This is a genomic window from Xanthomonas sp. LMG 12459 (assembly GCF_009192905.1).
Classification (GTDB): domain Bacteria; phylum Pseudomonadota; class Gammaproteobacteria; order Xanthomonadales; family Xanthomonadaceae; genus Xanthomonas_A; species Xanthomonas_A sontii.
Genome location: NZ_NSGT01000044.1, coordinates 1 through 48,899, shown reverse-complemented (window position 1 = coordinate 48,899; position 48,899 = coordinate 1). Strand labels below are relative to the sequence as shown.

The following is a 48,899-nucleotide window of genomic DNA, read 5'->3' as shown; positions in this document are numbered from 1 at the left end:
CATGGTCCCGATGGGAGAAGGGATTCAAAGCCCCTCTCCCTTCGGGAGAGGGGTTGGGGTGAGGGTACGGCCGGCACGTGAGCGTGGTGGGGTTCGGCGGCAGACGTACCCTCATCCGCCCCTTCGGGGCACCTTCTCCCAATGGGAGAAGGGAGTGGCTCGTCAGGTGATGCCCACCGCTGGTGAACCCGCAGGCGGCTCCGTACCATCCGCCGATGGAATCCGAACGTCTTACCGTCGTCGTCACTGCGTTCAACGAGGCGCAGACCCTGCCGCTGTTGCACCCGCGCATCGTCGCTGCGCTCGACGCCGTGCCGGGATTGGAGGGGCGTGTGCTGTACGTGGACGACGGCAGCCGCGATGCGACCTGGGAGACGATCCAGACGCTGGCCGCGTCCGATCCGCGGGTCGGCGCGCTGCGTCTGTCGCGCAATTTCGGCAAGGAACTGGCGCTGACCGCCGGTCTGGACTGCGTCGATCGCGGCGCGGCGATGCTGCTGGACGCCGATGGGCAGGATCCGCCGGAACTGATCGGACAGTTCGTCGCGCATTGGCGCGCCGGCTACGACGATATCTACGGTACGCGCCTGGTGCGCGAAGGCGAGGGCTGGCTCAAGCGCGGCACCGCGGCGCTGTTCTACCGGGTGATCGGGCGCCTGTCGAAGACGCCGATCCCCGCCGATACCGGCGATTTCCGCCTGCTGTCGCCACGCGCGCTGGCCGCGCTGCGGCAATTGCGCGAGCGCCACCGCTTCATGAAGGGATTGTTCGGCTGGATCGGTTTCCGCCGCCTGGCGGTGCCGTACCGGCGTGCGCCGCGGCTGGCCGGGCGCAGCAAGTTCAGCCTGTGGCGGTTGTGGAACTTCGCCCTGGACGGCATCACCGGCTTCTCCACCGCGCCGTTGCGGGTGGCCACCTACCTGGGCCTGGCGACAGCGGTGGGCGCCTTCTTGTTCGCGATCTGGGTGGTGGTCAAGGCGGCGCTGTGGGGCGACCCGGTGGCCGGCTGGCCGACGATGATGGCGGTCATCCTGTTCCTGGGCGGCGTGCAACTGATCGCGCTGGGCCTGATCGGCGAATACCTGGGCCGGCTGTACGAGGAATCCAAGCAACGTCCGCTGTACCTGGTGGAGACCTGGCGTGCACCGGGCGAAGGAGTATGCTCGGCCGTGCGATCCAGCGAACCGGGAGGCAGCGATGCGGACGGTACGGCAGGTCTTGAGCGAAAAGGGCAATGAGATCCACGCGGTCGCGCCGGACACGGCGGTGATCGAGGCGCTGCGGCTGATGGCCGCCAAGGGCATCGGAGCGGTGCTGGTGCTGCAGGACGGACAGCTGTCCGGGATCCTGTCCGAGCGCGATTACGCACGCAAGGTGGTCCTGCAGGACCGCTCCTCGGCGACCACGCCGGTGCGCGACATCATGAGCAGCAGGGTGCACACCGTGGACCCGTCGCAGAGCGTGCAGCAGTGCATGGAACTGATGACCGGGCAACGCATCCGCCACCTGCCCGTGGTGGACGCCGGCACCGTGATCGGCGTGATCTCGATCGGCGACCTGGTCAAGGCGGTGATCGAAGAGCAGCGCGAGGAGCTGGATCAGTTGCAGGAGTACATCAGGAGCTGAGGGGCTGGGAGTCGGGAAAAGAGAATGGGGACTGGGAAAGGCAGGAGCGCGGATCCCGCGTTATGCGTTTGGGCGTGATTCGCCTGGCGATGTCAGACCACGCAATGCGCTCTTGATCTGACGATTCCCCATTCCCGATTCCCCACTCCCGGCTTCACCGCCCGCACTGAATATCCTTGCCCGGCCCGGTCTCGATGGTGGCCAGCAGCGCCGCTGGCGGGGCGATGCTGCCCAGGGCGACGGCGATCGCGCCGCGCAGGCCCAGGGCCTTGAAGTCGGGGCGGAAGCTGGGGTCCTTGAAGGTGCCGCCGACGCGCAGCGGCGAGCGCAGGGCGAGGATGCTGTGGTCCTTGGGTTGCGCCTTCAGCAGCAGGTCCAGGCGTTCCTGGCCCAGGTCGATGGTGCCGCTGCCGACCAGCAGGGTGTCGGTGCTGTCGAAGGCCAGGCCGCGCGAGGTCATCACTCCGTGCTGCACGCCGAAGTCGCCGAACGCACAGCGTACCGGGATCTCGCGGTCCTTGGTCACCAGATACTTCAGCGATTCGGCGATATCCAGGCCGGCCAGCTCCATCACCAGATTGCTGATGCGGCCCTTGCCCATGCCGACGGCGACGCTGCCGTCGGCGCTGCCGAGCATCTGCGCGATCGAGTTGCCGCTGCCGGCCAACGCGATCTCGCCGCCGATCGCGCCCGCCGCTTCCTTGGCCAGTTTGCCGTCGGGGAACAGCTTGCCCAGTTGCACGCCGCGGATCGACACCTGCGCGCGGGTGAACAGCGTGGGCTTGCGTGCATCCATGCGGATGTCCGAGCGCAGATCGCCGCCGGCCACGCCGAAGTTCAGCGGTTGCAGCAGCAGCACGCCGTCATCGAGCTTCAGATGCGCATCCATGTCGTCCAGCGGCAGCGACGGCGCATTGATGCGCTGCGCCTTCCAGCGCACGTCGGCATCCATCGCGCGCAGCTTGCCGAGGTCGTATGGGGTGGACGGCAGCACCTTGTCGGTGGCGGCGAGCTTGGCTGCCTGCGCCTTCTGCTCGGCATTGGCGGTCTCGCCGGCGCCGGTGCGCGGCGGTGCGCCGACGAAGCCGGCCAGGTCGTCGAAATCCAGCCGCTGCGAACGCAGGTCGGCGCGCAGGAACGGGCGTTGCCCAGCGGTATCGATCTGCACGGTGCCGGCCAGGTCGCTGTCGCCGGCGCGGCCACGGAAGTCCTGGTAGCGCCAGCGATCGCCGTCGCGCTGCAGGCGTCCGTCCAACTGGTAGGGCGGGGTGGAGGGAATGGCGATGCCGAGCAGCGGATACAGGTGGGCCATGTCGGTGCCGGCCAGTTGCAGTTGCAGGTCGAACACGCGCAACTGGAACGGATTGGTGAGGGTGCCGCGCATGTGCGCGCGGGTGCTGCCGGCGCTGCCGCGCAGGTCGACGCGGAACGGATGGTCGCTCTCGCTCAGTTCCAGCGGCGAGGCGGTACTGCCTCTCAGGGTGAAGGGATTGCCGCGCCAGCGGCCGTCGCCGCTGACCGCGATCGGCGGGGCGGCATCGCCACGGCGGCGCTGCCCGACCTGGCTGTCGACGGCGATGTCGATCTCGGTGCGCCCGGCCGGATCCTGGAAGCGCAGATGTCCCTGCTGTACCCGCAGGGCGCCGAGCACGACCGGACGGCCGCCGTCGGACTGGCCGAACACCCAGTTGCCGGGCTGTGCGTTCGGTCCGGTTTCCAGCAGCAGGTCTGGCTTGGTCAGGCGGATCTCGGGGATACGCACGCGTCCGCGCAGCAGCGGCCACAGCGCGATGTCCAGTTCGGCGCGGTCGGCGCTGGCCATCTGCGGCTGCTTCGACCAGTCGGCGTTGGCGAAGCGCAGGCGATCGCCGCGCACGGTGATGATGCGGCCCAGGTCCACGTCGAGGTTGCCGTCGATATGGAAGGCGCGGCCGGTGCGCGCCTGCACCGCGCGTTCCACTGGCGCCTTGAACCAGTTCCAGTCGAAGATCAGGATGATGACGAGCAGGAGCAGCACCAGCGCGCCGAGCACGAACGGCCAGCGCCGCAGGCGGCCGTCGTTGCGCCGCCAGGGCCAGGAGCGGGATGCGGAAGCGGGGTCGCGAGCCATGCGGCCATCCTAGGCAGCCGCCGTGCACGGGGTGCGAAAGCGATCGTCGCCTCAGAGCACCTGACTGGTCACCGCCACGAAGTGGCAGACGCTGCCGGCGAGCACGAACAGATGCCAGATGGCGTGGAAGTAGCGCACGGTGTCGCGCTGGTAGAAGTAGGTGCCCAGGGTGTAGAACAGACCGCCGGCTAGCAGCCAGCCCAGGGTCCAGGCGTCGACGGAGCGCAGCAGCGGTTCGATCGCCACCACGATCAGCCAGCCCATCGCGATGTACAGGATGGTCGACAGCAGGCGGAAGCGACCAGTGAAGAACAGCTTGAAGATCACCCCGGCCACGGCGATGGTCCAGATCGCCGCGAACAGGCCCCAGCCCCACGGGCCGCGCAGGCCGATCAGGGTGAACGGGGTGTAGGTGCCGGCGATCAGCAGGTAGATCGCGCAGTGGTCGAAGATCTGCAGGCGCGCCTTTGCGCCGGGATGCGGGATGGCGTGGTACAGCGTCGAGGCCACGTACAGCAGCAGCAAGGTGACGCTGAACACGATCGCGGTGGCGAGCTGCCAGCCGTCGCCGTAGATGGCGGCGAGGGTGATCAGCACCGAGCCGCCGGCCAGCGCGGCGATGGCGCCGAGGCCGTGGGTCAGCGCACTGGCCAGTTCGTCGCGCCAGTCCGTGGAAGGCTGCGCGTCGGCGTTCGAGTAGGCGGGCGACCGGTCTGCATCCATGGGCCCGCACGGTACCGCAATTGCGAGCGGTTCGCATCCGCTGCGGCGCAACACGGCGCCGCCGGTTGAGCGTGCGCTCAGCCGGCGCACGCCCGCGGTCACATGGCGGTCATTCCACCGCCACGCTGTGCGCGTGTTCGCGCGTGGCGGCGAAGCGCACGTCCGGCGCACGTTCCTGCGCCAGTTGCAGGTTGACCCGGGTCGGCGCCAAGTAGACCAGTTCGCCGGCGGCGTCGATGCCGAGGTTCATCGCGTTCTTCTCGCGGAACTCTTCCAGCTTCTTGGGGTTGTCGCAGTGCACCCAGCGCGCGGTGACCACGCCCACCGGTTCGAAGCTGGCGTCCACGCCGTACTCGTCCTTGAGCCGGTAGGCGACCACGTCGAACTGCAGCGTGCCGACCGCACCGAGGATCAGGTCGTTGCTCATCAGCGGGCGGAAGAACTGGGTGGCGCCTTCCTCGGACAGCTGCGCCAGGCCCTTCTGCAATTGCTTGAGCTTGAGCGGGTCGCGCAGGCGCGCGCGGCGGAACAGTTCCGGGGCGAAGTTGGGAATGCCGGTGAACGACAGCGACTCGCCTTCGGTGAAGGTGTCGCCGATGGAGATGGTGCCGTGGTTGTGGATGCCGATGACGTCGCCGGGGTAGGCCTCGGCGGCGATCTCGCGGTCGCTGGCCATGAAGGTCAGCGCATTGGCCAGCTTGACCTCCTTGCCGGTGCGCACGTGCAGGGTCTTCATGCCGGCGGCGAAGCGGCCGGAGCAGATGCGCATGAAGGCGACGCGGTCGCGATGCTGCGGATCCATGTTGGCCTGGATCTTGAACACGAAGCCGGTCAGCTTGTCCTCGCCGGCCTGCACCTGGCGGCCGGTGGTGGCGCGCGGCTGCGGCGGCGGTGCGTGCTCGGCGAAGAAGTCCAGCAGCGGCTGCACGCCGAAGTTGTTGACGCCGGAGCCGAAGAACACCGGGGTCTGCTTGCCGGCGCGGTAAGCGTCCAGGTCGAAGGCGTGGCTGGCGCCCTGCACCAGTTCCAGTTCCTCGCGCAGGTCGGCCAGCATCTGTTCGCCGATCTTCTCGGCCAGGCCGGGCGCGTCCAGCGACGGGAAGATGGTCGAATCCTGGCGGGTGAAGTTGCGGCCGGGTTCGTACAGGTGCACTTCGCCGGTCACCAGGTGCACCACGCCCTTGAGGCGCTGGCCCATGCCGATCGGCCAGGTCACCGGCGCGCACTCGATGCCGAGCACGGTCTCGACCTCGTCGAGCAGGTCGATCGGATCCTTGCCCTCGCGGTCGAGCTTGTTGATGAAGGTCATGATCGGCGTGTCGCGCAGCCGGCACACCTCCATCAGCTTGATGGTGCGCTCTTCCACGCCCTTGGCCACGTCGATCACCATCAGCGCCGAGTCCACCGCGGTGAGCACGCGGTAGGTGTCCTCGCCGAAGTCGGCGTGGCCGGGGGTGTCGAGCAGGTTGATGATCTTGCCTTCGTACGGGAACTGCATCACCGACGAGGTCACCGAGATGCCGCGTTCCTTTTCCAGCGCCATCCAGTCCGAGGTGGCATGGCGCGCGGCCTTGCGGCCCTTCACCGAGCCGGCCATCTGGATCGCCCCGCCGAACAGCAGCAGCTTTTCGGTCAGCGTGGTCTTGCCGGCGTCGGGATGGGAAATGATGGCGAAGGTGCGGCGGCGCGCAGCTTCGGTGGCGACTTCGGACATGGGCGGCACGCCCGGAAGGGCGTCATCGGCAACGGAGGAAGCCCGCGATTATAGCGGGCTTCCCGCTACGGCCGTTCAGTTGAGCAGCCAGGGGTGCGGGCGCTTGCTGGATTGGCGTGCCACCAGGTTGTAGACGATGACCATGCCGAGCAGCAGCAGGCTCCAGGCTGGTGCCAGCCAGTGCGGTGCCACCGCGCGGGGCAGGCCGACCTGGCCGATGCTGATGGCGCCCAGCAGCGTCAGTGCGCAGTGCGCCACGACCAGCGCCAACACGCTGCGCGGCCAGCGCAGGCAGGCCAGCAAGATGGTGCTGGCAAGCAGGGTCCCGGTCAGGGTGATCGACACCGTCAGTGGGTAGTAGGCGGTCGGGGCGTGTCTGAGCAGCCCGAGCAGCCAGGACAGGCCCAGCCACGGAAGCATCGCCGCGATCGCGCATTTCAGCACCACCTGGTTGAACAGCGTGCCGATCTGCCCGGGTGCGCCCATGCCGGGCAGCAGGGCACTTTCCATCAGGCCGAGGTTGCCGTGCTTGCGCCACAGCCACAGTCGTTGCAGGAACTTCGCGCTGGACAGGTTGGCCATGACGTTGGCCAGGATCAGCGGCAGCGTCGGCGATTGCGTGCCCACCAGCAGCAGCGTCCACAGCAACACCAGCGACGGCATGACGAGGACGGCCAGCGCGGTGCCGGCCGCGCTGCCGGGAGCGAAACCTGGACCGAGTGCGAAGCGCATGGCGCGTTCCGGTGCGCCGTGCAGGCCCGAGGGAACGCTGGGGCGCGCGATGCCCTGCATCCACCCACGGCGCCCGGTTTGCGATGCGACCACCTGCCTGATCGCGCCATCGCCGGGCAGGCGCGGCTGCAGGTTCATCCACAGCGGACGCAGCCACGGCGCGAGCGCGACGGGCCGAGGCGTGCTGGCGCGGCGGTACGCCCACGTCGCGCCCGCGACGCACGCTGCAGCGATGACCAGCATGGTGCTGCGCGGGTGCGCGTCCAATGGCACGCCGACCCAGTAGTGCAGCATGAAGCCGAGGGGCGGCAGACACAGCAGTGCGGTACTGGACCACGCTGGCGCTGTCGCCAGCAGCAGCCCGCCGGACGCGCACAGCAGCAGCGTCGGTGCCGTCAGGCTGGGATCGCTGCCGCGGGGCACGTACAGCAGGACCGGCACCAGCACGGTGCCGGCCACCGCCAATGCGAACAGGCGCACGAAGCGCTTGCGCAGCCCCGGAAGGCGCAGACGATGCGCCTGCTCGAGCAGGCTCAGCAAGCGTGCGCCGAGTCGTGCCCAGAGCAGCAGCACGATGGGGCAGGTCAGCACCAGCGGCGATGGTGGATTGTCGACCCACGTCAGGGCCAATGCCGCGGCGATCACCCAGGGGTAGACCCATCGGGTCCTGCCCGATGCCGCGTACAGCAGGCGCAGATCGGCGAGCAGGCGCTTCATCCCGCCACCTCGATGAACAGGTCCTCCAGGCCGAGCCGGTCGATGCGCAGACCGGGCACGCCGAGCAGGGCGGAAGGCGGTTCGCTGGCGTGCAGCAGTACGGCGGTGCCGCCGTCGGCGCTGCGGCGCCGTGCGAGTTCGCCGCGCAGCACGGCGTCGCCGAGCAGCGCGGCGGCGGCCGACGGCAGCGTGAGTCGCAACACGCTGTCCTTGAGTTCGTCCAGCGGCTGGTCGAGCAGCAGCCGGCCCTGGTGCAGGAAAGCCACGCGCGATGCCACCCGTTCCAGGTCGCTGACGATGTGGCTGGAGAACAGCACGGTGGTGCCGGCATCGCAGGTTTCGGTGACGATCTCGCGCATCAGGTCGCGGCGCGCCACCGGATCCAGCGCCGAGGCCGGTTCGTCCAGCACCAGCAGCGCCGGCCGCGCCGCCAGCGCCCGCACCAGGGCCAGGCGCTGGGCCTGGCCGGGCGAAAGCGTGTCGATGCGCTGGCGGCGGTCCAGTTCCCAGCGCTGCAGCAGCGTGTCGGCGCGCTGCGGGTCCCAGTGCGGATAGAGCTGCGCGGCGAAGGCGAGCAGTTCCGCCACGCGCATCCAGCCGAAGGCCTGGGGCTGCTGGGGCACGAAGCCGATGCGCGCCTTGCGCGCGTCGTCCAGGCGCAGCGCCGGACCGCCGAATACCTGCGCCTGGCCGCGCTGCGGCTGCAGCAGGCCGAGCAGGCAGGCCAACAGGGTGCTCTTGCCGGCGCCGTTGCGGCCGATCAGTCCGACCACCTCGCCGCGCCCGATCTGCAGGCCCACGCCTCGCAGCACGTCGCTGGCACCGAACGCCAGGTGCAGGTCGTGCGCCGCCAGCGGCAGGTCCATGTCCAGATCGGTCTGGATTGCGCTCTGCATCGCCACGCTACTCATCGCCAGGTTCTCCAAACAACTGTTCAAGACGTTCGATCACGGGAGGCGCCGGCAGGCCCAGTTCGCGGCAATGCCGGACCAGTTCCTGCAGCCGGGGTTCGATCAACTCCAGGCGCTGCCGTTGCGGTGCGGCGGCGGTCGCGGCCACCGCCATGCCGCGACCGCGCAGGCGTTCCAGCACGCCCTCGGCTTCGAGCTGGCTGTAGGCGCGCGAGACCGTCATCGGGTTCACCGCGTGGACCGCGGCGACCTCGCGTACCGAAGGCAGACCGTCGCCTGGGCGCAATTGCCCGGCGGCGACCAGGCGGCGGATCTGTTCGGCGATCTGCCGGTAGATCGGCTCGGGGGCGCTGGGTTGGACGTGGAGATGGGTTGCATCCATGTGTATTAATACATCAATACACTTGGTGAATGTCAATGCGTTTGCCGACGAACGGTAGGCGGCGCGCTCAGGGTGGAGTGGGATGGGCGAAGCGCAATTCGCCCAGCGGGCCGACCATCCGGAACGGCACCGATTCCAGGCGCAGGCCGCGGTTGAGCTGGACGGCGAAATGCAGGTGCGGGCCGCTGCTCAGGCCGGTGTTGCCGGACAGGCCGAGGCGGTCGCCGCGCTGCACCGCCTGGCCCACCCGCACCTGCACGCCGCCTGGGGCCAGGTGTGCGTAGATCGCCATGCTGCCGTCGGCGTGCACCACCCGCACCAGATTGGCGGCCTGACCCAGGCGCGGGTCGGTGCCGGATTCGCGGAAGTCGTCGCGCACCTCCATCACCACGCCCGCGCGCGCGGCCAGCACCGGCGTGCCGTCGGGCAGGGCGAAATCCAGGGCATAGGCGTTGGCCGGGTCGCGATGGCTGAAGGCGCCGCCGAAGCCCTGGTCGATGCGCACCGGGCGATCGGCGAACGGCAGGGCATACAGCACCGCGTCGGCATGGGCGCGCGGCGAACCGGGGACGGCCTCGATGCGCAGTCGGGCGCCGTCGCCGCCGGCCTCAGCGAGGTCGCCGGGGGGATACAGGCGCGCGACCACGCGGCGCTCGCCGGCGGCCAGCTCCGCGGTCAACGGCAGCGCGGGGACGGCGGTGAAGCCGGCGCTGTCGCCGAGCAGGCGGATCTGCACCGGGCCGCCGAGCGGATTGCCCAGTGCAACCTCGCGCAGGCCGCTGTCGCGGGCGCTCACCTGCAGCCACGCTGGCGACGGTGCCGCCACCGGCCGCGGCGCGTTCCAGCGCAGCAACGGCTGCGCGAACGCGGCGGTCGCTGCCGCCAGCGACAGGACCACGGCAAGCCAGCGGCGGGGGCGGCGTCGGCGCACGGGCAGGGGCAGCGATGGGGAAAGCGGAGTATGGCCGAGGCCAGGGATCGAAAAATCATATCGCTTCATCCGAATAAAGAGATTGACATGGCCGAAAATCGCTGGCATCGTGGCTCCACCATCGAGACCGGCGGAGGGACAGGCCCTTTGATGCCGGGGCAGCCAGCGGACGCGCAAGCGCCCGTGTAGGTGCCAAATCCTGCGGGGACCACCGCGTCCGCCGAAAGATGGTTCGATCCATGCCTTCTGCATGGCGAACGCGAGCTCCGCGAAGCTCGATGGCCGTTCCTCTCCGGATACCGCCATGCGCCTCGTGAACTCGCCTGATCGCCCCACCTCCGCCACTCCGTCCCACGACCGCGTTGCCGCGCCGGCCGACGGCGTGCACGCGATGCGTGGCGAGATCGCGGTCGCGTTGCCGCTGCGCCACGCCGGTGTGCAACTGCTGCGCCTGCGCTACGAACTGAGCGGCCCGGCTGCCGCGCCGGTGGTGTTCGTTGCCGGCGGCATCTCCGCGCACCGCCACCTCGCCGCCAACGCCAGTTTTCCCGAGAAGGGCTGGGCCGAAGGCCTGGTCGGGCCGGGGCGGGCGCTGGATCCCACCCAGCGGCGGCTGCTGGCGTTCGATTTCGTCGGTGCCGACGGCAGCCTGGACGCGCCGATCGACAGTGCCGACCAGGCCGATGCCATCGCCGCGCTGCTGGACGCGCTGGACATCGCGCAACTGCACGGGTTCGTCGGCTACTCCTACGGTGCGCTGGTCGGCCTGCAACTGGCGGTGCGGCATCCGCAGCGCCTGCAGAAGCTGATTGCGGTCAGCGGCGCGCACCGCGCGCATCCGTATGCCGCGGCCTGGCGCGCGCTGCAGCGCCGCGCCGTGGCACTGGGCCAGTTGCAATGCGCCGAGAGCCACGGGCTGTCGCTGGCCCGGCAGTTCGCGATGCTCAGCTACCGCACTCCGGAGGAATTCGGCGAACGCTTCGACGCGGCGCCGGAAGTGATCAACGGCCGCGTCCGCGTCGCCGCCGAAGATTACCTGGACGCCGCCGGCGCGCAGTACGTGGCGCGCACCCAGGTCAACGCCTACCTGCGCCTGTCCGAATCCATCGACCTGCACCGCATCGAGCCGGCCGCCGTCGCCGTGCCCACCGTGGTGGTGGCGGTCGAAGGCGACCGCCTGGTGCCGCTGTCGGACCTGGTCACCCTGGTCGAAGGCCTGGGCCCGCGCGGCAGCCTGCGCGTGCTGCGTTCGCCCTACGGCCACGACGCCTTCCTGAAAGAAACCGATCGCATCGACGCGATTCTCGCCACCGCCCTTCGCCCCACCGGAGTTGCCGCATGAGCACTGCCCACGACACCGATCTGCCCTGTAGTGCCGCCACCGCCGCGGTCCGCGCCGGCATCGACCGCGATACCGCCTACGGTGCGGTGACCCCGCCGATCGTGCTGTCGTCGAACTTCAGCTTCGACGGCTTCGGCAACAAGCGCCAGTACGACTACACCCGCAGCGGCAACCCCACCCGCGACTTGCTCGGCGAAGCGCTGGCGGAACTGGAAGGCGGCGCCGGTGGGGTGATCACCGCCACCGGCATGGGCGCGATCAACCTGGTGCTCAATGCGCTGCTGCAGCCCGGCGACAAGCTGGTGGTCCCGCACGACGCGTACGGCGGCAGCTGGCGCCTGTTCAACGCGCTGGCCAAGAAGGGTCACTTCGAACTGATCACCGCCGACCTGACCGATCCGCGCTCGCTGGCCGATGCGCTGGCGCAGGCGCCGAAACTGGTGCTGATCGAGACCCCGTCCAACCCGCTGCTGCGCATCACCGACCTGCGTTTCGTCATCGACGCCACGCACAAGGCCGGCGCGCTGGCGGTGGTCGACAACACCTTCCTGTCGCCGGCGCTGCAGACCCCGATCGCCTTCGGTGCCGACCTGGTGATCCACTCCACCACCAAGTACGTCAACGGCCACAGCGACGTGGTCGGTGGCGCGGTGATCGCGGCCGATGCCGAACTGCACCAGCAACTGGTGTGGTGGGCCAATGCGCTGGGCCTGACCGGCTCGCCGTTCGATGCGTTCCTGACCCTGCGCGGCCTGCGCACGCTGGACGCGCGCCTGCGCGCGCACCAGGAGAACGCGCAGGCGGTGGTGGAATTGCTGACCACGCACGCCGCGGTGCGCCAGGTGTACTACCCGGGCCTGGCCTCGCATCCGGGCCACGCGGTGGCGGCGCGGCAGCAGCGCGGCTTCGGCGCGATGATCAGTTTCGAACTGGCCGGCGGCGAGGCCGAGGTGCGCGCCTTCGTCGATGGCCTGCGCTACTTCACCCTGGCCGAATCGCTGGGCGGCGTGGAGAGCCTGATCGCGCATCCGGCGACCATGACCCATGCGGCGATGACCGCCGAGGCGCGCGCCAAGGCCGGGATTTCCGACGGCCTGCTGCGCCTGTCGGTGGGCATCGAATCCAGTGCGGATCTGGTCGCCGACCTGCAGGCCGGCCTGAAGCGCGCGCAACGCGCCGGCGAGGCGCTGGCCCGCAAACGGGTGGACGCGTGAGCAGCGGGTTGGCCGATGCGCCGCTGGCGCCGCTGCGCACGGTGCCCGACGTGGCCACCGCGCGGCTGGGCCTGCTCGGCACCGGCACCGTCGGCCGCGCCTTCGTCGCGCGCTACCAGGCGCTGCAGCAGCGCCGGCCCGGCTTGCCGACCTTCGCCTGGCTGGCCAATTCGCGCACCGTTGCCGATTGCACGGTGACGCCGGCGCAGGCGCTGGTCGCGGCCAATGCCGCCGCGCGCACGGTGCAGGCGGTGACGTTGCCGGAGGACCTGAGCCGTGGCGACATCGTGGTCGACGCCACCGCCAGCGAGGCGGTGGCGCAGCGCCATGCCGAGTGGCTGCGGCGCGGCGTGCACGTGGTCACCGCCAACAAGCTCGGCCAGGGCGCCGCGCTGGCGCGGGCCGAACAGATCCAGGCCGCCCGCCATGCCGCCAGCACCCACTACGGCGACAGCGCCACGGTCGGGGCCGGGCTGCCGTTGCTGAGCAGCCTCCGCGCGCTGGTCGCCGGTGGCGACCATATCCATGCGGTGGAAGGCGTGCTGTCCGGCTCTTTGGCCTGGCTGCTGCATCGCTACGACGGCCACCGCGCCTTCTCCGCGTGCGTACGCGAGGCCGCGGCCGCCGGCTACACCGAGCCCGATCCGCGCGAGGACCTGTCCGGCGAGGACGTGCGGCGCAAGCTGCTGATCCTGGCCCGCGCCGCCGGCCTGCCGTTGCGTGCCGAGCAGGTGCAGGTGGAGTCGCTGGTGCCGGCCACGCTGGCCACGGTGCCGCTGGCGCAACTGGATGCCGCACTCGAACAATTGGACGCGCCGCTGGCAGTGCGCCTGGCGCAGGCACAGGCCGCCGGTGCCTGCCTGCGCTTCGTCGGTCGCTTCGATGCGCACGGCGCCTCGGTGGGCCTGCGCGTGCTGCCGCTGACACATCCATTGGCCAGCGGTGCCGGCACCGACAACCGCGTCGCCATCCACAGCGACCGCTATCTGCAGCAGCCGCTGCTGATCCAGGGGCCGGGCGCGGGCGCCGATGTCACCGCGGCGGCCTTGCTCGACGACGTGCTGCGGATCGCGGTGCGCTGAGCGAAGCGAACGACGCCCGCCGTCATGTGCGGGCATCGCGGTTCGGACTGGGGCGATACCGACGGGCAGTCGGCGTGTAGGCAACGCTGCCTGCACGCCGATGCGTGCGGGTCACGCGGCGCGGCCGTCGCGCGTTGCACGACGGCCGCCGCCGCAGCTCATTGCAGACCCTGGCCCATGGTCTTCAGCAACTCGCCCTGGTAGTCGCCGCTGAATTCCCAGAAGAACGCGCCGCCCAGGCCCTGGGTCTTGACGTAGTTCATCTTCTCGGTGACCAGCGCCGGGTTGTCGTAGCTCCAGAAGGTGCTGCCGTCGTACTTCCAGTGCGCATGCGCCTGCGCGTCGACATAGCTGGTGCCGGCGCGGCCGCGCAGCACCTTGTAGTCCTCGATGCCCGCCTCGTAGGTACCCGGTGCGGCGCTGCCGCTCTGGTACAGGCCGTGGTTGACGTTGGGCACGTTGGTCCAGCCACGCCCGTAGAAGCCGATGCCGAGGTTGAGCTTGGCGGCGGGCACGCCACGGTCGAGGAAGGCCTGGATGGCGTCGTTGCTGTTGTAGTAGCGCTGGTCGCCGCTGGACGGATCGGCCGACGACTCGAACAAGGCGGAGTGATGGTTGGTCTGCGGATCCCAGGCGCCGTGGAAGTCGTAGGTCATCACGTTGAGGTAGTCCAGGTACGGCGCGTACAGGTTCGGGTCGGTGACCCGGATCTTGTCGATGCCGGCGCCGACCGCCACGGTCAGCAGCAGCCCCGGCTGCACCTGGTCGAGCTGGCGGCGGAACTCGGCCAGCAGCGCGGTGAAGTTCTGCCGGTCTTCCGCGCTGCCGCAAGCGATGCCGCAGGCCACCGGATATTCCCAGTCGATGTCGATGCCGTCGAACACCCCGGCCGCGGCCGCGCTGCCGCCGGCGCCGTCGGTGACCGGCAGGTTGCCGCGGATGTAGGCATCGATGCACGAGGCGACGAAGGCCTGGCGGTTCTCGGCGCGCGCGGCGCTGGAGAAGCCGCGCGACCAGGTCCAGCCGCCCAGCGAGATCAGCACCTTCAGCCCCGGATGCGCGGCCTTGAGCTTCTTCAGCTGGTTCCAGTTGCCGCGCAGCGGCTGGTCCCAGGTATCGCCCACGCCGTCCACGCTCTGCGCGGCGGAGAACGCCTTGGTGTAGTCGGCGAAGGCATCGCCGCCGGCGCCGGTGCTGCTGTCCGACGGCTGGGTGACGCCGACTTCGCAGCGGTTGTTGCGGACATTGCCGAAGGCGTAGTTGATGTGGGTCAGGTAGCCGGCGGCGCCGCTGGTCTGGATGTCGCGCACCTGGTAGTTGCGGCCGTAGATGCCCCACTGGGTGAAGTAGCCGATCACGCGCTTGCTGCCGCCGGCGCTGGCGGGCAGGGTGCGCACGCTCAGCGTGGCGCTGCTGGCCGAGACGTTGCCGGCGTTGTCGCGGGCACGGACCGCGTAGGCGTACGCAGTGTCGGCGATCAGCGCCGAGTCGGTGTAGCCGGTGGTGCTGGAGGTGCCCACGCGATTGCCGTCGCGGAGGATGTCGTAGCCGGCCAGGCCGCTGCCGCCGGCGTTGTCGGAGGCCGCGTTCCAGCTCAGAGTGATGGCGTTGCTGGCGCGCGTGGCCGCGGCCAGGCCGGTCGGCACGCTCGGCGCGGTGGTGTCGGTGGACGCCGCCGCGATAGTGATTGCGACGGCGGCCGAGGTGGTGCGCGCGCCCGCGTTGTCGGTGGCCACGGCGGTGAGGCTGTAGTCGCCGGCCGCTGCGCCGCTCCAGGACAGCGTGTACGGCGCGCCGCTGACGCTGCCGAGCGAGGTGCTGCCGCGGAAGAATTCGACCCGCGCCACGCTGCCGTCGGGATCGCTGGCCGATGCCTGCAAGGCGATGGTGGTGCCGACCGCGAAGCGGGTGCCGCTCGTGGGCGCGGTCATGGCCACGCTCGGTGGCTGGTTGCTCGAACCGCCATCGCAGGTGCCCAGGTCCTGGTACCAGCCGCAACTGGTGCAGTAGGTCGGCGCGGTGTTCCAGATCGGACTGTTGGCGCGGTACAGGTGGCCGGCGTAGGTCAGGGTGTCGCCGGCGGCGTAGATGGTGGCCGGGTTCCAGGCGGCCACGCCGGTGCACGCGGCGGCCCAGGTCTGGCCGGGCACGAGGCCGGCCAGGACGAGACAACAGAACAGCAACCACGATCCAGCGGATTTCGTGTTCATGGTGACGCCTCCGATGCGGTAGGTAGCGCGACTGAGGAGCGGCGGTGAGCCGCCATCTGGTTCCTTGAGTCCGATCACCCGGGGGCTTGGAGACGCGTGGCGCCGACGTCGTTTGACTCGCACGCGGACCGGGCACGCGCAGGGTCCGAACGAGAAGACAACGTTGTCAACCGACAAATCCGACGAATGCGAGACAGATCCAGGATTGCTGCGATGACAACGTTTTCATGATTGTTCGATGCTGCGGTGCAGTGCGGGTGTGTCGAGTGCACCGAAGCGTGCGTGGTGCAGGGCGTGAGGCACACCGCCGAGCGGATGCGTGCAGCGCGCGCTGCTTGTCGATGCTGCCGCGGTGGTGCCGCGACGACCCGAGAGATTCCGCGGCAAGACGCGTTCGCGCCGCCGTGCAGGATCAGTCACCGGACCTGTCGCGGGTGTGCGCGCTCAGGGCGCCTCGCCCAGCGCCTCGAGCAAGGCCGTATTGAACCGTTGCGGCGCTTCCACCTGCGGCGAATGGCCGAGGTCGTCGAAGGCGACCAGGCGCGCGCCGGGAATCGTCGCGGCCGCGCGCTTGCCCAAGGCCGGGTAGTCGCCCAGGGTCGCCGCCAGCGCCGGTGGCGCCAGGTCCTTGCCGATCGCGGTCCGGTCGCGCTGGCCGATGAACAGGGTGGTCGGCACGCGCAGTTGCGGGAAGCGCTGCACCACCGGCTGGTTGAACACCATGTCCGAGGTCAGCGCCTGGTTCCAGGCCACGCGGTCGCCGCCGGGACCGGCGTACAGGCCGGCCTGCATGCTCACCCAGCGGTCGTACTCGGGCTTCCACTGTCCGCCGTAGTAGACGGTTTGCTGGTATTGCTTGATCGAAGCCGCGTCGGTCTTGCGTTCCTTGGCGTACCAGTCGTCGACGCTGCGCCACGGCACGCCGGCGGCCTTCCAGTCCTCCAGCCCGATCGGGTTGACCAGCAGCAGCTGGCTCACGTCCTGCGGATACTGCAGCGCGTAGTGCGCGGCGAGCATGCCGCCCATCGAATGGCCGACGATCGCGGCGCGGGTCACGCCGGCCTGTTGCAGCAACGCATGGGTATTGGCCGCCAGTTGCGCGAAGCTGAACTGATAGGCCTGCGGCTTGCTCGACTTGCAGAAGCCGATCTGGTCCGGCGCCAGCACCCGGTAGCCCTGTGCCACCAGCGCGGCGATGGTCGATTCCCAGGTCGCCGCGCAGAAGTTCTTGCCGTGCAGCAGCACCACGGTGCGGCCGTTCGGCGTGCCGGTCGGGGCCACGTCCATGTACGCCATCTGCAGCGGCTGGCGCTGCGAGTCGAAGCGGTACCAGTGCACCGGATAGGGATAGGCGAAGCCTTCCAGTTGCGCGCCGTAGCGTGGCGGCGTATCGGTGGCGGAGGCGAGCGGCGACAGGGCGAGGGCGGCGAGCAGCAGGCAGTGGCGCATGGGAGCAGGGCGGCAGACGTGATGGACCACGACCTTAGCCCGGCCTGCGCTTGCCAGGCGTCAACGCGTCACGCGGGCGGCGGCAGGCTGCCGCCGTTGTGCACCAGGGTCAGGCAGGCGTGGTGCTGCATCCGCGCGAGCGGTTCCTGCAGCGCCGCCAGCACCTGTTCGGCCTGCGCACCGAGCACCGGCCGGTACGCCGCCCAGCCGTTGCGGCCCTTGGCCTTGGCCTGGTACAGCGCACGGTCCGCCAGTACCAGCAGTTGTTCCCAGCCGAGCAGGTTGTCGGGGTCGTGCACGAACGGGAATTCCGCCAGCCCGATCGAGCAGGTGACCCGGCCCTGGCGGCCGTGGTCGAGCACGAAGGGGTGCGCGGCGACCGAGCGGCACAGCCGTTCCGCGGCCATGGTGAGGTTCTCGCGCGGCGCCGAACGCAGCACCAGCAGGAACTCCTCGCCGCCCCAGCGCACCACGTAGTCGCTTTCGCGGGTCAGCCGCACCAGCAACTGCGCCATCTGCTGCAGCACCGCGTCGCCGGTGTGGTGGCCGCCGCTGTCGTTGATCGACTTGAAGTGGTCGATGTCGATCAGCGCGAACAGCATGCCCGAGGACAGCATGTCCTCGTCGTTGGCGGCCATGCGCCGGTACAGCGCGATGTCGCTGGGGATGTGCAGCGACAGGTAGCGGCGGTTGCGCAACTGGGTCAGTTCGTCGGTGAAGCTGGCCTCCTGCAGGCGCTGGTTGGCCGCCTGCAGCGCCTGGGTGCGCTCGCGCACCTGGCGTTCGAGGATGTCGCGCTGGCGCCGGTTGTGCAGCCGCGCCAGGGCCACCGCGCACAGCAGCAGGGCGAACGCGCCCAGCGTCAGCAGCAGCCTGTAGAACGGCGTCTCCTGGAAGCGCAGCGCGATCCGCAGCGGCAGCCGCGCCGGCGCGGCCGCCCACACGCCGGCGTTGTTGCTGCCGGTGACTTCGAAGACGTAGTCGCCGCCGGGCAGGTTGGTGTAGCTGACCGCGCGCTGGCGGATGTCGTCGAGGGTGCGCCAGCCGCGGTCGTAGCCGAGCAGGCGGTAGCGCAGCTCGACGTTCTGCGGCGCCTGGAACGAGGCGGCGGTGAACTCGAAGTCGAGGTCGCGCGCGCCTTCCGGCAGCGGTGCCGGCAGCGCCTGCGGCGTCAGCCACTGGCCCAGCGCACGCACCCGCTCCACCACCGGCTGCGGCGCCACCGGATTCTTGACGATGCCGGCGGTGTCGAGCGCGACCACGCCGTCGCGGCTGGGCAGCCACAGCGCGCCGTGCTCGATGAAGCCCTTGCCGTTGCCGGCGCCGTTGCAGCACATGCCCTGCACGCCGCCATGGCGCTGCGCGCGCTCGGTGAGCATCAGTTCGGCGTTCAGCGGCGCCTGTGGCGACGCCGCATGGCGCAGCAGGTCGGCCAAGCGCACGCGGTAGACCCCGCGCAGGCCGGCCACCCAGATCGCGCCGCGGCCGTCGTCGGCGATGAAGAACGCGGCGTTCACCGGCAGCCCATCCTGTTCCCCGAACGCGTACCAGTGCGCGCCGTCGAACAGCCACAACTGCTCGTTGAGGGTGCCGACCAGCCATTGCCCGCCGGGCAGCTCGTGGATCGCGGTGACGTCGGCGCTGGCCAGCGCCGAGCCCGGCGGCGCCAGCGCGACCAAGCGCTCGTCGCGCAGCGCGTACAGGCCCGACTGCGCGCCGATCAACAGGCGCCCGTCGCGGGTCTCGTGGATCAGCCGCACGCGCGGATCGCGCAGGCCCTCAGCCGTGCCGTAGCGGCGCAGCCGCGTGCCGTCGGCGCGGAACAGGCCGTCGGTGCTGGCGAACCACAGCCGCTGCGCGCGATCGCGGACGATCCCGCTGATCTGCAGGTCGCGCAGCGGCGCCAGCCAGTCCGGCTGGCTGAGCCGGCCGTCGCGGTATAGGGCGGCGCCATGGCGGGTGCCGATCCACAGCTGGCCGGGTTCGGCCAGCAAGGTATAGGGCGCCTCGTTGTGCAACTGCGCCAGGCTCAGGCGCGGTTGGTAGCGGCCATCGCGCAGCTGCGACAGGCCGCTGTCGGTGCCGACCCACAGCGATCCGTCCGGATCGCGCGCCAGGGTCCACACCAGCGCGTCGTCCAGCCCTTCGTGCGTGCTGTAGCGTCGGGTCCAGCCGTTCCACAGCCGGGTTGCGCCGTTCCAGCTGCTGCCCAGCCACAGGTTGCGCTCGCGGTCCTCGAAGATGGCGTTGACGCCGACGTTCGGCTTGTTCTCCGGGTTGCGTTCGACGATGGCGCCATCGCGCACGCGCAGCAGCGCGCCGGGCTGTCCCACCCACAGGTTGCGGTCGCTGTCCTCGAACAGGGCCTGCACGGCGCGCCGGCTGGTCCCGGTCGGGTCGGGCAGCCATTGCCAGCGGCTGTCGCGGCGCAGCAGCAGTCCGTCGCGGGTGCCGGCCCAGAGCGTGCCTTGCGCCTCCAGCAGATGCTGCACCGGCGTCGCGCCGGCCTCCTGCGGCAGTGCCAGCGACTCCGGCGCGTCCTGGCCGGCGACGAAGCGCAGCACCGCGCCACGCGTGCCCACCCACAGCGCGTCGGCGCGCGGCAGCAGCGTGTAGGCGCCGCCGGCGATACGGTGGCGCAGCTGCAGGCGATCGCCTTGCACCGCGTAGACGCCATCCTGCGCCGCGACCAGCACGCTGCCGTGTGCGTCGGTCGCGATCGCTTCGATATTGAGCAACGGCGCCTGCGGATCCTGCGGCAGCAGCGTGGTGAAGCGTCCGTCGCGGTACCGCGACAGGCCGCGGTAGGTGCCGATCCACAGCGTGCCGGCGGCGTCCACGTGCAGCGCCTTGATCAGGTTGCCGGGCAGATGCGCCGGCGCGCCCTCGTTGAACGAGGTCATGCGCACGCCGTCGAAGCGGGTCAGCCCGCCCATCGTGCCGATCCACAGATAGCCCTGACGGTCTTGGGCGAACGCCTGCACGCTCAGCTGCGGCAGGCCCTGGTCCAGCCCCCAGCCTTCGCGCTCGTAGTGATGGAACTGCTTGTCCGGCTGCAGTGCCCACGCCTGCGGCACGCATGCGCTCCACGCTGTCGAGAGCATGGCCAGCTGTAGCGCCAGCAGGCGCCAGGAGGCGTGTGGAAACCGCAAGCGCATGCCCATGCCGGATCGGCCGACGTCTCTGTCGTTAGCGGCAACGCCACGCGGATCTTGATGCGCGCGGCAGCGAGGACGCTGGTGATCACCCGGGCCAGCGTCCATCGGGCTGGCTCAGCACTCGATGACGTTCACCGCCAGCCCGCCGCGGCTGGTTTCCTTGTACTTGTCCTGCATGTCGCGGCCGGTGTCGCGCATGGTGCGGATCACCTTGTCCAGCGACACCTTGTGCTTGCCGTCGCCGCGCATCGCCATGCGGCTGGCGTTGATCGCCTTGACCGCGCCCATCGCGTTGCGCTCGATGCACGGGATCTGCACCAGGCCGCCGATCGGGTCGCAGGTCAGGCCGAGGTTGTGCTCCATGCCGATCTCGGCGGCGTTCTCGATCTGCCCCGGCTTGCCGCCGAGCGCGGCGACCAGGCCGCCGGCGGCCATCGAGCAGGCCACGCCGACCTCGCCCTGGCAGCCGACCTCGGCGCCGGAAATGGAGGCGTTTTCCTTGTACAGGATGCCGATCGCCGCGGCGGTGAGCAGGAAGTCGAACACGCGCTGTTCGTCGGCGCCGGGGCAGAAGCGGTCGAAGTAGTGCAGCACCGCCGGGATGATCCCCGCCGCGCCGTTGGTGGGCGCGGTGACCACGCGGCCGCCGGCGGCGTTCTCTTCGTTGACCGCCAGCGCGTACAGGTTGACCCAGTCCAGCGTGGTCAGCGGATCGCGCATCGCCGCTTCCGGCTTGGACGACAGCTCGCGGTACAGCGCCGGCGCGCGCCGCGACACGTGCAGGCCGCCGGGCAGGGTGCCTTCCTCGCGGATGCCGCGGGTCACGCAGGCCTGCATCGCGCCCCAGATCTCGCGCAGGCCGGCGCGGATCTCGTCCTCGCTGCGCCAGCACTTCTCGTTCTCGAACATCAGCGCGGCGATGCTCAGGCCGCTGCGCGCGGCCTGCGCCAGCAGCTCGTCGCCGCTCTTGAACGGGTAGGGCAGCGGCGTCTCGTCGGCGACGATGCGGTCGTCGGCGGCGTCGTCCTGGTTGACCACGAACCCGCCGCCGACCGAGTAGTAGTCGCGCGTGGCGATGACTTCGTCGTTGGCGGCGTAGGCGGTGAAGCGCATGCCGTTGGTGTGGTACGGCAGCTTCTGTCGCTTGTTCATCGCCAGGTCGCGCTTCTCGTCGAAGGCGATCTCGTGCCGGCCGAGCAGGTTGATGCGTTTGCTGCTGCGGATCCGCTCCAGCGCACCGGGGATGATGTCCGGATCGATCAGGTTCGGGCGCTGGCCTTCCAGGCCCAGCAGCACCGCCTTGTCGGTGCCGTGGCCGCGCCCGGTCAACGCCAGCGAGCCGAACACTTCGGCGCGCAGGCGCACCACGTCCTGCAGGCGGCCCTGGTCGAACAGCCAGCGGTGCACGAAGCGCTCGGCGGCGCGCATCGGCCCCACCGTGTGCGAGGAACTCGGCCCGATGCCGATCTTGAACAGGTCGAAGGTGCTGACAGCCATGCGCGTGCCGAGGGGGTGGGCGAAAGACCGTCTATTCTATGCTTCCGGCGCGCGGCCCAGGTCCGCAGCGCAGCATAGGACGCGAGCATGTCCCTGACCCTGTACCAGCGCGACGACTGCCATCTGTGCGACCAGGCTCTGCAGGTGCTGGCGCAGGCGCGCGTGGCCGAGCCGGACAGCGTGTTCATCGACGACGACGCGACGCTGGAGGCGCGCTACGGGGTGCGCGTGCCGGTGTTGCGCGCTGCGGACGGGCGCGAACTGGACTGGCCGTTCGATGTTGCCGGCGTGCGCGCCTGGCTGGCGGCGTCGGCCGAATGCGCGTGAGCCGCGCATAAAAAAAGCGGCGGACCCGACGAGGAAATCCGCCGCTCAGCGGCCGCGCGCCGCGGCCTGTGGCGAATCACTTCGCCTTGAACACCACCTTGGTGCTGATCGCGGTTTCGTTGGGAATGGTCTTGGTATCGGCCCAGTCGCCGCCGCCCACGCCGAAGTCCAGGCGCTTGACGGTGGCCTTGCCGGCCAGCACCGGCTGCGCGCCCGGGGTCCAGGTGAAGGTCAGGGTCACCGGCTTGGACACGCCGCGCAGTTCCAGGGTGCCGTCGGCGGCGAACTGGTTGTTGCCCAGCGCGCGGAACTTGTCGGCGCGGTAGTGCGCGGTGGCGAACTTGGCCACGTCGAAGAAATCCGCGCCCTGCAGGGTGGAGTCGCGGTCGTTGTTGCCGCTCTTGGCGCCGGCCAGCGGGATGGTGACGTCGAGCTTGGCGCCGGCCAGGTTGGCCGGGTCGAAGCTGAGCTTGGTGTCGAACCCGGGGAACTGGCCGGTGAACACTTCGCCGTCGTACTTGCTGGCGAACACCAGGGTGGAGCCGGGGGCCTGCACATAGTCGGCGGCCTGCACCGCGGGGGCAGCGGCGAGCAGGGCCACCAGACTGGCGGCGACGGCGGCGGGGGACGCGAAACGGGTCGACATCGAAACAGCTCCTCAGGACTTGGGGGTGAGCCAGCCGCGCGGCAACATCCGCACCAGGGTGGCATCGCGTTGGAACAGGTGGTGGTAGAAGGCCGCGCCGGCATGCGCCAGGACCACCGCGATCAGCAGCCAGAAGCCCCATTCGTGCACGGTGTGCGAGAGGTCGCGCAGGTGCTCGTTCGGGGCGCTGAGCTTGGGCACCGCGACCAGGCCGAACCAGCGGAACGGGCGCAGGCCGCTGGCGGAGTCGTACAGCCAGCCGGACAGGGGGATGGCGAAGATCATCACGTACAGCAGTGCGTGGGTGGCGTCGGCGATGCGTTCCTGCCAACCGGGGGTGCCCGGCACCGGCTTGGGCGCGCCGGCGTACAGGCGCCAGCCGAGCCGCACGATCACCAGCGCCAGCACGGTCAGGCCCAGCGACTTGTGCGCGGTGTAGACCCAGAAATACTTGGGCGTCTTCGGCAGTTCGCCCATGGTCAGGCCGACCACGCCGAGCAGCAGGATCAGGGCGGCGATCAGCCAGTGCAGTGTCTGGCTGACGCTGCCCCAGCGGTCGGGGGTATTGCGGGCGCTCATGGCATTCCGTCCTGCGCCGCCGGCGCGGTGGGGGTGTCGGTGGGAGCGGCAGGCGGAGTGCCCGGCGCCGGATCCGGTTCGGCCTTGGCGCCGCCCTCGCGGGTGGCCTCGGCCTCGATGCGCAGTTCCACCGTGCCGCCGATCACCGATGGCCAGGAACTGATGCCGAAGTCGGCGCGCTGCAGCGTGGTGGTGGCGGAGAAGCCGGCGGTGCGACGGAACGGCGGCAGCGGATGACGCTTCACTGCGTTCAGGGTCACGTCCAGGGTCACCTCGCGGGTGACGCCGTGCAGCGTCAGCTGCCCGATCACCTTGGCGTGCTGCGCGTCGATCGGCTCGACGCGGGTGGAGACGAACTGCGCTTCCGGGTAGTGCTCGCCGTCGAGCAGGTTGTGCGCCAGCGCGGCGCGGTTCCACTTCTCGTCGCCCAGGTCCAGCCGCTGCAACGGCACCCGCGCCTGCAGCCGTGCGCTGCGCCAGTCGTCCGGGTCGAACACCAGGGTGCCGGTGCTGCCGGACACGGTGCCCAGCGCCTTGGAGAATCCGGCGTGCTCGATCGCGAACAGCACCCGGGTGTGCACCGGGTCCAGCGCGTACTGCGCCGGCGCGGCCAGGGCGGCGCCCGGCAAGGCCAGCAGGAGGGCCACGAGAGAGGGTCTGAACATGGAGCGGGGCCGCGCTGGGAGGTCGCCGGATTCTAGTCACAGTCCGGGCCGGCTGCGCACCTGCGGCGCGTAACGGTTCGTTGCGCGCGGTGGCAGGTGTGATTTTTCCGCGGCCGCGGGGTATAAGAACGCTGCCGCGGCGAGCGGCATACGGAGCGGGCGCGCCGCGCGTCCGGCCCCGGCAGTGCGCCGGTGTTCATCCGCCGACGTCCTTTGCCGGAGCCGATGTCCATGCCCATCCCGCATCCCCCACGCCGGTGGCGCTGCTGGGGGCTGGCCTGCCTGTTGGCGCTGGCCGCCGTGTGCGCCGATGCCAATGCCGCGGTGCCGGAACTGCCGCGCTTCCGGGTGTTCTCCGGCGAGCAGGGGCTGCCGTCCAGCGATATCTCCGGGTTGCAGCTGGACCGCGACGGCTATCTGTGGATCGCCAGCGGCGATGGCCTGGCCCGCTACGACGGGCGCGAGTTCCGGGTCTGGCGCCACGATCCGGCCGATCCCGCCTCGTTGCGCTGCAACTACGTGCAGGACCTGCACATCGACGCGCGCGACCGCATCTGGGTGGCCTGCGAGGGCGGCGGCCTGAGCATGCTCGGCGCGGACCGGCGCGGCTTCCGCCACTTCAACATGGCCACGCAGCCGGCGATGCGCAGCGACGACGTGTTCGCCATCGCCAGCCGCGGCGACGCGGTGTACTTCGGCACCTACCGCGGCGGCCTGTACCGGCTGGGCGGCGACGGCCGCGTGCAGCGCATCCGCGCCGGCGATCCGGCGGTGGACGCGCTGCTCGACAGCGCCGTGCTGACCCTGGCCTTCGACGATGCCGGGGTGCTGTGGGTGGGCACCTTCAAGGGCCTGGTGCGCTACGACGGCCGCCACGCCAGCGCCTACCGCATCGACGACGGCTTGCCGCAGGAGGAGCAGGTGATTATGTCGATCACCCGGCTCAGCGATGGCCTGTGGTTCAGCGGCAACACCGGCCTGTTCCGGCGCGACCGTGCCGGGCGCTGGTTGCGTGCGGACTGGATCGGCGCACTGCATCGCGCGGCCAACGCGATCGCCGAGGACGGCGCCGGCGGCTACTGGCTCGGCAACGGCGAAGGCCTGTGGCACAAGCCGGCCGACGGGCCGGCGCGGCGGGTCGACACCGGCGGCGCGGCGGTGTCCGGCGCCAGCGTGGTGGAGACCGTGCTGCGCGACCGCGAGGGCGGCCTGTGGGTGCCGCTGCCGACGCGCGGCCTGGGCTACCTGCGTCCGGACTGGCGCCGCCTGGCAGTGCTGGGCACCGCGCAGGGCCTGCCCGCCGACCAGTACGTCGGCTTGGCGCCGGCGCGCGCCGGCGGCGTGTGGCTGCTCGGCTCCGGCGCCAGCGTGTTCCGCCTCGACACCACCAGCGGTGCGCTGAGCGCGCCGCATTGGGCCAACGGCGCGCCGAGCGGGCGCTTGCTGTCGGTGCTGGACGACCCGCGCGGGGCGTTGTGGATGGGGGGCAGCAGCACGCTGCTGCGCGGCCCGCTGGACGGGGGCACCCTGCAGCGCTGGACCCGCGCCGCCGGCGAGGCCGATCCGATTCCGGACGGCACGCTGGCCTGGCTGCAACTGGACGCACGCCAGCGGCTGTGGATCGCCGCACCGGGCTACGGCGTGCAGGTGCGCGATGGCGACGGCCACGTGCTGCAGAACCTCCCCGGCGGCCAGCACGGCCTGGCCGGCACCGACATCGCGGCGTTCGCGATGGCGCCGGACGGCACGCCGTGGGTGGCCGCCGAACAGTTCCAGCACTGGGACGGCGCGGCCGGGCAGTTCCGCACGCCGCCGGAACTGGCCGGCGAGAAGGTGCAGTCGTTCGCCTTCGCCGACGCGCGCACGCTGTGGGTGCATCGGCTGTCCGGGCTGGAACTGTGGCGGCGCACCGGCGCGCACTGGCAGCGCAGCCAGCGCTACGCGGTGGCCGACGGGCTGCCGGCCACCGAGTCCAGCGCGCTGGTCGCCGATTCGCAGGGGCGCGCCTGGCTGGGCATGCGCCGTGGCCTGTTCCGGGTCGATCCGCGGCGCACGCCGGCGGTGCGCGCGTTCGGCACCCGCGACGGGCTCGGCAGTCAGGAACTGGTGCGGCGCGGCCTGCTGATGACTGCCGACGGCGTGCTGGTGGCGGCCGCCGCGGACGGCAGCGTGGCGCTGCTGGACACGCAGCAGCCGGATCCGGTGCCGGTGCCGCTGGCGCTGAGCATGGAGAGCGTGCAGGTGCGGCGCGGCCCACAACTGCTGACGCTGCCGACGCGCGGCGACTTCACCCTGCGCTCGGACGACCGCGACCTGCGCGTGGCGGTGCGGCTGCTGTCCTACATCGATCCGGAACACATCGTCTACCGGTTCCGCCTGCCGGGCTACGACCGCGACTGGGTCAGCACCGGCGCCAGCGGCGAACGCACCCTGCCGCAGCTGCCCGATGGCGCGCAGGTGCTGGAGATCCAGGCGCGCACCCGCAACGGCGCCTGGTCGCCGACGCTGCGCCTGCCGTTCCGGGTGCAGCCGCCGTGGTGGCGCAGCGTCTGGGGCATCGTCGGGCTGCTCGCTGCGGCCGGCCTGCTGCTGCTGATGTCGCTGCGCGCCTACCGGCGCCGCCTGGGCCGCCAGCACGCCTGGGAACTGGCCCTGCACAAGCAGGAACTGGCCGAGCAGGCCTCGCTGGCCAAGACCCGCTTCCTGGCCACGCTCGGCCACGAGGTGCGCACGCCGCTGACCGGGGTGCTGGGCATGAGCGAACTGCTGCTGGCCACGCCGCTGGATCCGAAGCAGCGCGGGTATACCGAGTCGATCCGCCGCGCCGGCACCCACCTGCTGCACCTGGTCAACGATGCGCTGGACCTGGCGCGGATCGAGGCCGGGCGCCTGCGCCTGGAGTCGCAGCCGTTCGCGCTGCAGGCGCTGATCGCCGAAGTGGTCAACCTGATGGCGCCGCTGGCGCAGGCGCGCGGGCTGCGCTTCGATCTGCACGACGGCATGCCCGGCGCGACCACGGTGGAAGGCGATGCGCTGCGGGTGCGGCAGATCCTGCTGAACCTGCTCGGCAACGCGATCAAGTTCACCAGCAGCGGCTCGGTGGCGCTGAAGGTGGCGCCGGGGCAGGACGGCCAGGGGTTGTGCATCGAGGTGGCCGATACCGGCCCGGGCATCGGCAGCGAGCAGCAGGCGCGGCTGTTCCAGCGCTTCGAACAGGGCGATGGCCCGCGCACCGCGGTGCGCCAGGGCGGCAGCGGCCTGGGCCTGGCGATCAGCCAGGAACTGGCGATGGCGATGGGCGGGCGCATCCAGGTCGAGAGCCGGCTGGGGCACGGCGCGCGTTTCCGCGTGGGCCTGCCGCTGCGCTGGCGTCCGGCGCAGGAACCGGCGGCGGTCCCGGTGCCGGCACCGCGCGCGCGCACCGCGCTGCGCATCCTGCTGGTCGAGGACGAACCGACCGTGGCCCAGGTGATGGTCGAACTGCTGCGCGGCCGCGGCCATCAGGTGACCTGGGCCGCGCACGGCCTGGAGGCGCTGACCGAAGCCAGCCAGGGCAGCTTCGACATCGGCCTGCTCGACCTGGACCTGCCGGCGCTCGACGGCCTGGCGCTGGCGCGGCAGTTGCGTGCGCTGGGCCATGGCTTCCCGCTGCTGGCGGTGACCGCGCGCTCCGACGGCGAGGCCGAGGCCGCCGCACGCGCCGCCGGATTCGCCGGGTTCGTGCGCAAGCCGGTCACCGGGCAGATGCTGGAAGGGGCCATCGACGCGGTGCTGGACGGGGCGCCGCCGCCGCTCTGAGTCGATGCGGGACGCGGTTGCCAGCGCCGGCGCTTATCGCCGACGATGGCGTCGGTGGCGCGGGACGGATGCCCGTCGGGGAGACAGAGGCGATGCGGTCGAGACGGATCTTGGGATGGCTGCTGCTGGCGTGGTCCGCGGTCGCCGGCGCGGCAGTGCCGCCGACGCCGCAGCCGCGCCAACTGACCGTGGCCGACGGCTTGCCGTCCAACAGCATCAATGGCTTCGCCGAGGACAAGCTCGGCTACCTGTGGCTGGCCAGCAGCGATGGCCTGGCGCGCTTCGACGGACGCGGCTACCGCATCTGGCGGATCGAGGACGGCCTGCACCACAACAAGATCTGGTCGGTGCACGTCGATGCGCAGAACCGGGTCTGGTTCGGGACCGACGGCGCCGGCCTGGGCATGCTCTCGGCCGATCGCCGGCAGTTCCGCTACTACGATCGCAGCACCTATCCGCAGATCGGCTCCACCACCGTGTGGTCCATCGCGTCCACGCCGGACGGCAGCGTCTGGTTCGGGACCTCCGCCGGCGGCCTGCACCAGTTGCAGCCGGACGGCCGCCTGCGCCGCTTCATGCCGATCCCCGGCGACGCGCGCAGCCTGCCTTCGGCCAGCGTCACCCATCTGGCGACCACGCCGGACGGCACCCTGTGGGTGGGCACCCGCGGCGGCCTGGCGCGTTGGACCGGCCACGATTTCCAGCGCGTCGCCGCCGACGCGCTGCCGCGGCCGGAAGTGCAGGGGCTGACGCCCGAGCGCGACGATACGCTGTGGGTCTCCACCCTGGGCGGGGTGCGCCTGCTGCGCGCCGACGCCAGCGTGGTGGAGCCGTACTGGCGCAACATGCCCGGCGACAGCGTGCTGGGCATGCTGGTCCACGACCGCCACGGCACGCGCTGGTTCGACACCATGGACGGGCTGGGCCGCGAGAGCGAGTCCGGGGTGATCCGCAACGTGCCGCTGTACAGCAATTCCGCGCACGGACTGGTCAAGCCGAACTGGTCGCTGGCCTTCGAGGATCGCGAGGGCGGCCTGTGGTTCGCCAGCGGCAATGCCGGGCTGTGGCACCTGCCGGCCAACTGGCAGCAGTTCTCGGTGCTGTCCTATCGGGTGGACGACCCGGAGTCGATGGGCAACCCCTACGTGCTGGCCACCGCCGCTTCCCGCGACGGCGGCGTGTGGCTGGCCGGCACGCGTGGCGTGCTGGACAAGCTCGATCCGGCCACCGGCGCCGTGCATCGGCACATGCGCGCGATGTTCGGTCTGGACTGGGCGCGGGCGATCGCCGAAGACCCGCAGGGCCGGCTGTGGGCGGCGGCCGCAGGGGCGGTGCTGCGCTACGACCCGGCCAGCGGCGAGGTCCGGCGCTGGGGCAAGGATGCCGGGGCCGATGCGCCGATGATGGACCAGGTGGATCGGATCGTCTTCAGCAGCGACCGCCACGTCTGGATCTTCAGCGACATCACCGGCGTGCAGGTGCGCGACCTCGATGGCCACGTGCTGCGCACCATGGCGCCGGGAAGCGCCGGCCTGCCTGCGGATCTGACCGTGCAGGAGGCCAGCCTCGGGCCGCAGGGCCAGCCCTGGTTGCTTGGGCAGCACGGCCTGCTTGCCTGGAGCTCGGAGCGCGCGCGGTTCGAAGCGGTGCCCGGTGCACCGCAGCGCCCGCTGAGCGCCCTGGCGATCAGCGACGGCAACGTGGTCTGGCTGGCCAGCGTCGGTTGCCTGGAGCGCTATCTGTGGGATGGCAGCCGGCTGAGCCTGCTCGACCGCATCGACGCCGAACAGGAGTTCCCGGCGCTGGCGCCGAACGGCCTGGTGGTCGATGCCAGCGGCGTGGCCTGGTTGAGCAGCGTGCGCGGGCTGATCCGGGTCGATCCGGCGAGCAAGGCGATCCGCTCCTACGGCGTCCACGATGGCCTGCCCAACCAGGAGTTCCAGATCCGCACCCTGGTGCAGGCGCGCAGCGGGCAGATCCTCGGCGGCACCCCGGACGGCGTGGTGCTGTTCGAGCCGTCGCAGGTGGTGCCGTCGCGGCGGCAGCCGCCGCTGGTGATCGAGCGCATCGGCGTGCGCCGCGGCGAGCGCGGGCTGGACCTGCTGCACGCCGACCGCATCGTGCTGCAGGAAGGCGACCGCGATCTGCACGTGGTCGCGCGCCTGCTGTCGTTCTCCGACACCGACGCCAACACCTACCGCTTCCGCCTCAGCGGCTACGACCCGGATTGGGTCGATGTGGGCGCCAGCGGCGAGCGTCTGTTCTCGCGGCTGCCGTCGGGCCACTACACCCTGGAGATGCAGGCGCGTACGGCCGACAAGGTCTGGTCGAACGTGGTCAGCCTGCACTTCCGCGTGCTGCCGCCGTGGTGGCGCAGCCCCTGGGGCATCGCCGGGCTGGCGGTGCTGGCGGTGCTGGCGCTGTGGTTGCTCGCGTACCTGTACCGGCGGCGGCTGCGCCGGCGCGCCGCCTGGCAGCTGGCGGTGCATAAGCAGGAGGTGGCCGAGCAGGCCTCGCTGGCCAAGACCCGCTTCCTGGCCACGCTCGGCCACGAGGTGCGCACGCCGATGACCGGGGTGCTGGGCATGAGCGAACTGCTGCTGTCCACGCCGCTGGACACCAGGCAGCGCCGCTACACCGAATCGATCCGCGACGCGGGCTCGCACCTGCTGCGTCTGGTCAACGATGCGCTGGACCTGGCGCGGATCGAGGCCGGGCGCCTGGAACTGGAACAGCAGCCGTTCGACCTGGGCCGGCTGATCGCCGAACTGGAGGCCATGATGGGGCCGATGGCGCGCAGCCGCGACCTCGCCTTCGCCCTGGACAACGCCATGCCGCCGCAGGTCACCGCGCGCGGCGACGCCACGCGGGTGCGGCAGATCCTGCTGAACCTGCTCAACAACGCCATCAAGTTCACCGAGCACGGCAGCGTGCAGTTGCGGGTGGCGCCGCTACAGCCGCAGCAGGGCGTGCGCTTCGAAGTCGCCGACACCGGGCCGGGCATCAACGCCGAACAGCAGGCGCGATTGTTCCAGCGCTTCGAGCAGGCCGACGGGCCGCGCACCGCCGCACGCTACGGCGGCAGCGGCCTGGGCCTGGCGATCAGCCAGGAACTGGCGGTGGCGATGGGCGGGCGCATCGAATTGCGCAGCCGCCTCGGCGCCGGCACCCGCTTCGTGGTCGACCTGCCGTTGCCGTGGGTGCCCGAGCCGCTGCCGCAGGCGCCACGCGACGCCCGCGCGTCCGCCAGTGCCGCGGCGCCGCGGCGGATCCTGCTGGTCGAAGACGATCCGACCGTGGCCGAAGTGGTCGGCGGCCTGCTGCGCGCACGCGGCCACCACGTCACCCACGCCGCGCACGCGCTGGCCGCGCTGACCGAAGCGGCGGCCAGCACGTTCGACATCGCCCTGCTCGATCTGGACCTGCCCGGCCTGGACGGCCTGGCGCTGGCGCGGCAGTTGCGCGCCTTCGGCTACGGCATGCCGCTGATCGCGGTCACCGCCCGCGCCGACGCCGACGCCGAGCCGCAGGCGCGTGCCGCCGGTTTCAGCGGGTTCCTGCGCAAGCCGGTGACGGGGGAGATGCTGGCGAAGGCGGTGGAGGCGCCAGAAGATGGAGAAGGCAGCAGGAGCAAGGAGGGCAGGTAAGTCACACCCGTCCGGCATCCGCAGCAGGTGTGACCAGCAGAGGGCAGGTGCCTTCCAGGCCGCATGCAGTCGGGACTGAAGTCCCTCCCACATGGAGCAGGTTGCGCATCCCGCTCCTGCGACTCCCCAATCCCGACTCCCCAATCCCCGCTTTTCGGCTACTCCGCCACTTCCTCCACCTGCTTCGGCAGCGGCCGCGTATCCGGCAGCTGCCAGAAGATCAGGGTCGAGGTCAGGGTGATCGCGCCGACGCAGACGAAGGTCGCATGCAGCGCCGCGGTGGCGCCGTGGGTGTCGCCGAGATGGGTGTTGAACGCGGCCAGCAGGCTGCCGGCCGCCGCGGCGCCGAAGCCGGTGGCGAGCATCATCACCATCGACAGCAGGCTGTTGCCGGCGCTGGCCTGGTCGCGGTCCAGGTCGCGCAGCGTCACGGTGTTCATGACGGTGAACTGCAGCGAGTTGACCGCACCGAACAGCGCCAGCTGCAGCAGCCGCCAGCCCAGCGGCTGGCCGGCGTCGAACAGCAGGAAGCTGGCCATCGCGGTGCCGACCAGCACGGTGTTGGTCATCAGCACGCGCCGGTAGCCGAAGCGCTCCACCAGCTTCACCGCCGCGCGCTTGGAGGCCATGCCGGCCAGCGCCACCGGGATCATCATCAGCCCGGCGTTCATCGGGCTCATGCCCAGGCCCACCTGCAGCAGCAGCGGGATCAGGAACGGCATGCTGCCGCTGCCCACGCGCGAGAACAGGTTGCCGAGGATGCCGATGCGGAAGCTGGCGACCTTGAACAGATGCAGCGGGAACAGCGGCGCCGCCGCGTTGGCCGCGTGCAGCCAGTAGCCGATCAGCGCCGCCAGCCCGGCGATCGCCAACAGCATCACGAAGGCGTGGCGCAGGCCCAGCTCGGAGATGCCGTCCAGCGCCAGCGACAGCGCGACCATGCCGAAGGCCAGCATCGCGTAGCCGATCAGGTCGAAGCGGGTGCGTTGCTCGCCGTAGAAGTCCGGCATGATCTTCAGCGCCGCGGCGAAGCCGATCGCGCCGATCGGCAGGTTGATCAGGAACACCCAGTGCCAGGACGCCACCTGCACCAGCCAGCCGCCCAGGGTCGGGCCAACGAGCGGCCCGATCAGCGCGGGGATGGCGATGAAGCTCATCGCGCTGAGGAACTGCGCGCGCGACACCGAGCGCATCACCGCCAGCCGGCCCACCGGCAGCAGCATCGCGCCGCCGATCCCCTGCAGCACGCGCGCGGCCACCAGATACGGCAGCCGCGGCGCCGCCGCGCACAGCAGCGAGCCGAGGGTGAACAGCACGATCGCGGCCAGGAAGGTGCGGCGGGTGCCGTAGCGGTCGGCGATCCAGCCCGAGGCGGGAATGAACATCGCCACCGCCAGCGCGTAGCTGAACACCACCGACTGCATCTGCAAGGGGCTCTCGCCCAGGCTGCGCGCCATCGCCGGCAACGCGGTGTTGACGATGGTCGCATCCAGCATCTGCATGAAGATGGCCAGCGACACCAGCCACAGCAGCGGACGGAAACTGCGCGCGTTGGGAACGGCGATCGGATCGGAGGAGGGCGCGGACATCGGCACGCAGGGCGACGCGAGGGGGGCGATAGGATCGCGCAGATCGCGTCGCCGTGTCGTGCAGTTGCGCGCGTTGCGCGCTTGCGATGCAGCGCGCGCTCAGCGATCCATACTGCGGACGCCTCGGTGGATTGCGCCTAGCAGGCACCCGCGTAGGAGCGGCTGCAGCCGCGACGGGCATTCGCAAAATATCCTGTCGCGGCTGCAGCCGCTCCTACGCGAAAGCGCAAGAGATCGAGCGCACGGTCAGATCGCCGACCGTGCGCGAGACTGGAATCCCGAATCCCGAATCCCGAATCCCCAATCCCGGCTTTTAAGCGCGCCGACTATGCCGCTGCACCGCCTCCACCAGCGCGCCAACATGCTCCGGCTGCATGTCCGGCGACAGCCCATGGCCGAGGTTGAACACGTGGCCGTCCAGCGAGCCGCTGTTGCCGTCGGCATAGCTGCGCAGCACGCGTTGCACTTCGCGGTCGATCGCCTCCGGCGCGCCGTACAGCATCGCCGGGTCGAGGTTGCCCTGCAGGGCGACGCGGCCGCCGGTGCGGCGCGCGGCGTCGGCCAGGTCGATGGTCCAGTCCACGCCCACGCCTTCCGCACCGGAGCCGGCCAGCTCTTCCAGGTAGGGCGCGTTGCCCTTGCCGAACAGGATCAGCGGGGTGCGCTCGGCGCCGTCGCCGCGCGCCAGTTCGCGGGCGATGCGCTGCAGGTAGGGCAGGGAGAACTCGCGGTACATCGCCGGGCTCAGCACGCCGCCCCAGGTGTCGAACACCTGCAGCGCCTGCGCGCCGGCCGCGCGCTGCGCCGCCAGGTAGGCGATCACCGCGTCGGTGTTGACCGACAGCAGCTGGTGCAGCGCCGCGGGGTCGTTCAGCGCCAACGCCTTGATCCGCGCGTAGTTGTCGCTGCCGCCGCCCTCGACCATGTAGCAGGCCAGGGTCCAGGGGCTGCCGGAGAAGCCGATCAGCGGGACGCTGCCGTCCAGTTCGCGGCGGATCACCCGCACCGCGTCCATCACGTAGCGCAGTTCGGTCTCCATGTCCGGCACGCCTAGCCGGGCGATCGCCGCGGCGTCGCGCACGGGGTGGCGGAACTTGGGGCCTTCGCCTTCGACGAAGTACAGCTCCAGGCCCATCGCATCGGGAATGGTGAGGATGTCCGAGAACAGGATCGCCGCGTCCAGCGGAAACCGCGCCAGCGGCTGCAGGGTCACTTCGCAGGCCAGTTCCGGGGTCTTGGCCATGGCCAGGAAGCTGCCGGCGCGGGCGCGGGTGGCGCGGTACTCGGGCAGGTAGCGCCCGGCCTGGCGCATCAGCCATACGGGGGTCTGGTCCACGGGCTCGCGGCGCAGCGCGCGCAGCAGGCGGTCGTTCTTGAGCATGGGGGATTCCTTAGCGCGGCGCGTCGGCGCCACGGGTGAACATGACCTGGAAGCCGCGCTTGAGCTGGGCGTCGCGGGCTTTCTCGAAGGCGGCGTTGGCGTCTTCCTGCTGCAGGTAGAGCTCGCGCCGCAGCTGCGCACGGCCGCCGATCTGGCCGCTCTCGCGCAACAGTTCCCAGCCGCCGAGCAGGTCCGGCTGCAGGGTCAGCTGCAGGTAGCGTGGCGGCTCGTTGCCGTCGGGGCGTTGCTGGAGGAAGACGCGCATGCGTCGATTGTAGCGGGTGCCGGTGCAGGCGACGTGGCCCGGTCGGCGGAACGCTGCGGCCGCTCAGCCGGCACGGAAGCCGCGGCGATATGCCGACGGCGGCAACTCCAGGTCGCGCGTGAACTGCAGGCGCAGCGCGCCGGCGCTGCCGAAGCCGCAGTCGGCGGCGATGCGCTCCAGCGGCAGGTCGGTGCGCTCCAGCAGTTGCTGGGCGCGGACCAGGCGCTGGTGCGCCAGCCACTGCACCACGGTGGTCCCGGTCACCTGGCGGAACTGCCGGGTGAAGCTGCGTCGGCTGATCCGTGCGTGCGCGGCCAGCGCATCCAGCCGTTGCGGTTGGTCCAGGCGCTGCAGCATCCAGTCCAGGGTCGGGCCCAGTTGGGCGTCGCGGCGGCTGGCCGGCAGCGGCTGTTCGATGTACTGCGCCTGCCCGCCCTGGCGATGCGGCGCCACCACCAGGCGCCGGGCGATGCGGTTGGCGACGTCGGCGCCGTGGCGGCGCCGCACCAGGTGCAGGCAGCAATCGATGCCGGCCACGGTGCCGGCCGAGGTCAGCACGTCGCCGTCGTCCACGTACAGCACGTCCGGCTGCAGCCGTACCTGTGGATGGCGCTGCGCGAAGCGCGCCAGCGCCGCCCAGTGGGTGGTGGCGGGGCGGTCGTCGAGCAGGCCGGCGTCGGCCAGCACGAAGGTGCCCAGGCACAGGCCCACCACCTGCGCGCCGGCGGCGTGGGCGCGGCGCAGCGCCTGGCACAGCGCCGCAGGTGCCGGTTCGGCGGCATCGCGCCAGGACGGCACGATCACCGTGTCGGCACCGTCCAGCGCCTCCAGGCCGTGCTGCACATGGATGGCGAAGCCGGCGTCGGTGCGCAGAAGCCCCGGCTCGGCGGCACAAACGCGCAGGTCGAAGGCCGGCAGGTCGGTGTCCGGCCGCGCCTCGAACACCTGGCAGGGCACCGCCAGGTGGAAGGGGCTGATGCGGTCGAAGGCGACCACGGCGATGCGATGCGGCGACATGGCCCGATTTTAGCGAAAATGGTGTTTCGGGCCACTCGTCGGCGCAGGTGCGGCCGCCGACACTGGCCGCTCCTTCGCCCCGGAGCCACCGCATGTCTTCTCACCGCCGCGCCCTGCTGGTCATCGATGTCCAGAACGAGTACTTCGACGGCGCACTGCCCATTGCGCATCCGCCGATGGCGCAGTCGTTGCCCAACATCCTGCAGGCCATGGACGCGGCGCAGGCGCACGGCGTGCCGGTGCTGGTGGTGCAGCACACCGCGCCGGCACAGGCACCGGTGTTCGCCGACGGCAGCGCCGGTTGGGCGTTGCACCCGCAGGTCGCCGCGCGGCCGCATGCGCGTTTGCTGCGCAAGACCCGGCCGAGCGTGTTCGCCGACACCGACCTGGCCGCCTGGCTGCAGCAGCACGCGATCGACACGCTGACCGTGGCCGGCTACATGACCCACAACTGCAACGCCTCCACCGTGTACGAGGCCTTCCATCGCGGGCTGGCGGTGGAAGTGCTGGGCGACGCCAGCGGCGCGCTGCCTTACGCCAACGCCGCCGGCCAGGCCAGCGCCGAGGAGATCCACCGGGTGTTCGGGGTGGTGTTCCACAGCAACTTCGCTGCAGTCGCCGACACCGCGCAGTGGATCGCGGCGGTGCAGGCGGGACTACCGCTGCCGCACGACAACGTGCTGCAGTCCAACCGCCGCGCGCGGGACCTGGCATGAGCGGCATGCCGCGGGTGCTGCGTGCGCGCGAGTTCACCGGCAGCCGCGCCTGGGAGGCGCTGCCGGTGGCGCGGCTGGATGGCATCGGCGTGCGCATCCATTGGACCGACCAATCGTACGTTTGGCACGTCAACGACGGGGCGGAAGTATTCGTGGTGCTGGACGGACAGGTGCAGATGCGCTGGCGCGTGCAGGGCATCGAGCAGGCGGCGCTGCTGCAAGCCGGCGACGTGTTCCATGCGCCGGAAGGCACCGAGCATGTGGCGCACCCGCAGGGTCCGGCGTGGGTGCTGGTGGTGGAGCGCGACGGCAGTCCGTGATTGCCGGGATCCGCTCCTGGCCGGCGGGCGCCGCGATGGTACCTGGGACGTGCCGCTGTCGATGACGTGTGTACAGGGCGACGCACACTGCGCGTTCTGATGTGCGTTCTATCACGGAGTCATCACTGTCGATCTGGCGTCATTGGGACAGGCTATGCCGCTGCGTGCGCACAGAGATCCTGGTGTCACGGCATCGCCATTCACCACGAGTGCGGACGCGGCCGGTATGCGAAGCCAGAGCGATGGGCGGTTCCCTGGGCAGCACCCCGAGGTCGGCGCGGGACGGGATCCCGCGCGGCCTGCTGCCATTTCCGACGACGTCATGTCGTTGCGCGCGCCACGTCGTCGCGCGAGCGCTTATCAAACGCCACGCACGGCGTGCGGCCTGGGTCGGGTCACTGTCTTCGCCGGATTGGCGGTGCTGTGCCTGCTGATCCTCGGCGGCTGGGTTTGGCACGCGCACCGCCAGCAGCCCGCGCCGGCGCCCGAACCATTGCGCGTGCAGACCATGACCGTCGCGCCGCACCGGGTGCCGGACATCATCGAGACCTCCGGTACGCTGCTGTCGCCGCAGACCGTGGAGGTGCGCGCGCAGGCCGACGGGGTGCTGCAGTCGGTGCTGATCCATGACGGCGAGCAGGTCCACGCCGGGCAACTGCTGTTCACCATCGATCCGCGTCCGCTGCGGGCGGCGTTGGCGCAGGCGCGCGCCACGCTTGTCCGCGACCAGGCGCTGGCGGCGGATGCGGCCGATACCGAGGCGCGCTACGCCAAGCTGTCCAGGACCGGCGCGGTCGATCCCAAGACCTACACCACCGCGGCCGACACACTGCGCTCGCTGCGCGGCACCGTCGCCGCCGACCAGGCCCAGGTCGAGCAGACGCAGCTGTCGCTGGCCTACACCCAGGTCCGCGCGCCCATCGACGGCCGCGCCGGCGCCATCGCGGTCAAGCCGGGCAACCTGGTGTCCAGCGGGTCCAGCACCGCGCTGGTGACGCTCAATGTCAGCACGCCGATCGAGGTGCGCTTCGCCCTGGCGCATGTGCAGGTCGACGCGGTGCGGGCGGCGCCACTGGGCCGCCAGGGCCTGGGCTTGCCGGTGCTGGCGCTGGATGCGGTGAAGGGCACGCTGCTGGATCGCGGCGAGGTGGCGTTCCTCGACAATGCCTTCGACACCAGCAGCGGCACGCTGGAGCTGCGCGCACGCTTCGCCAACGCCGGCGCCACGCTGTGGCCGGGGCAGTTCGTCACCGTGCGGGTGATCCTGGCGGAGGACCCGCAGGCGCTGTCGGTGCCCGAGAGCGCCTTGCAGCAGGGACAGCAGGGGCCGTACGTGTACTGCGTGGTCGAGGGCCATGCCGTGTCGCGGCCGCTGACCGTGGCGCGGATGGTCGACGGGCAGGCGGTGATCGCCAAGGGCCTGCGCGCGGGCGACCGCGTCATCCTCACCGTGCCCAACGAACTGCGCGACGGCAGCGCGGTGCAATCCGGCAACCAGCACGCCACGCCGACCGCGGCGGCGACCGGGCGGCATGCGTGAATCTGTCGGCGCTGTTCATCCGCCGCGCGGTGATGACCTCGGTGCTGATGATCGCGCTGGTGCTGGCCGGCGGCATGGCCTACTTCGCGCTGCCGGTCAGCGAGCTGCCCGACGTCAGCTTCCCGACCATCACCGTCAACATGTCGCTGCCCGGCGCCAATCCCGAGACCATGGCCGCGGCCGTGGCGACGCCGCTGGAGCGCCAGTTCAGCGGCCTGCCCGGGCTGGACACGATGAGTTCGACCAGCAGCGTCGGCAGTACCCGCATCGTGTTGCAGTTCGCGTTGAGCCGCAATGTCGATGCCGCCGCGCAGGACGTGCAGAACGCGGTCTCGCAGGCGGCCGGCCTGCTGCCGCGCGAGATCAATCCGGCGCAGATCCAGAAGGAGGATCCCAGCGCCGCGCCGATCATGCACCTGATCCTGCGCTCCAAGACCATCGCGCTGCCGCTGCTCAACCAGTTCGCCAAAGACCGCGTGGCGTTGCGCCTGGCCTCGGTGCCGGGCGCCGGCCAGATCGACGTCAACGGCGCGCAGAAGTACGCGGTACGCCTGTTCGTCAATCCGCACCTGCTCGCCGCCCGCCACCTGGGCTTCGACCAAGTGGTGTCGGCGGTGCAGGCGGGCAACAGCAATGCGCCGGCCGGCACGCTGATGGGGCGCGCGCGGTCCTACACCGTGCGCGCCGACGGCCAGCTCAAGCGCGCGGCCGATTTCGACGCCATGGTGCTGAGCTACGCGGACGGTGCGCCGGTGCGCCTGCGCGACGTCGGCCATGCCGAGGACAGCGTCGAGAACCTGCAGACCGCCGCCTCGCTCAACGGCCAGCGCGCGATCGAGATCAACATCCACCGCCAGCCCGGCGCCAACACGCTGTCGGTGACCCAGGGCATCCAGGCGGCGCTGCCGGGGATCCGCGCGCAGTTGCCCGGCGACGCCCAGCTCGACGTGCTCTACGACCGCGGCGACTACATCGGTGCCTCGGTGGAAGACGTGGAGTGGACCCTGGTCGGCTCGCTGGTGCTGGTGATCGTGGTGATCCTGCTGTTTCTGCGCAGCTGGATGGCGACCCTGATCGTGGCGCTGGTGCTGCCGACCTCGCTGATCGGCACCTTCGCGGTGATGCGCCTGCTGCACTTCAGCCTCGACAACATCTCGATGCTGGCGCTGACCCTGTCGGTCGGCTTCGTGGTCGACGATGCCATCGTGGTCATCGAGAACATCGTCCGCCACGCCGAGCAGGGCGCCAGCCGGATGGACGCGGCCATCGCCGCCTCGCGCGAGATCGGCTTCACCGTGCTGTCGATGACGGTGTCGCTGTCGGCGGTGTTCCTGCCGATCGTGTTCATGGGCGGGCTGGTCGGGCGGCTGTTCTCCGAGTTCGGCATGGTGATCGCGATCGCGGTGATCCTGTCCGGCATCGTCTCGCTGACCCTCACCCCGATGCTCGCCAGCCGCTGGCTCGACCCGAAGAAGAGTGCTGGCTGGGTGTTCGAGCGCTTCGACCGGCTGGTCGAGGCCAGCGAACGCGGCTACGCGCGCTCGCTGGCCTGGGCGACCGAGCGCATCGGCCTGATGTGCGTCATCGGTGTGGCCACCCTGGTCGGCACCGCCGGCGTCTACGCCGTGGTCGAGAAGGGCTTCATTCCGCAGGTCGATTCGGGAAAGATCGACGGCGACACCCGCGTGCCCGAGGGCACCGCTTTCGCCGACTTCGTCGCCAAGCAGGCGGCGGTGGTGAAGATCATCCAGCGCAATCCCAACGTGGCCAACGTCGAATCGGTGATCGGTTCGGACAATTCGCTCAGCAACAGCGGGCGCCTGCTGATCGGGCTCAAGCCGCTGTCCGAGCGCAGCGGCAGCGCCGAGGAGGTGATCCAGGACGTGCGCAAGCAGGTCGCCGCGATCCAGGGCATCACCCTCAACATGCGCAATCCGCCGGCGATCGACATGGGGCCGAAGGCCTCGAACGGATCGCTGCAGTACGTGCTGCAGTCCACCGACCAGAAGGCGCTGTACGCCCAGTCCGACAGCATCCTGCAGCGCCTGCGGCAACTGCGCGACGTGCAGGATCCGCAGAGCGACCTGCAGCTCAAGAACCCGGAGATCGAGGTGGTGCTGCACCGCGAGCAGGCCGCCGCGCTGGGCGTCACCGCCGCTGGCCTGCAGGACACCCTGGCCAGCGCCTACGGCGGCCGCAAGATCAGCACCATCTACGGCGACACCGATCAGTACGAAGTGCTGCTGCAGGTAGACCCCGCGGCGCAGGCCGACCTCAACGGCCTGGATGCGCTGTCGTTCAACGGCAACCAGAATCCCGGCATCACCGCGATCGGCACGCAGACCTCCAACAGCAGCTCCGGCACCAGCGCGGTGCTGACCGCCGCCGGCGGCCCGATGGTGCCGTTGCGCGCGGTGGCCGACGTGCGCATGGGCGTCGGGCCGGTGGCGATCAACCATTACGCCGGCCTGCCGGCGGTGACCCTGTCGATGAACCTGGCGCCGGGCGTGTCGCTCGGCGAGGCCGCCGCCGGCATCGGCAACCTGATGGCGCAGACCCTGGGCAAGGACGACGCGCGCGCCATCAGCGGCCAGTTCGCCGGCTCGGCGCAGGCCTTCGAGAATTCGATGAAGACGCTGCCGATGCTGCTGCTGATCACCGTGCTGTTGATCTATGGCGTGCTGGCGATCCTGTACGAGAACGCGCTGCACCCGATCACCATCCTGACCTCGCTGCCGCTGGCCGGGTTCGGCGCCATCCTGATGCTGGTGCTGTTCCGTCAGGAGCTCAATCTCTTCAGCTTCGTCGGCCTGATCCTGCTGGTCGGGCTGGTCAAGAAGAACGGCATCATGATGGTGGACTACGCGCTGGACCTGGAGCGCTCGGGCGATGCGCGCTGGCAGCAGCCGCGCGCGGCGATGCTGGAAGCGGCCACGGTGCGCTTCCGCCCGATCATGATGACCACCCTGGCGGCGGTGCTGGGCTCGCTGCCGATCGCGCTGGGTTTCGGCGCCGGCGCCGAGGCGCGGCGCCCGCTCGGCATCGCCGTGGTCGGCGGCCTGCTGTTCTCGCAGGCGCTGACCCTGTATCTGACCCCGGCCTTCCACATCGCGATGGCCGAGTGGCTGGCGCGCCGCCGCGCACGTCGCAACGGCGCCGCGCCGCCGTCGGCGCCGACGCTGCCGGAGCCGGCCTGATGCGCGCGCTCGCGCTTGGCGCCGCGTGTCTGCTGTCGGCGTGCAGCCTGACCCCGGCCTACGTGCGTCCCGCCGCACCGATCCCGCCGTCGTGGCCGGTGGGCGATGCCTACCTGGCGCAGCACGAGGCCACGCTGCCGTCGCTGAGCTACCGGCAGGTGTTCGCCGACCCGCGGCTGCAGGCGCTGATCGCGCAGGCGCTGGACCACAACCGCGACCTGCGGATCGCGCTCGCCGATATCGCTCAGGCACGGGCGCAGTACCGGATCCAGCGCGCGGCCCTGCTGCCGGAGGTGGGGACCAGCGCGACCTATACGCGCTCCTATCGCGGCAAGGGCGCGGCGCCGGGCAACGACACGACCCAGGGCGGCAACGCAGCGGCCGCACCGGCGGCGGGCTATGCCAGCAGTTACGACCTGGGCCTGGGCGTCAACGCGTTCGAACTGGATCTGTTCGGCCGTCTGCACGCGCTGAGCGCGGCCGCGCAGCAGCGCTACCTGGAACAGGAAGCCGCGGCCCGGGCCACGCGCCTGACCCTGGTCGGCGACATCGCCACGACCTGGCTGACCTATGCCAGCGACCGCAGCCTGCTGACGCTCGCGCAGGACACCGTGCGCAGCGCCGGCACAAGCGTGGCGCTGACCGCACAGCGAGTGGATGGCGGCATTGTGCCGCACTCGGACCTGGACCAGGCCAACCAGGTGCTGCATGCCGCGCAGGCCGACCTGGCCGCGCAGACCACGGCGCTGGCGCAGGACGTCAATGCGCTGCAGTTGCTGGTGGGCGCTCCGGTCGATCCGGCACTGTTGCCGGGTTCGATCGAGGAGGTCGCGGCCAGCATCGGCGATCCGCCGGCCGGCCTGGACACCAGCGTGCTGCTGCGTCGGCCCGACGTGGTGCAGGCCGAATACGAACTGCGTGCGGTCAACGCCCAGATCGGTGCGGCGCGCGCGGCGCTGTTTCCCAGCATCAGCCTGAGCGGTCTGCTGGGCCTGACCAGCACCGCGCTGTCGCAGCTGTTCACCCATGATGCGCGCACCGCGTCGGTGGGTGCCGGCGTCGCCTACACGGTGTTCGATGGCGGCGCGGCGCGCGCCAACGTGCGCTACACCGAGGCGCAGCGCGATGCCGCGGTGGCCGGTTACGAAAAGACCGTGCAGACCGCCTTCGGCGAAGTGGCCGATGCCCTGGCCCGGCGCGGCACCATCGATGCGCAGGTGCAGGCGCAGCGCGCGCTCCTCGCCGATGCCGCCAACACCTACGACGCCAGCGCGCAGCGCTACCGCGAGGGCGTGGAGAGCGCGCTGTCCAACCTGGATGCGCAGCGCAGCTACTACGCCGCGCAGCGCAGTCTGGTCGCGGTGGAACTGACCGCGGCCACCAATCGGGTGACGCTGTATCGCACCCTGGGCGGGGACGCGTCGCTGGAGCCCGGGCCGCGCTGAGCCCGCGCAGCCGCATGGACGGGTGCGCGAGTGCCGCTGCGGAGAACAACAGCGGCCGGTCGCTTGGCGCGCCCGTGTTTCAGCCGGCGGCCAGCACCGCCAGCACCTGCGCCTCGTCCACGTCGGGGACGATCTCGGCGTGGCCGATGCCGCGCCACAGCACCAGCCGCAGACGCCCGGCCACATTCTTCTTGTCCAGGCGCATGCGCGCCAGCAGCGCCTCCGGCGCCAGCCCGGCCGGCAGCGCGGTCGGCAGGCCGAAGTCGTGCAGCAGCGCGCGCAGTTGCGCCGTGTCCTGCGCGCTGGCCATGCCCAGCCGCGCCGACAGTTCCGCGGCCAGCACCATGCCCACCGCCACCGCTTCGCCGTGGTTGAGGTTGGCGTTGTCCGGGGCGCCGTAGCCCTGTTCGGTCTCGATGGCGTGGCCGAAGGTGTGGCCGAGGTTGAGCAGGGCGCGCTCGCCTTTTTCCAGCGGATCGCGGGCGACGATCTCGGCCTTGTGCTCGCAGCTGCGCGCGATCGCCTGCGCCAGCGCCGCCGGCTCGCCGGCCAGCAGCGCGCGACGTTCGGCATGCAGCCATTCGAAGAACAGCGGGTCGCGGATGGCGCCGTACTTGATCACCTCGGCCAGCCCCGCGCGCAGTTCGCGCGGCGGCAGGCTGCGCAGCGCGGCGGTGTCGGCCAGCACCGCGCGCGGCGGATGGAAGGCGCCGACCAGGTTCTTGCCCTGCGGGATGTCCACCGCGGTCTTGCCGCCGACCGAGGAATCGACCATCGCCAGCAGTGTGGTCGGCAATTGCACGCAATCCACGCCGCGCATCCAGCAGGCGGCGGCGAAGCCGGCCAGGTCGCCGACCACGCCGCCGCCCAGCGCCAGCACGCAGGCGTCGCGGGTGGCGCCCAGGGCGGCCAGCGCGGCGATCGCCGCGGCGAAGTGGTCCAGGGTCTTGGAGGCCTCGCCGGCGGGGATCACGAAGTCGCCGATCTGCAGTTCCGGGCGTGCCGCCAACAGCGCGCTGCGGACCTGCGCCGCATACAGCGGCGCCACCTGGCTGTCGCTGAGCAGCAGGACGTGGCGGCCGCGCGCGTGCGCGGCGAGGGCGGCGCCGTCGTCGAGCAGGCCGGGGCCGATGTGGATGGTGTAGGCCGGGTCGCCAGCGACCTCGACCGTGCGCGATGCTGCGGTCATGCAGTGGGTTCCGGAAGTTTCCACGACGCGGCCAGGCGCACGACCAGTTGCGCGGTGGCCTCGGCCGGGGTGAGGTGGTCGGTGTCCAGGATCAGGTCGGCGACCTCGCGGTACAGCGGTTCGCGCACCGCGTGCAGGTCGCGCAGCACCTGCTCGCGGTCGCCACGCTGCAGCAGCGGGCGGCTGCGGTCGCGGTGCAGGCGCTGCAGTTGCGCGGCCACGCCCACCCGCAGGTACACCACGAAGCCGTGCTCGCGCATCTCGCGGCGGCTGTCGGCGTTGAGCACGGCGCCGCCGCCGGTGGAGATCAGGTGGCCGGGCGTGCTCAGGATGCTTTCCAGCACCGCGCGCTCGTGCTCGCGGAAACCGGCTTCGCCGGCGTGTTCGAACAGCGAGGCGATGCTGGCGCCGGTGCGCTCGACGATGGTCTGGTCGCTGTCGACGAAGACCAGGCCGAAGCGCTCGGCCAGGCGGCGACCGATGACGCTCTTGCCGGCGCCCATCGGGCCGACCAGCACCAGGTTGGGGGCGGGATTCATCCGCCGATGCTAGCAGAGACCGACGCCGCCCCGCGCGCCGCGCAGGCGCGTGCGCGGGGCCTTGCGCGGCGAAGCGTGCGTCGCGCGGTGCATGGCGCGACAATGGGGGATCGTCCGCCGAGTGCCTGTCGCCATGCCCGATCTCTACGCCGAAGCCCTCTCCACGTTCGCCGACCTGTTCGCCGAGGCGCGCACCAGCGACGAGGCCGAATACAACGCCATGGTCGTGTCCTCGGCCACGCTGGAGGCGCGCCCCTCGTCGCGGGTGGTGCTGCTGAAGGCCTACGACGCGCGCGGCTTCGTGTTCTACACCCACCTGGACAGCCAGAAGGGCCGCGAGCTGCAGGCCAATCCGCAGGCCTCGCTGCTGTTCCTGTGGCGGCGCATGCGCGAGGACGGGGTGCAGGTGCGCATCGACGGCGAGGTGCAACTGGTCGCCGCGGCCGAGGCCGATGCCTATTTCGCCTCGCGCCCGCGCATGAGCCAGATCGGCGCCTGGGCCTCGGCGCAGTCGCGCACCTTGGCTTCGCGCGAGGAATTCGAGGAACGCGTGGCCAAGGCCGAGGCCACCTTCGAGGGCCGCGAGGTGCCGCGCCCGGACGGCTGGGGCGGGTTCCGCGTGGTGCCGCGCAGCTTCGAGTTCTGGTACGGCGCCAAGTACCGCCTGCACGAGCGCTGGCGCTACGAGGCCGACGCCGCCGGCCACTGGAGCAAGCGGATGCTGTTCCCGTGAGCGGCGCCGGCCCCGCCTGCCGCGGCACCGCCGCCGCGGTGCGCGCGTGCTCGGGCGGGGCGCGCTGAGCATGGGGCCGCAGCGCATCGTCTGCCTGACCGAAGAGCCGACCGAGACGCTGTACGCGCTCGGCGAACAGCAGCGCATCGTCGGCATCAGCGGCTTCACCGTGCGCCCGCCGCAGGCGCGCCGCGACAAGCCCAAGGTCAGCGCCTTCACCAGCGCCAAGATCGGCGAGATCCTCAAGCTGCAGCCGGACCTCGCCATCGGCTTCTCCGACATCCAGGCCGACATCGCCGCCGACCTGGTACGGCATGGCGTGGAGGTGTGGATCGCCAACCATCGCAGTGTCGACGGCATCCTCGACTACATCCGCCGCCTCGGCGCGCTGGTCGGCGCCGGGCCACGCGCCAATGCCTACGCCGACGAACTGCAGCGCGGCCTCGATGCCATCGCCGCGCAGGCCGCCACCTTGCCGCGGCGGCCGCGGGTGTACCTGGAGGAATGGGACGAGCCCATCATCACCGGGATCCGCTGGGTGGCCGAACTGGTGGGCATCGCCGGCGGCGAGGACGTGTTCCCGGAACTGTCGGTGCAGCCGCTGGCCAAGGCGCGGATCCTGGCCAACGGCGACGAGGTGGTGCGGCGCGCGCCGGACATCATCCTCGGCTCCTGGTGCGGCAAGCGCTTCCGTCCCGAGCGCGTCGCCGCGCGGCCTGGCTGGTCGGCGATGCCGGCGGTGCGCGACGGGCAACTGTTCGAGATCAAGTCGCCGCTGATCCTGCAGCCGGGGCCGGCGGCCCTCACCGACGGCGTGCGTGCCATCGCCGACATCGTCCAGGCCTGGGCCAGGGGTGTGGGCGCGCGCTAGGGCGGGGCTGCCAGGCCACCATCCGAACGTGCGCAACGCGCATGCATGGCCGCGTCGTCGTGCGGCCATGGACGGATCGCCGCTTCAGCGATCCTCCTTGTCGCGCACGCCGCCACGCCGCGGCAGGCGCCGCACGCGGCCATTCCGTTAGCCAGGCATGGGCTGGGTGCGGCCGGCGATGCCCAGGCCGAGCAGGGCCATCAGCGCGGCGACGGAGAAAGTCGACAGGTAGGCCGCCGCGGCCGAGTACGCCAGCAGCGCGGCGAACAGCGAGCCGCCGACCGCCAGCGTGGTCGCCACCGCAATCGCCTCGCTCAACTGCAGCGCCGAACTGTTGCGGCCCTGCCGCGCCGGCGGCGACAGGGTCAGGGTCAGCACCGCCAGGGTCGGGTAGATCAGGCCCATGCCCAGGCCGGTCGCGGTCCAGCCGCCGATCGCCAGCGCTGCCGGCACTGCCGGCAGCAGCGCCAGCGCCGTGGCCGCGATGCCCAGCGCCATCAGCGTGCAGCCTAGCCGCAGCCGCCGCAGGCGAGTGGCGTCGCGGCCGTAGTGGCCCTGGTACCAGGAACCGGCGAACCAGCCCAGCGCGCCGGCGCTCAGTGCAACGCCGGCCCACACCGGCGACAGCCCGCGCTCGCGCGACAGCAGCAGCGGCAGGAACGCCTCGCAGCCGAAGAACGCCGAGCCGGCGATGCCGCGCAGCGCGATCACGCTGGGCAGGCCGCGCGCGGCGCGCAGGGTGCCGGCCGGCAGCAGCCGCCAGGTGCACAGCGCCAGCAGCGCCAGCGCCGACGGCAGCAGCAGCGCCGCCCACAGCCCGCGCTGCTGGCCGCCCACATACAGCAGGCAGACGCCGGCCGCGGCGCCCAGTGACCACCGCCGCGCCGCGCCGCTGGCACCGTCCGTGCTGGCGGCGGGCGGCAGGCGCCGCAATGCCGGCCACAGCAGCGCCGCCGCCGGCAGCGCCAGCAGCGGCACCGCCAGGAACACCCAGCGCCAGCCGACGTGCTCGACGATCAGCCCGCTGATGCTGGGGCCGATCAGCGACGGCACCACCCAGCCGGCGGAGAACGCGGCGAACATGCGCGGGCGGATCGCCTGCGGATACAGCCGCGCGACCAGCACGTACAGCACCACCGAGATCGCGCCGGCGCCCAGGCCCTGCACCAGCCGGCCGGCCAGCAGGAATCCCATCGACGGGGCGAAGCCGGCCAGCAACAGGCCGCAGACGAAGCAGGCCAGGCCGGTCCATAGCGGCGTCGCCGGCCCGTGCAGGTCGCTCCAGCGCCCGGCCACGGTCATGCCGATCACGCTGGTGGCCAGGGTCCCGCCGAAGGCCAGCGCGTACAGCCGCAGGCCGTCCAGTTCGCGGGCCACGGTCGGCATCGCCGCGGCCACCGCCAGCGCCTCGAAGGCGATCAGCGAGACCAGCGCGACCATGCCGACGGTGGTGGCGCGGTAGGCCGGCGCCAGCACGGAGCCGGCAGCGGCAGGGGCGGGTGGAGCAGTGGCGGTGGTGGCGTGGTCTTGCATCGGTGTACCTGGGAAAACGGGTGGACGTCTGCCGGTGGCGACTTGCGTGGGCGCGTGCAGCCCGTGCAGCATGCAACCTCAACCGGACTCGAGGTCAAGCGATGCAGGAGGAACTGAGCGTGGGGCAGGTCGCTGCGCGCAGCGGTGTGGCCGTGTCGGCGCTGCATTTCTACGAGAGCAAGGGCCTGATCCGCAGCATGCGTACCGCCGGCAACCAGCGCCGCTACACGCGCGACGTGCTGCGCCGGCTGGCGGTGATCCGCGTGGCGCAACGCGTCGGCGTGCCGCTGGACAGCGTCAAGGCCGCCTTCGCGCAGTTGCCCGACGCGCGCACCCCGACCCGCGCCGAGTGGGCGCGGATGTCGGCGGTGTGGCGCGAGGAACTGGACGCGCGCATCCTGCAGCTGACCCGCCTGCGCCACCAGCTCACCGACTGCATCGGCTGCGGCTGCCTGTCGCTGCGCCGCTGCCGGCTCAGCAACCCGGCCGACACCCTGGCCGCGCACGGCGATGGTCCGCAGCGCTGGGCGGAGGAGTGAGCGCTGCGTGTGTGCGCAGCCGCCGCGCGTAATATCGCCCCGTCCACCGCTACCGCGTCGGTACTGAAGTCCCTCCCACAATTGACCGCGCTCGCTCTGCGCCGGTCGGTCTATCGATCTTTCCGTAGGCGCGGTTGCAGCCGCGACCGGGGATTCCCGATAACGCCGCCAGTCGCGGCTGTTACCAAACAGGCGACAAAAGCCGCTTCCACGACCCGCGATGGCGCCACGATGTGGGAGGGACTTCAGTCCCGACTGCATGCACCGTCCGGCCAATGTCGCGACGTCCGCCGCTACCGCGTCGGGACTGAAGTCCCTCCCGCAATTGACTGCGCTCGCTCTGCGCCGGTCGGTCTATCGATCTTTCCGTAGGCGCGGTTGCAGCAGCGACCGGGGATTCCCGGTAACGCCAGTCGCGGCTGATCCCAAACAGGGGACAAGAGCCGCTTGTGTCAAATAAGGGTCTATCGTTGTAGGTGAGAGCGGAGTGCGGCAGGCCGTTTAGCCGCAGTGCCAGCAAGCACGAGTAGGAGTCAGCGCCGCCGCACTCCGGTTCTCCTGCCGG

The 48,899-nt window shown here is 71.1% G+C and carries 37 protein-coding genes, 1 pseudogene and 1 riboswitch; of the genes and pseudogenes, 16 read left to right on the top strand and 22 right to left on the bottom strand.

Translation table 11 applies throughout. From position 1 onward, the window contains the following. Positions 1–215: 215 nt before the first annotated feature. Both CEK65_RS11640 and CEK65_RS11635 read left to right on the top strand, forming a co-directional pair. Entirely contained in the window at positions 216–1,238 is a 1,023-nt protein-coding gene (locus tag CEK65_RS11640) for a glycosyltransferase family 2 protein (protein ID WP_148827664.1), read from the top strand. Next, positions 1,198–1,626: a CBS domain-containing protein gene (locus CEK65_RS11635; protein WP_043090869.1), complete on the top strand. Its 429-nt coding sequence runs from the start codon at positions 1,198–1,200 to the stop codon at positions 1,624–1,626. The genes CEK65_RS11640 and CEK65_RS11635 overlap by 41 nt, the downstream gene beginning before the upstream one ends. 154 nt (positions 1,627–1,780) lie before the next feature. Here the strand turns inward: CEK65_RS11635 and CEK65_RS11630 are convergent, their stop codons facing one another. The 7 genes from CEK65_RS11630 to CEK65_RS11600 all read right to left on the bottom strand — a co-directional run bounded on the left by CEK65_RS11630 (position 1,781) and on the right by CEK65_RS11600 (position 9,813). Further along, entirely contained in the window at positions 1,781–3,736 is a 1,956-nt protein-coding gene (locus tag CEK65_RS11630; RefSeq protein ID WP_017912938.1) for an AsmA family protein, read from the bottom strand. Between the two features lie 51 nt (positions 3,737–3,787). Further along, a complete protein-coding gene (locus CEK65_RS11625; protein ID WP_152181821.1) occupies positions 3,788–4,459 on the bottom strand; it encodes a hemolysin III family protein in 672 nt (223 codons plus the stop codon). A 109-nt stretch (positions 4,460–4,568) separates the two neighbouring features. Then, positions 4,569–6,173 carry a peptide chain release factor 3 gene (locus CEK65_RS11620; RefSeq protein WP_017912942.1) on the bottom strand — a complete coding sequence of 535 codons (1,605 nt, stop codon included), beginning with the start codon at positions 6,171–6,173 and terminating at the stop codon, positions 4,569–4,571. A gap of 75 nt (positions 6,174–6,248) precedes the next feature. Further along, entirely contained in the window at positions 6,249–7,622 is a 1,374-nt protein-coding gene (locus CEK65_RS11615) for a hypothetical protein (RefSeq protein ID WP_152181820.1), read from the bottom strand. Then, positions 7,619–8,560 (bottom strand): ABC transporter ATP-binding protein, encoded by a 942-nt coding sequence (locus tag CEK65_RS11610; protein ID WP_343192912.1) that lies wholly within the window; start codon positions 8,558–8,560, stop codon positions 7,619–7,621. The genes CEK65_RS11615 and CEK65_RS11610 overlap by 4 nt, the downstream gene beginning before the upstream one ends. After that, positions 8,526–8,915 (bottom strand): GntR family transcriptional regulator, encoded by a 390-nt coding sequence (locus CEK65_RS11605; RefSeq protein ID WP_017910488.1) that lies wholly within the window; start codon positions 8,913–8,915, stop codon positions 8,526–8,528. Before CEK65_RS11605 ends, CEK65_RS11610 begins: the two co-directional genes overlap by 35 nt. Positions 8,916–8,982: 67 nt before the next feature. Continuing rightward, entirely contained in the window at positions 8,983–9,813 is an 831-nt protein-coding gene (locus CEK65_RS11600; RefSeq protein ID WP_152181819.1) for a M23 family metallopeptidase, read from the bottom strand. A gap of 148 nt (positions 9,814–9,961) precedes the next feature. Further along, positions 9,962–10,080: riboswitch (SAM riboswitch) on the top strand. A 70-nt stretch (positions 10,081–10,150) separates the two neighbouring features. On the opposite strand from CEK65_RS11600, the gene CEK65_RS11595 reads away from it, so the two are divergent. The 3 genes from CEK65_RS11595 to CEK65_RS11585 are packed head-to-tail and all read left to right on the top strand — an operon-like array spanning position 10,151 to position 13,484. Then, positions 10,151–11,188, top strand: coding sequence for a homoserine O-succinyltransferase (locus CEK65_RS11595; protein ID WP_026144514.1), 1,038 nt, complete (start codon positions 10,151–10,153; stop codon positions 11,186–11,188). After that, positions 11,185–12,402, top strand: a complete 1,218-nt coding sequence (locus tag CEK65_RS11590) for an O-succinylhomoserine (thiol)-lyase (protein WP_152181818.1) — start codon at positions 11,185–11,187, stop codon at positions 12,400–12,402. Before CEK65_RS11595 ends, CEK65_RS11590 begins: the two co-directional genes overlap by 4 nt. A gap of 8 nt (positions 12,403–12,410) precedes the next feature. After that, the gene (locus CEK65_RS11585) at positions 12,411–13,484 is read left to right on the top strand and encodes a homoserine dehydrogenase (RefSeq protein ID WP_319019761.1); all 1,074 of its coding nucleotides are present in this window, start codon (positions 12,411–12,413) and stop codon (positions 13,482–13,484) included. A 158-nt stretch (positions 13,485–13,642) separates the two neighbouring features. Here the strand turns inward: CEK65_RS11585 and CEK65_RS11580 are convergent, their stop codons facing one another. The 5 genes and pseudogenes from CEK65_RS11580 to CEK65_RS11565 form a co-directional block, all read right to left on the bottom strand. Further along, positions 13,643–14,962 carry a glycoside hydrolase family 18 protein gene (locus CEK65_RS11580; RefSeq protein ID WP_226980556.1) on the bottom strand — a complete coding sequence of 440 codons (1,320 nt, stop codon included), beginning with the start codon at positions 14,960–14,962 and terminating at the stop codon, positions 13,643–13,645. A 270-nt stretch (positions 14,963–15,232) separates the two neighbouring features. Continuing rightward, positions 15,233–15,415, bottom strand: a pseudogene (locus CEK65_RS21195) (Ig-like domain-containing protein); the annotation flags it as partial. Positions 15,416–16,138: 723 nt separating this feature from the next. Next, positions 16,139–17,143: an alpha/beta hydrolase gene (locus tag CEK65_RS11575; protein ID WP_152181817.1), complete on the bottom strand. Its 1,005-nt coding sequence runs from the start codon at positions 17,141–17,143 to the stop codon at positions 16,139–16,141. Between the two features lie 68 nt (positions 17,144–17,211). After that, on the bottom strand, positions 17,212–20,220 hold the full coding sequence (locus CEK65_RS11570; RefSeq protein ID WP_226980555.1) for a ligand-binding sensor domain-containing diguanylate cyclase: 3,009 nt from the start codon (positions 20,218–20,220) through the stop codon (positions 17,212–17,214). Between the two features lie 195 nt (positions 20,221–20,415). Then, positions 20,416–21,798 (bottom strand): L-serine ammonia-lyase, encoded by a 1,383-nt coding sequence (locus CEK65_RS11565; RefSeq protein ID WP_017913648.1) that lies wholly within the window; start codon positions 21,796–21,798, stop codon positions 20,416–20,418. Between the two features lie 87 nt (positions 21,799–21,885). Between CEK65_RS11565 and CEK65_RS11560 the strand changes: the two genes are divergently transcribed. After that, on the top strand, positions 21,886–22,125 hold the full coding sequence (locus CEK65_RS11560; protein WP_017913647.1) for a glutaredoxin family protein: 240 nt from the start codon (positions 21,886–21,888) through the stop codon (positions 22,123–22,125). 76 nt (positions 22,126–22,201) lie between these two features. On the opposite strand, the gene CEK65_RS11555 is transcribed toward CEK65_RS11560, so the two are convergent. From CEK65_RS11555 to CEK65_RS11545, 3 genes are read right to left on the bottom strand one after another with little or no spacing between them, the layout of a single operon-like run. Next, positions 22,202–22,771 (bottom strand): YceI family protein, encoded by a 570-nt coding sequence (locus CEK65_RS11555; protein WP_152181815.1) that lies wholly within the window; start codon positions 22,769–22,771, stop codon positions 22,202–22,204. A gap of 12 nt (positions 22,772–22,783) precedes the next feature. Next, positions 22,784–23,350, bottom strand: coding sequence for a cytochrome b (locus CEK65_RS11550; RefSeq protein WP_152181814.1), 567 nt, complete (start codon positions 23,348–23,350; stop codon positions 22,784–22,786). Then, entirely contained in the window at positions 23,347–24,015 is a 669-nt protein-coding gene (locus CEK65_RS11545; protein WP_152181813.1) for a YceI family protein, read from the bottom strand. Before CEK65_RS11545 ends, CEK65_RS11550 begins: the two co-directional genes overlap by 4 nt. Positions 24,016–24,246: 231 nt before the next feature. Here CEK65_RS11545 and CEK65_RS11540 point away from each other — a divergent pair, with 231 nt between their 5' ends. Both CEK65_RS11540 and CEK65_RS11535 read left to right on the top strand, forming a co-directional pair. Further along, on the top strand, positions 24,247–27,813 hold the full coding sequence (locus CEK65_RS11540) for an ATP-binding protein (RefSeq protein ID WP_152181812.1): 3,567 nt from the start codon (positions 24,247–24,249) through the stop codon (positions 27,811–27,813). A gap of 68 nt (positions 27,814–27,881) precedes the next feature. Then, the gene (locus tag CEK65_RS11535) at positions 27,882–31,460 is read left to right on the top strand and encodes an ATP-binding protein (protein ID WP_152181811.1); all 3,579 of its coding nucleotides are present in this window, start codon (positions 27,882–27,884) and stop codon (positions 31,458–31,460) included. Between the two features lie 158 nt (positions 31,461–31,618). On the opposite strand, the gene mdtD is transcribed toward CEK65_RS11535, so the two are convergent. The 4 genes from mdtD to CEK65_RS11515 form a co-directional block, all read right to left on the bottom strand. Then, the gene (gene mdtD, locus CEK65_RS11530) at positions 31,619–33,049 is read right to left on the bottom strand and encodes a multidrug transporter subunit MdtD (RefSeq protein ID WP_017911167.1); all 1,431 of its coding nucleotides are present in this window, start codon (positions 33,047–33,049) and stop codon (positions 31,619–31,621) included. Between the two features lie 313 nt (positions 33,050–33,362). Then, entirely contained in the window at positions 33,363–34,430 is a 1,068-nt protein-coding gene (hemE, locus tag CEK65_RS11525) for a uroporphyrinogen decarboxylase (protein ID WP_152181810.1), read from the bottom strand. A gap of 10 nt (positions 34,431–34,440) precedes the next feature. Next, positions 34,441–34,695 (bottom strand): WGR domain-containing protein, encoded by a 255-nt coding sequence (locus CEK65_RS11520; RefSeq protein ID WP_010344159.1) that lies wholly within the window; start codon positions 34,693–34,695, stop codon positions 34,441–34,443. A 63-nt stretch (positions 34,696–34,758) separates the two neighbouring features. Further along, positions 34,759–35,712 carry a helix-turn-helix domain-containing protein gene (locus CEK65_RS11515; protein WP_152181809.1) on the bottom strand — a complete coding sequence of 318 codons (954 nt, stop codon included), beginning with the start codon at positions 35,710–35,712 and terminating at the stop codon, positions 34,759–34,761. Positions 35,713–35,804: 92 nt separating this feature from the next. On the opposite strand from CEK65_RS11515, the gene CEK65_RS11510 reads away from it, so the two are divergent. The 5 genes from CEK65_RS11510 to CEK65_RS11490 all read left to right on the top strand — a co-directional run bounded on the left by CEK65_RS11510 (position 35,805) and on the right by CEK65_RS11490 (position 42,930). Then, entirely contained in the window at positions 35,805–36,428 is a 624-nt protein-coding gene (locus CEK65_RS11510; protein ID WP_152181808.1) for a cysteine hydrolase family protein, read from the top strand. Beyond that, positions 36,425–36,748, top strand: a complete 324-nt coding sequence (locus tag CEK65_RS11505) for a cupin (RefSeq protein ID WP_152181807.1) — start codon at positions 36,425–36,427, stop codon at positions 36,746–36,748. The genes CEK65_RS11510 and CEK65_RS11505 overlap by 4 nt, the downstream gene beginning before the upstream one ends. A 418-nt stretch (positions 36,749–37,166) precedes the next feature. Further along, positions 37,167–38,288: an efflux RND transporter periplasmic adaptor subunit gene (locus CEK65_RS11500; RefSeq protein ID WP_226980554.1), complete on the top strand. Its 1,122-nt coding sequence runs from the start codon at positions 37,167–37,169 to the stop codon at positions 38,286–38,288. Then, complete coding sequence (locus CEK65_RS11495; RefSeq protein WP_152181806.1) at positions 38,285–41,485, top strand: efflux RND transporter permease subunit; 3,201 nt, start codon at positions 38,285–38,287, stop codon at positions 41,483–41,485. Before CEK65_RS11500 ends, CEK65_RS11495 begins: the two co-directional genes overlap by 4 nt. Then, positions 41,485–42,930, top strand: a complete 1,446-nt coding sequence (locus tag CEK65_RS11490; RefSeq protein ID WP_152181805.1) for an efflux transporter outer membrane subunit — start codon at positions 41,485–41,487, stop codon at positions 42,928–42,930. The genes CEK65_RS11495 and CEK65_RS11490 overlap by 1 nt, the downstream gene beginning before the upstream one ends. Positions 42,931–43,009: 79 nt before the next feature. On the opposite strand, the gene aroB is transcribed toward CEK65_RS11490, so the two are convergent. Both aroB and CEK65_RS11480 read right to left on the bottom strand, forming a co-directional pair. Next, the gene (aroB, locus tag CEK65_RS11485; RefSeq protein WP_152181804.1) at positions 43,010–44,119 is read right to left on the bottom strand and encodes a 3-dehydroquinate synthase; all 1,110 of its coding nucleotides are present in this window, start codon (positions 44,117–44,119) and stop codon (positions 43,010–43,012) included. Then, entirely contained in the window at positions 44,116–44,658 is a 543-nt protein-coding gene (locus CEK65_RS11480) for a shikimate kinase (protein ID WP_010344147.1), read from the bottom strand. The genes aroB and CEK65_RS11480 overlap by 4 nt, the downstream gene beginning before the upstream one ends. Positions 44,659–44,791: 133 nt before the next feature. On the opposite strand from CEK65_RS11480, the gene pdxH reads away from it, so the two are divergent. Both pdxH and CEK65_RS11470 read left to right on the top strand, forming a co-directional pair. After that, on the top strand, positions 44,792–45,391 hold the full coding sequence (gene pdxH, locus CEK65_RS11475; protein WP_017910874.1) for a pyridoxamine 5'-phosphate oxidase: 600 nt from the start codon (positions 44,792–44,794) through the stop codon (positions 45,389–45,391). Between the two features lie 70 nt (positions 45,392–45,461). Next, positions 45,462–46,262: a cobalamin-binding protein gene (locus CEK65_RS11470; RefSeq protein ID WP_152181822.1), complete on the top strand. Its 801-nt coding sequence runs from the start codon at positions 45,462–45,464 to the stop codon at positions 46,260–46,262. Between the two features lie 147 nt (positions 46,263–46,409). Here CEK65_RS11470 and CEK65_RS11465 read toward each other — a convergent pair whose 3' ends face one another. Beyond that, complete coding sequence (locus CEK65_RS11465; RefSeq protein WP_152181803.1) at positions 46,410–47,795, bottom strand: MFS transporter; 1,386 nt, start codon at positions 47,793–47,795, stop codon at positions 46,410–46,412. Between the two features lie 101 nt (positions 47,796–47,896). Between CEK65_RS11465 and soxR the strand changes: the two genes are divergently transcribed. Further along, positions 47,897–48,334 (top strand): redox-sensitive transcriptional activator SoxR, encoded by a 438-nt coding sequence (soxR, locus tag CEK65_RS11460; RefSeq protein ID WP_010344143.1) that lies wholly within the window; start codon positions 47,897–47,899, stop codon positions 48,332–48,334. Positions 48,335–48,899: the final 565 nt, after the last annotated feature.

Bases quoted from the DNA above. Each gene is read 5' to 3' on its own strand.
- CEK65_RS11505 (WP_152181807.1), top strand. From the start codon at position 36,425: ATGAGCGGCATGCCGCGGGTGCTGCGTGCGCGCGAGTTCACCGGCAGC.
- CEK65_RS11615 (WP_152181820.1), bottom strand. From the start codon at position 7,622: ATGAAGCGCCTGCTCGCCGATCTGCGCCTGCTGTACGCGGCATCGGGC.
- CEK65_RS11515 (WP_152181809.1), bottom strand. From the start codon at position 35,712: ATGTCGCCGCATCGCATCGCCGTGGTCGCCTTCGACCGCATCAGCCCC.
- CEK65_RS11470 (WP_152181822.1), top strand. From the start codon at position 45,462: ATGGGGCCGCAGCGCATCGTCTGCCTGACCGAAGAGCCGACCGAGACG.
- CEK65_RS11555 (WP_152181815.1), bottom strand. From the start codon at position 22,771: ATGTCGACCCGTTTCGCGTCCCCCGCCGCCGTCGCCGCCAGTCTGGTG.
- CEK65_RS11640 (WP_148827664.1), top strand. From the start codon at position 216: ATGGAATCCGAACGTCTTACCGTCGTCGTCACTGCGTTCAACGAGGCG.
- CEK65_RS11545 (WP_152181813.1), bottom strand. From the start codon at position 24,015: ATGTTCAGACCCTCTCTCGTGGCCCTCCTGCTGGCCTTGCCGGGCGCC.
- pdxH (WP_017910874.1), top strand. From the start codon at position 44,792: ATGCCCGATCTCTACGCCGAAGCCCTCTCCACGTTCGCCGACCTGTTC.
- CEK65_RS11480 (WP_010344147.1), bottom strand. From the start codon at position 44,658: ATGAATCCCGCCCCCAACCTGGTGCTGGTCGGCCCGATGGGCGCCGGC.
- soxR (WP_010344143.1), top strand. From the start codon at position 47,897: ATGCAGGAGGAACTGAGCGTGGGGCAGGTCGCTGCGCGCAGCGGTGTG.
- CEK65_RS11565 (WP_017913648.1), bottom strand. From the start codon at position 21,798: ATGGCTGTCAGCACCTTCGACCTGTTCAAGATCGGCATCGGGCCGAGT.
- aroB (WP_152181804.1), bottom strand. From the start codon at position 44,119: ATGACCGCAGCATCGCGCACGGTCGAGGTCGCTGGCGACCCGGCCTAC.
- hemE (WP_152181810.1), bottom strand. From the start codon at position 34,430: ATGCTCAAGAACGACCGCCTGCTGCGCGCGCTGCGCCGCGAGCCCGTG.
- CEK65_RS11520 (WP_010344159.1), bottom strand. From the start codon at position 34,695: ATGCGCGTCTTCCTCCAGCAACGCCCCGACGGCAACGAGCCGCCACGC.
- CEK65_RS11550 (WP_152181814.1), bottom strand. From the start codon at position 23,350: ATGAGCGCCCGCAATACCCCCGACCGCTGGGGCAGCGTCAGCCAGACA.
- CEK65_RS11635 (WP_043090869.1), top strand. From the start codon at position 1,198: ATGCGGACGGTACGGCAGGTCTTGAGCGAAAAGGGCAATGAGATCCAC.
- CEK65_RS11625 (WP_152181821.1), bottom strand. From the start codon at position 4,459: ATGGATGCAGACCGGTCGCCCGCCTACTCGAACGCCGACGCGCAGCCT.
- mdtD (WP_017911167.1), bottom strand. From the start codon at position 33,049: ATGTCCGCGCCCTCCTCCGATCCGATCGCCGTTCCCAACGCGCGCAGT.
- CEK65_RS11630 (WP_017912938.1), bottom strand. From the start codon at position 3,736: ATGGCTCGCGACCCCGCTTCCGCATCCCGCTCCTGGCCCTGGCGGCGC.
- CEK65_RS11560 (WP_017913647.1), top strand. From the start codon at position 21,886: ATGTCCCTGACCCTGTACCAGCGCGACGACTGCCATCTGTGCGACCAG.
- CEK65_RS11575 (WP_152181817.1), bottom strand. From the start codon at position 17,143: ATGCGCCACTGCCTGCTGCTCGCCGCCCTCGCCCTGTCGCCGCTCGCC.
- CEK65_RS11605 (WP_017910488.1), bottom strand. From the start codon at position 8,915: ATGGATGCAACCCATCTCCACGTCCAACCCAGCGCCCCCGAGCCGATC.
- CEK65_RS11465 (WP_152181803.1), bottom strand. From the start codon at position 47,795: ATGCAAGACCACGCCACCACCGCCACTGCTCCACCCGCCCCTGCCGCT.
- CEK65_RS11510 (WP_152181808.1), top strand. From the start codon at position 35,805: ATGTCTTCTCACCGCCGCGCCCTGCTGGTCATCGATGTCCAGAACGAG.
- CEK65_RS11540 (WP_152181812.1), top strand. From the start codon at position 24,247: ATGCCCATCCCGCATCCCCCACGCCGGTGGCGCTGCTGGGGGCTGGCC.
- CEK65_RS11490 (WP_152181805.1), top strand. From the start codon at position 41,485: ATGCGCGCGCTCGCGCTTGGCGCCGCGTGTCTGCTGTCGGCGTGCAGC.
- CEK65_RS11590 (WP_152181818.1), top strand. From the start codon at position 11,185: ATGAGCACTGCCCACGACACCGATCTGCCCTGTAGTGCCGCCACCGCC.
- CEK65_RS11535 (WP_152181811.1), top strand. From the start codon at position 27,882: ATGCCCGTCGGGGAGACAGAGGCGATGCGGTCGAGACGGATCTTGGGA.
- CEK65_RS11620 (WP_017912942.1), bottom strand. From the start codon at position 6,173: ATGTCCGAAGTCGCCACCGAAGCTGCGCGCCGCCGCACCTTCGCCATC.
- CEK65_RS11595 (WP_026144514.1), top strand. From the start codon at position 10,151: ATGCGCCTCGTGAACTCGCCTGATCGCCCCACCTCCGCCACTCCGTCC.